The organism is Stenotrophomonas maltophilia, from assembly GCF_047497515.2.
Classification (GTDB): Bacteria; Pseudomonadota; Gammaproteobacteria; order Xanthomonadales; family Xanthomonadaceae; genus Stenotrophomonas.
On the sequence record NZ_JAXAXL020000013.1, the window covers coordinates 1 to 57,546 of the forward strand.

At 67.1% G+C, this 57,546-nt stretch carries 48 protein-coding genes and 3 tRNA genes (1 of these 51 only partly in view); 29 read left to right on the forward strand and 22 right to left on the reverse strand.

From position 1 onward, the window contains the following. Positions 1-422: 422 nt before the first annotated feature. Positions 423-1,562 carry a mechanosensitive ion channel family protein gene (locus ACMZPQ_RS16390; protein WP_197584231.1) on the forward strand — a complete coding sequence of 380 codons (1,140 nt, stop codon included), beginning with the start codon at positions 423-425 and terminating at the stop codon, positions 1,560-1,562. Between the two features lie 64 nt (positions 1,563-1,626). Here the strand turns inward: ACMZPQ_RS16390 and ACMZPQ_RS16395 are convergent, their stop codons facing one another. From ACMZPQ_RS16395 to typA, 3 genes are read right to left on the reverse strand one after another with little or no spacing between them, the layout of a single operon-like run. Further along, positions 1,627-3,249: an amidase gene (locus ACMZPQ_RS16395; RefSeq protein WP_197583910.1), complete on the reverse strand. Its 1,623-nt coding sequence runs from the start codon at positions 3,247-3,249 to the stop codon at positions 1,627-1,629. Between the two features lie 41 nt (positions 3,250-3,290). Beyond that, the gene (locus ACMZPQ_RS16400; RefSeq protein WP_005415426.1) at positions 3,291-3,758 is read right to left on the reverse strand and encodes a DUF2127 domain-containing protein; all 468 of its coding nucleotides are present in this window, start codon (positions 3,756-3,758) and stop codon (positions 3,291-3,293) included. Between the two features lie 11 nt (positions 3,759-3,769). Continuing rightward, positions 3,770-5,617, reverse strand: a complete 1,848-nt coding sequence (gene typA, locus ACMZPQ_RS16405) for a translational GTPase TypA (protein WP_312644860.1) — start codon at positions 5,615-5,617, stop codon at positions 3,770-3,772. Between the two features lie 273 nt (positions 5,618-5,890). Between typA and ACMZPQ_RS16410 the strand changes: the two genes are divergently transcribed. The 6 genes from ACMZPQ_RS16410 to ACMZPQ_RS16435 all read left to right on the forward strand — a co-directional run bounded on the left by ACMZPQ_RS16410 (position 5,891) and on the right by ACMZPQ_RS16435 (position 12,212). After that, positions 5,891-6,382, forward strand: a complete 492-nt coding sequence (locus ACMZPQ_RS16410) for a peptidylprolyl isomerase (protein ID WP_110711164.1) — start codon at positions 5,891-5,893, stop codon at positions 6,380-6,382. 118 nt (positions 6,383-6,500) lie between these two features. Then, a complete protein-coding gene (locus tag ACMZPQ_RS16415; RefSeq protein ID WP_004153634.1) occupies positions 6,501-7,487 on the forward strand; it encodes a malate dehydrogenase in 987 nt (328 codons plus the stop codon). A gap of 129 nt (positions 7,488-7,616) precedes the next feature. Beyond that, positions 7,617-8,231, forward strand: coding sequence for a pseudouridine synthase (locus tag ACMZPQ_RS16420; protein ID WP_197583908.1), 615 nt, complete (start codon positions 7,617-7,619; stop codon positions 8,229-8,231). Between the two features lie 273 nt (positions 8,232-8,504). Next, on the forward strand, positions 8,505-10,385 hold the full coding sequence (prpE, locus tag ACMZPQ_RS16425) for a propionate--CoA ligase (protein ID WP_312644866.1): 1,881 nt from the start codon (positions 8,505-8,507) through the stop codon (positions 10,383-10,385). Positions 10,386-10,606: 221 nt separating this feature from the next. Next, complete coding sequence (locus tag ACMZPQ_RS16430; RefSeq protein WP_197583002.1) at positions 10,607-11,110, forward strand: hypothetical protein; 504 nt, start codon at positions 10,607-10,609, stop codon at positions 11,108-11,110. A 46-nt stretch (positions 11,111-11,156) separates the two neighbouring features. Beyond that, positions 11,157-12,212, forward strand: coding sequence for a suppressor of fused domain protein (locus ACMZPQ_RS16435; protein WP_197583001.1), 1,056 nt, complete (start codon positions 11,157-11,159; stop codon positions 12,210-12,212). Between the two features lie 58 nt (positions 12,213-12,270). On the opposite strand, the gene ACMZPQ_RS16440 is transcribed toward ACMZPQ_RS16435, so the two are convergent. From ACMZPQ_RS16440 to ACMZPQ_RS16460, 5 genes are all read right to left on the reverse strand, one after another. Continuing rightward, entirely contained in the window at positions 12,271-12,882 is a 612-nt protein-coding gene (locus tag ACMZPQ_RS16440; protein WP_197583000.1) for a glutathione S-transferase N-terminal domain-containing protein, read from the reverse strand. A gap of 84 nt (positions 12,883-12,966) precedes the next feature. Next, the gene (locus ACMZPQ_RS16445) at positions 12,967-13,425 is read right to left on the reverse strand and encodes a cell wall hydrolase (RefSeq protein WP_197582999.1); all 459 of its coding nucleotides are present in this window, start codon (positions 13,423-13,425) and stop codon (positions 12,967-12,969) included. Positions 13,426-13,722: 297 nt separating this feature from the next. After that, the gene (locus ACMZPQ_RS16450) at positions 13,723-15,753 is read right to left on the reverse strand and encodes an FAD-dependent oxidoreductase (protein WP_197582998.1); all 2,031 of its coding nucleotides are present in this window, start codon (positions 15,751-15,753) and stop codon (positions 13,723-13,725) included. A gap of 264 nt (positions 15,754-16,017) precedes the next feature. Beyond that, complete coding sequence (yczE, locus tag ACMZPQ_RS16455) at positions 16,018-16,650, reverse strand: membrane protein YczE (protein WP_197582997.1); 633 nt, start codon at positions 16,648-16,650, stop codon at positions 16,018-16,020. Between the two features lie 170 nt (positions 16,651-16,820). Next, a complete protein-coding gene (locus ACMZPQ_RS16460; protein WP_197582996.1) occupies positions 16,821-17,834 on the reverse strand; it encodes a zinc-binding alcohol dehydrogenase family protein in 1,014 nt (337 codons plus the stop codon). 358 nt (positions 17,835-18,192) lie between these two features. On the opposite strand from ACMZPQ_RS16460, the gene ACMZPQ_RS16465 reads away from it, so the two are divergent. The 4 genes from ACMZPQ_RS16465 to ACMZPQ_RS16480 all read left to right on the forward strand — a co-directional run bounded on the left by ACMZPQ_RS16465 (position 18,193) and on the right by ACMZPQ_RS16480 (position 21,255). Beyond that, positions 18,193-19,281 carry an OmpA family protein gene (locus ACMZPQ_RS16465; RefSeq protein ID WP_197582995.1) on the forward strand — a complete coding sequence of 363 codons (1,089 nt, stop codon included), beginning with the start codon at positions 18,193-18,195 and terminating at the stop codon, positions 19,279-19,281. Positions 19,282-19,500: 219 nt separating this feature from the next. Next, entirely contained in the window at positions 19,501-20,007 is a 507-nt protein-coding gene (locus tag ACMZPQ_RS16470) for a hypothetical protein (protein ID WP_197582994.1), read from the forward strand. Between the two features lie 20 nt (positions 20,008-20,027). Continuing rightward, positions 20,028-20,834 (forward strand): pseudouridine synthase, encoded by an 807-nt coding sequence (locus ACMZPQ_RS16475; RefSeq protein ID WP_414486075.1) that lies wholly within the window; start codon positions 20,028-20,030, stop codon positions 20,832-20,834. Positions 20,835-20,919: 85 nt separating this feature from the next. Beyond that, positions 20,920-21,255, forward strand: coding sequence for a hypothetical protein (locus tag ACMZPQ_RS16480; RefSeq protein WP_197582993.1), 336 nt, complete (start codon positions 20,920-20,922; stop codon positions 21,253-21,255). A gap of 163 nt (positions 21,256-21,418) precedes the next feature. Here ACMZPQ_RS16480 and kbl read toward each other — a convergent pair whose 3' ends face one another. Beyond that, on the reverse strand, positions 21,419-22,627 hold the full coding sequence (gene kbl / locus ACMZPQ_RS16485; protein ID WP_197582992.1) for a glycine C-acetyltransferase: 1,209 nt from the start codon (positions 22,625-22,627) through the stop codon (positions 21,419-21,421). Between the two features lie 197 nt (positions 22,628-22,824). Here kbl and ACMZPQ_RS16490 point away from each other — a divergent pair, with 197 nt between their 5' ends. Continuing rightward, a complete protein-coding gene (locus ACMZPQ_RS16490) occupies positions 22,825-23,517 on the forward strand; it encodes a TorF family putative porin (RefSeq protein WP_197582991.1) in 693 nt (230 codons plus the stop codon). Positions 23,518-23,661: 144 nt separating this feature from the next. Here the strand turns inward: ACMZPQ_RS16490 and tdh are convergent, their stop codons facing one another. Continuing rightward, positions 23,662-24,684 carry an L-threonine 3-dehydrogenase gene (gene tdh, locus ACMZPQ_RS16495; protein WP_049404249.1) on the reverse strand — a complete coding sequence of 341 codons (1,023 nt, stop codon included), beginning with the start codon at positions 24,682-24,684 and terminating at the stop codon, positions 23,662-23,664. Between the two features lie 400 nt (positions 24,685-25,084). Between tdh and ACMZPQ_RS16500 the strand changes: the two genes are divergently transcribed. From ACMZPQ_RS16500 to ACMZPQ_RS16530, 7 genes are all read left to right on the forward strand, one after another. Next, positions 25,085-27,250, forward strand: coding sequence for a S46 family peptidase (locus ACMZPQ_RS16500; protein ID WP_197582990.1), 2,166 nt, complete (start codon positions 25,085-25,087; stop codon positions 27,248-27,250). A gap of 200 nt (positions 27,251-27,450) precedes the next feature. Continuing rightward, the gene (locus ACMZPQ_RS16505; RefSeq protein WP_008268389.1) at positions 27,451-28,095 is read left to right on the forward strand and encodes a histidine phosphatase family protein; all 645 of its coding nucleotides are present in this window, start codon (positions 27,451-27,453) and stop codon (positions 28,093-28,095) included. A gap of 41 nt (positions 28,096-28,136) precedes the next feature. Then, the gene (gene folC / locus ACMZPQ_RS16510) at positions 28,137-29,408 is read left to right on the forward strand and encodes a bifunctional tetrahydrofolate synthase/dihydrofolate synthase (RefSeq protein ID WP_197582989.1); all 1,272 of its coding nucleotides are present in this window, start codon (positions 28,137-28,139) and stop codon (positions 29,406-29,408) included. Positions 29,409-29,489: 81 nt separating this feature from the next. Continuing rightward, positions 29,490-30,533, forward strand: a complete 1,044-nt coding sequence (locus ACMZPQ_RS16515) for an SPOR domain-containing protein (RefSeq protein WP_414486076.1) — start codon at positions 29,490-29,492, stop codon at positions 30,531-30,533. A 43-nt stretch (positions 30,534-30,576) separates the two neighbouring features. Beyond that, entirely contained in the window at positions 30,577-31,338 is a 762-nt protein-coding gene (locus tag ACMZPQ_RS16520) for a CvpA family protein (RefSeq protein ID WP_197583080.1), read from the forward strand. Between the two features lie 30 nt (positions 31,339-31,368). Next, complete coding sequence (gene purF, locus ACMZPQ_RS16525) at positions 31,369-32,835, forward strand: amidophosphoribosyltransferase (RefSeq protein ID WP_197583081.1); 1,467 nt, start codon at positions 31,369-31,371, stop codon at positions 32,833-32,835. Positions 32,836-32,844: 9 nt separating this feature from the next. Beyond that, entirely contained in the window at positions 32,845-33,669 is an 825-nt protein-coding gene (locus ACMZPQ_RS16530) for a ferritin-like domain-containing protein (RefSeq protein ID WP_197583083.1), read from the forward strand. Positions 33,670-33,761: 92 nt separating this feature from the next. On the opposite strand, the gene ACMZPQ_RS16535 is transcribed toward ACMZPQ_RS16530, so the two are convergent. Further along, positions 33,762-35,219 (reverse strand): T6SS phospholipase effector Tle1-like catalytic domain-containing protein, encoded by a 1,458-nt coding sequence (locus ACMZPQ_RS16535; protein ID WP_197583084.1) that lies wholly within the window; start codon positions 35,217-35,219, stop codon positions 33,762-33,764. A 225-nt stretch (positions 35,220-35,444) separates the two neighbouring features. Between ACMZPQ_RS16535 and ACMZPQ_RS16540 the strand changes: the two genes are divergently transcribed. Further along, complete coding sequence (locus tag ACMZPQ_RS16540; RefSeq protein ID WP_197583085.1) at positions 35,445-36,698, forward strand: zinc-dependent metalloprotease; 1,254 nt, start codon at positions 35,445-35,447, stop codon at positions 36,696-36,698. 54 nt (positions 36,699-36,752) lie between these two features. Here ACMZPQ_RS16540 and lpxH read toward each other — a convergent pair whose 3' ends face one another. The 9 genes from lpxH to ACMZPQ_RS16585 form a co-directional block, all read right to left on the reverse strand. Continuing rightward, positions 36,753-37,499: a UDP-2,3-diacylglucosamine diphosphatase gene (gene lpxH, locus ACMZPQ_RS16545; RefSeq protein ID WP_197583087.1), complete on the reverse strand. Its 747-nt coding sequence runs from the start codon at positions 37,497-37,499 to the stop codon at positions 36,753-36,755. 53 nt (positions 37,500-37,552) lie between these two features. Next, on the reverse strand, positions 37,553-38,092 hold the full coding sequence (locus ACMZPQ_RS16550; protein WP_197583088.1) for a phosphatase PAP2 family protein: 540 nt from the start codon (positions 38,090-38,092) through the stop codon (positions 37,553-37,555). After that, positions 38,073-39,218, reverse strand: coding sequence for a glycosyltransferase family 4 protein (locus ACMZPQ_RS16555; protein WP_197583089.1), 1,146 nt, complete (start codon positions 39,216-39,218; stop codon positions 38,073-38,075). Before ACMZPQ_RS16555 ends, ACMZPQ_RS16550 begins: the two co-directional genes overlap by 20 nt. A 178-nt stretch (positions 39,219-39,396) precedes the next feature. Continuing rightward, positions 39,397-42,321, reverse strand: a complete 2,925-nt coding sequence (locus tag ACMZPQ_RS16560; RefSeq protein WP_197583090.1) for a TonB-dependent receptor domain-containing protein — start codon at positions 42,319-42,321, stop codon at positions 39,397-39,399. A 302-nt stretch (positions 42,322-42,623) separates the two neighbouring features. After that, entirely contained in the window at positions 42,624-44,150 is a 1,527-nt protein-coding gene (ppx, locus tag ACMZPQ_RS16565; protein ID WP_197583092.1) for an exopolyphosphatase, read from the reverse strand. Between the two features lie 455 nt (positions 44,151-44,605). Further along, positions 44,606-46,693 (reverse strand): polyphosphate kinase 1, encoded by a 2,088-nt coding sequence (ppk1, locus tag ACMZPQ_RS16570; protein WP_197583093.1) that lies wholly within the window; start codon positions 46,691-46,693, stop codon positions 44,606-44,608. A gap of 4 nt (positions 46,694-46,697) precedes the next feature. Beyond that, a complete protein-coding gene (gene phoR, locus ACMZPQ_RS16575; protein WP_197583094.1) occupies positions 46,698-48,029 on the reverse strand; it encodes a phosphate regulon sensor histidine kinase PhoR in 1,332 nt (443 codons plus the stop codon). A 108-nt stretch (positions 48,030-48,137) separates the two neighbouring features. After that, positions 48,138-48,827, reverse strand: a complete 690-nt coding sequence (phoB, locus tag ACMZPQ_RS16580; protein ID WP_005408258.1) for a phosphate regulon transcriptional regulator PhoB — start codon at positions 48,825-48,827, stop codon at positions 48,138-48,140. Between the two features lie 116 nt (positions 48,828-48,943). Further along, positions 48,944-50,590, reverse strand: a complete 1,647-nt coding sequence (locus ACMZPQ_RS16585; protein WP_197584430.1) for a M48 family metalloprotease — start codon at positions 50,588-50,590, stop codon at positions 48,944-48,946. A 142-nt stretch (positions 50,591-50,732) separates the two neighbouring features. On the opposite strand from ACMZPQ_RS16585, the gene grxC reads away from it, so the two are divergent. The 6 genes from grxC to ACMZPQ_RS16615 all read left to right on the forward strand — a co-directional run bounded on the left by grxC (position 50,733) and on the right by ACMZPQ_RS16615 (position 55,445). Further along, entirely contained in the window at positions 50,733-51,023 is a 291-nt protein-coding gene (grxC, locus tag ACMZPQ_RS16590; RefSeq protein ID WP_004154541.1) for a glutaredoxin 3, read from the forward strand. Then, a complete protein-coding gene (locus ACMZPQ_RS16595) occupies positions 51,020-51,412 on the forward strand; it encodes a carboxymuconolactone decarboxylase family protein (protein WP_005408260.1) in 393 nt (130 codons plus the stop codon). Before grxC ends, ACMZPQ_RS16595 begins: the two co-directional genes overlap by 4 nt. 333 nt (positions 51,413-51,745) lie before the next feature. Further along, positions 51,746-52,750: an isocitrate dehydrogenase gene (locus ACMZPQ_RS16600; protein ID WP_014036138.1), complete on the forward strand. Its 1,005-nt coding sequence runs from the start codon at positions 51,746-51,748 to the stop codon at positions 52,748-52,750. 202 nt (positions 52,751-52,952) lie between these two features. Continuing rightward, entirely contained in the window at positions 52,953-53,696 is a 744-nt protein-coding gene (locus tag ACMZPQ_RS16605) for a cysteine hydrolase family protein (RefSeq protein ID WP_197583257.1), read from the forward strand. Between the two features lie 53 nt (positions 53,697-53,749). After that, complete coding sequence (locus ACMZPQ_RS16610; protein ID WP_197583256.1) at positions 53,750-54,658, forward strand: LysR family transcriptional regulator; 909 nt, start codon at positions 53,750-53,752, stop codon at positions 54,656-54,658. 25 nt (positions 54,659-54,683) lie between these two features. Further along, positions 54,684-55,445: a TSUP family transporter gene (locus tag ACMZPQ_RS16615; protein ID WP_197583255.1), complete on the forward strand. Its 762-nt coding sequence runs from the start codon at positions 54,684-54,686 to the stop codon at positions 55,443-55,445. A gap of 3 nt (positions 55,446-55,448) precedes the next feature. Here ACMZPQ_RS16615 and ACMZPQ_RS16620 read toward each other — a convergent pair whose 3' ends face one another. Continuing rightward, positions 55,449-56,069, reverse strand: coding sequence for a flavin reductase family protein (locus ACMZPQ_RS16620; RefSeq protein ID WP_414486078.1), 621 nt, complete (start codon positions 56,067-56,069; stop codon positions 55,449-55,451). A 155-nt stretch (positions 56,070-56,224) separates the two neighbouring features. Then, positions 56,225-56,983 (reverse strand): Bax inhibitor-1/YccA family protein, encoded by a 759-nt coding sequence (locus ACMZPQ_RS16625; protein ID WP_197583253.1) that lies wholly within the window; start codon positions 56,981-56,983, stop codon positions 56,225-56,227. A gap of 180 nt (positions 56,984-57,163) precedes the next feature. On the opposite strand from ACMZPQ_RS16625, the gene ACMZPQ_RS16630 reads away from it, so the two are divergent. The 3 genes from ACMZPQ_RS16630 to ACMZPQ_RS16640 all read left to right on the forward strand — a co-directional run. Then, a tRNA-Pro gene (locus ACMZPQ_RS16630) sits at positions 57,164-57,240 on the forward strand. 39 nt (positions 57,241-57,279) lie between these two features. After that, positions 57,280-57,356, forward strand: a tRNA-Arg gene (locus tag ACMZPQ_RS16635). 174 nt (positions 57,357-57,530) lie between these two features. After that, positions 57,531-57,546 (forward strand) — tRNA-His (locus ACMZPQ_RS16640); it runs 61 nt beyond the window's last position.

Genomic DNA, 57,546 nt, shown 5'->3' on the forward strand with positions numbered 1-57,546 from the left:
CGAGGCATGCCTCGGGCCCATGCGGCTGACACCCCGCACTCCGACACCGCCCCACCTCTGACAGATCGCTGCGATCTGTCGGTGGGTGCCGACCGTTGGTCGGCACGGTAGATCCACGCCATGCGTGGATGCTTTTCGATTCCAATTCGAAATATTCGATTCCGGTGGAGATTCATCCACGCATGGCGTGGATCTACCGCAGATGGTGGAAATCTGTCGAAGGTGGGATGGGTCCGCCATTCCTCGGAATGCACGCTTTTGCTGTTGCTGCTGCTGTTGAGGTTGCCGGCCAGCGGCCGGCACTACCGCAGGTGCAGGGCTGCAACCCCTGCCGATCAACACCTTCCTTACGAACGACTGACGTGACGCTCATGCGCCATGCGCGAGGCTGTCCGCTTGCTGTTCGAGTGGAGGTGGCAATCGTGCACTGGGAAAGCGCACAGGCCTACGTGTGGCCGTTGGGATCGGCGGTGCTGGTGGGTGGCATCGGCGCGTGGTTGATCCTGTGGATCTACCATCGGTTGAAAGGGCGCGATCGGCGGCGTGCACGCATCGGTCGCGTGCTTGGGCTGCCGCTGGCCACCGCCTGGCCGCTGCTGCTGCTGATTCCCGCGCTGCAGGCCACGCCGCTGCAGGACCCGCTGCTGGGCAACCTGCAGCACATGCTGCACATCGCACTGACCGCGTGCTTCATCTGGCTGCTGGTGCGCGCGGTGGCCGCCGGCGAGCGTGCGATCCTGCGCAGCCACCCCATCGATGTCTCCGACAACCTGGAAGCGCGCCGCATCCAGACCCAGACGCGCGTGCTCAGCCGCGTGCTGATGGGCGGCATCATCGTGCTCGGCGCCTCACTGGTGCTGCTGACCTTCCCGATGGTGCAGAAGATCGGCACTGCTCTGCTGGCCTCGGCCGGCCTGATCGGCCTGGTGGCGGGTATCGCGGCCAAGCCGGTGTTCGGCAACCTCATTGCCGGCCTGCAGATCGCGGTGACGCAGCCGATCCGGCTGGATGACGTGGTGATCGTTGAAGGCGAATGGGGCCGCATCGAGGAGATCGGCAGCAGCTATGTGGTGGTGCGCATCTGGGATGAGCGGCGGATGGTGGTGCCGCTGACCTGGTTCATCGAGAACCCGTTCCAGAACTGGACAAGGCGCAGCGCCGATCTGCTGGGTACGGCCTTCCTGTGGCTGGACTATCGCGCCCCGATCGCGGCGATCCGTACCGAGCTGGAGCGCATCTGCCGGGGTGAAGCGCTATGGGATGGCCGGGTCTGCGTGACCCAGGTAACCGAAACGAGTGAGCGTGCGATCCAGGTGCGCTTGCTGGTCAGCGCGCGCAGTTCCGGTGATGCATTCGATCTGCGCTGCCTGGTGCGCGAACGCATGCTCGATTTCCTCGCACGAGCGCATCCGCAGTCGCTGCCTCAGGTGCGCGCACGCGTGCAGCACGAGGATGAGCAGGACATGCCGCGGGGGCCGCGTGCGCGTGCCGCGGATGTACGCTCGCCGGGTGCGGAAGACGGCGAAGCGGCGATCGTGCTGGCGGAGGCTCCTGATCGGTAGTGCCGGCCGCTGGCCGGCAACGCCGGGATGATCGAGCTGCCGGCCAGCGGCCGGCACTACCGGATCACGGCTCGCCGGCGTCGATCAGGGTATCGGTGTCGAAGTGCGGTGGCCGCCGCGCACGGGTGCGCTGCTCGTAGGCGTAGGCCATTTCAATCAGCTTCGGCTCGCTCCAGGCGGTGCCCATGAACAGCAGGCCGACCGGCAGGCCGTCGATCTGCCCCATCGGCACGCTGAGGCTCGGATAGCCGGCCACGGCCGCTGCGCTGTAGCTCTCGCCGGGGAAATCATCGCCTTCGCTGCGGATCGGCCAGGCCACGCCGGTGGTCGGTGCGATCAACGCATCGAGCTGGTGGGCGGCGAGGGCGGCGTCGATGCCTTTCGGGCCCGCCAGCCGCCGTGCATCACTGCGCGCGCGGATGTAGGCCGGATCGGCCAGGCCGGCGGTGGCGTCGGCCTCCACCAGCAGTTCCTGGCCGAACAGGCCCAGTTCCTGCTTGCTGTGGGCCTGGTTGAAGGCGATAAGCTCGGCCAGGCTGCGCAGCGGGGCGCGATGGATGCTGAAGTAGCGCTCCAGCCCGGCCTTGAATTCGTACAGCAGCACGAGGCGTTCGGCCTCGGCCCAGGCGCCCTGGTTGGGCAGCTCGACGGGCACCACGACGGCGCCGGCGCGACGCAGTTCGGTGGCTGCCTGTTCGATCAGCGGCGGCATGCCGCGGAACGTCAGCAGCGGTGTCTGCAGCAGGCCGATGCGCTTGCCACGCAGGCCCTGCGGGTCCAGGCGTGCGGTGTAGTCGTAGACCGCGCGGCCGGGCATCGTCGCAGTGGCCGGATCGGTATCGTCGCGGCCGGCGATTGCGGTCAGTACGGCCGCAGCGTCGGCCACGCTGCGGGTCATCGGCCCGGCGGTGTCCTGGCTGAAGGAGATCGGGACGATGCCATCGCGGCTGACCAGACCGACGGTTGGTTTCAGGCCGACCACGCCGTTGATCGCGGCCGGGCAGACGATGCTGCCATCGGTTTCGGTGCCGATCGCTACGCTGGCCAGGTTGGCGGCCACCGCCACCGCGCTGCCGCTGCTGGAACCGCAGGGCGAGTGGCTGAGGCGATAGGGATTGCGGGTCTGCCCGCCGCGCGCGCTCCAGCCGGAGATCGAGTCGTTGCCGCGGAAGTTGGCCCACTCGCTCAGATTGGTCTTGCCCAGCACCACGGCACCGGCCTCGCGCAGGCGCCGCACCAGGTAGGCGTCGTCGGGACGGAAGCCCTGCAGGGCCAGCGAGCCGGCACTGGTGGCCATCGGCGCGGCGTTGATGTTGTCCTTCAGCAGCAGCGGAATGCCATGCAGCGGACCACGCAGGTGCCCCTCGCGGCGCTCGCGGTCGCGCGCGGCGGCTTCCTTCAACGCGTCGGGGTTGAGTTCGATCACCGCGCGCAGGCGTGGCCCGGTGCGGTCCAGGGTGGCGATGCGCTGCAGGTAGGCCTGGGTCAGGGTGGTGCTGTCCAGCTCACCGGCGGTCATCCGCGCCTGCAGGTCGGCGACATCGGTTTCGGCGTACGGGAACGGCACGTTGCGGCTCGCAGGTTCGGCTGCATGCGCGCTGGGCGTGGCCGGGCTGCAGCCAGCCGAAAGCAGCGCAGGCAGCGCGGCGAGCAGGCAGGTCAGCAGAGGCGGCAAGGACGGGCGCATGGGGCGGCTTGGTCGGCTCCAATCCCCAGTGTAGCCGCTGCTCAGCGGTGGCGCTTGCGCAGGTCGCGGGCGAGTACGTAGACCACGATCAGGTTGATCGCCAGGATCGTCCACGACGGCCAGCCGGGGTGACGGATGATCGCGAAGATATCGAAGGGCAGGTACAGCGAGGCGGTCAGGCAGCCCAGCCAGGAGGCCCAGGCCTTGGCCCGCCACAGGCCCCACGCTTCGACCAGGTGCAGCAGGCCGTAGCCGATCATCCCCGCCGCGGCCAGGTGCACCGCGTCGGGGCTGATCATGTGCAGCAGCGAGGGCAGGGTGCCATGGTCCGGATCCAGGCTGAAACGCCGGATCAGGACCATGATGCCGTGCCGCAGCGGCTGCGGTCCGAGCACTTCCAGCCCGGTGGCGGCCAACAGCGCCAGCATCGCCTTGCTCGCTTCGAGCAGGGCGATGACATGGAGACCCGGATGCCGGTGCGGATCCGGGTTGTAGCCGCTCTGGTTCACGGAGTGCTGGCTCAGCCGCCGCGCGACGCCTTCTTGCGGTCGCTTTCGGTCAGGAACTTCTTGCGCAGACGGATCTCCTTCGGGGTGATCTCGACCAGCTCGTCGTCTTCGATGAAGTCCAGGGCCTGTTCCAGCGAGTACTTGATCGCCGGGGTCAGCTGGATCGCATCGTCCTTGCCCGAAGCGCGCATGTTGGTCAGCGGCTTGGTCTTGATCGCGTTGACGGTCAGGTCGTTGTCCTTGGAGTGGATACCGACCAGCTGGCCTTCATACACGTTGTCGCCTTCGGCAGCGAAGAGCTTGCCGCGCTCCTGCAGCGGGCCCAGCGAGTAGGCCGGGGTGGTGCCCGGGGCATTGGCGATCATCACGCCGTTGATGCGCTTGGCGATCGCGCCCTGTTCCTTCGGACCGTAGTGGTCGAACACGTGGAACAGCAGGCCCGAACCCTGGGTCAGGGTCTTGAACTCGTTCTGGAAACCGATCAGGCCACGGGCCGGGATCGAGTATTCCAGGCGCACGCGGCCCTTGCCGTCCGGCTCCATGTTCTTCAGCTGGCCCTTGCGGGTGCCCAGCTTTTCCATCACGCCGCCCTGGTGCACTTCTTCGATGTCCACCACCAGCTGCTCGATCGGCTCCATCATCTGGCCGTCGATTTCCTTGATGATCACTTCCGGGCGCGACACGGCCAGCTCGTAGCCTTCGCGGCGCATGTTCTCGATCAGCACCGACAGGTGCAGCTCGCCACGGCCGGAGACCAGGAACTTGTCGGCGTCTTCCAGCTGTTCGACCTTCAGGGCCACGTTGTGGACCTTTTCACGGTCCAGGCGGTCCTTGATCTGGCGGCTGGTCAGGAACTTGCCACCGGACAGGTCCTTGTTGCCGGCGAACGGCGAGTTGTTGACCTGGAAGGTCATCGAGATGGTCGGCTCGTCGACGGTCAGTGCCGGCAACGCTTCCGGGGTTTCCGGGTGGCACAGGGTGTCGGAGATGGTCAGTTCCGGAATACCGGAGATGGCGACGATGTCACCAGCTTCGGCGGTGTCCTGCTCGATGCGCTCCAGGCCCAGGAAGCCCAGCACCTGCGCGACCTTGCCGTTGCGCTTCTTGCCTTCACGGTCGATGACCGCGACCTGCATGTTCTTCTTCAGGGTGCCGCGCTGGACGCGGCCGATGCCGATGACGCCCACGAAGTTGTTGTAGTCCAGCTGGCTGATGCGCATCTGGAACGGGCCTTCCGGGTCCACTTCCGGCTTCGGCGCGTGCTGCATGATCGCTTCGTACAGCGGGGTCATGTCGCCGTCGCGCACGCTGTCTTCCAGGCCGGCGTAGCCGTTCAGGGCCGAGGCGTAGACGATCGGGAAGTCCAGCTGCTCATTGGTGGCGCCGAGCTTGTCGAACAGGTCGAACACCTGGTCGATCACCCACTCCGGACGCGAGCCCGGGCGATCGACCTTGTTGACCACGACGATCGGCTTGAAGCCCATCGCGAAGGCCTTCTGGGTCACGAAGCGGGTCTGCGGCATCGGGCCGTCCATCGCGTCGACCAGGATCAGCACGGTGTCGACCATCGACAGCACGCGCTCGACCTCACCGCCGAAGTCGGCGTGGCCGGGGGTGTCGACGATGTTGATCCGGTTCTTGATGCCGGTCTTCTTGTCTTCCCAGGTGATGGCGGTGTTCTTGGCCAGGATGGTGATGCCGCGTTCCTTTTCCTGGTCGTTGCTGTCCATCACGCGCTCGGCGAGGACGGTACGCTCGGACAAGGTGCCGGACTGCTTCAGCAGCTGGTCGACCAGGGTGGTCTTGCCATGGTCGACGTGGGCGACGATGGCGATGTTGCGAAGATTTTCGATGGACATACGAAAGGGGGCCAGTCGGCGCCGGATTTGGAAAAAGAAGTCCAACATTATACGTCGAACTTGACGATTCGCGAAAAGGTGGATTTCACGCCGGTCATGGGGCCCATTCAGCTGGCCGACCGCCGCCCCGGCCGAGGCCGCCAGGGCCCGGTAATGCGGCTCCCCGTCCGCGGGCTGAAGCGGGGTTCTTCACCGATGGTCGAAGCCGCCGCCGCCACGAGGCAGGTGTAAACTAGGTGGCTAGACGCGTTCCCCTCTGCATCAAGGATCTTCATGTCCCTCATCGCCACTTTCGACACCACCCAGGGCCCGATCAAGGTCGAGCTGTTCGCCGACAAGGCGCCGCTGACCGTGGCCAACTTCGTGAACCTGGTCAAGCACGGTTTCTATGACGGCCTGATCTTCCACCGCGTGATCGCCGACTTCATGATCCAGGGCGGCTGCCCGCAGGGTCGTGGCACCGGCGGCCCGGGCTACAAGTTCGAAGACGAGAAGAATGGCGTGAAGCACGAGGTCGGCTCGCTGTCGATGGCCAACGCCGGCCCGAACACCAACGGCAGCCAGTTCTTCATCACCCACATCAAGACCGACTGGCTGGACGGCCGCCACACCGTGTTCGGCAAGGTCCTGGAAGGCCAGGCCATCGTTGATTCGGTCAAGCAGGGCGACGTGATCCATTCGATCACCCTGGAAGGCGACGCCGACGCCGTGCTGGCCGCCCAGGCCGAGCGCGTGGCGGAGTGGAACAAGCACCTCGCCGCCTGATCCCACTTCGAAACGGCCACCCATCGGTGGCCGTTTCCCTGTTCCCCGCCGCCCGCCAGGCCTGCGTGGCTCTGCCCGCGGCGTCCCATCAAACGCTTGCAAGCAAGAGGAAACCCCCATGAAAGCACCCGTTCGTGTTGCCGTGACCGGCGCCGCCGGCCAGATCGGTTATGCCCTGCTGTTCCGCATCGCCTCCGGCGAAATGCTGGGCAAGGACCAGCCGGTCATCCTGCAGCTGCTGGAACTGCCGGTCGACAAGGCCCAGGCCGCCCTGAAGGGCGTGATGATGGAACTGGAAGACTGCGCGTTCCCGCTGCTGGCCGGCATGGTCGGCACCGACGACGCCGAAGTCGCGTTCAAGGACGCCGACATCGCCCTGCTGGTCGGCGCGCGTCCGCGCGGCCCGGGCATGGAGCGCAAGGACCTGCTGCTGGAAAACGCCAAGATCTTCACCGCCCAGGGCGCGGCGCTGAACAAGGTGGCCAGCCGTGACGTGAAGGTGCTGGTGGTCGGCAACCCGGCCAACACCAATGCCTACATCGCCATGAAGTCGGCCCCGGACCTGAAGCCGGAAAACTTCACCGCCATGCTGCGCCTGGACCACAACCGCGCGCTGAGCCAGCTGTCGACCAAGCTCGGCAAGCCGGTCGGTGGCATGGAGAAGCTGGTCGTGTGGGGCAACCACAGCCCGACCATGTACCCGGACTACCGTTTCGCCACCGCCGATGGCGCGTCGATCGCCGATGCGATCAACGACCAGGAGTGGAACGCCAACACCTTCATCCCGACCGTCGGCAAGCGCGGCGCGGCGATCATCGAAGCCCGCGGCTCGTCCTCGGCGGCTTCGGCCGCCAACGCTGCCATCGACCACGTGCGTGACTGGGTGCTGGGCAGCAACGGCAAGTGGGTCACCATGGGCGTGCCGTCCGACGGTTCCTACGGCATTCCGGAAGGCGTGATCTTCGGCTTCGCGGTGACCACCGAGAACGGCAAGTACACCCTGGTGAAGGATCTGCCGATCGACGACTTCAGCCAGAAGTACATCGACAAGACCCTGGCCGAGCTGGAAGAAGAGCGCGCCGGCGTCGCCCACCTGCTGGGCTGATGCGGCAGGTGCCGGCCACGGCCGGTACCTCCACCGCGATGGTGGGTACCGACCGTTGCTCGGTATGCTCACCGCAGAAGACGGGGAGGCTTCGGCTTCCCCGTTTTCATTTGGAATTCCTGGAACCGCATGATCCACCTGCACTACATCGACGACGCGCTGCTGGTGGCCGAGAAGCCGGCCGGCCTGCTGTCCGTGCCCGGCCGCAGCGCCGAGAACCAGGACTGCGTGGTCGCGCGGCTGCAGGTGCTGTACCCGGATGCATTGACCGTGCACCGGTTGGACCAGGTGACCTCCGGCCTGCTGCTGCATGCACGTGGCAAGGACATGCAGGCGGCCTTGTCGATGCAGTTCGAGCAGCGCCAGGTCGGCAAGCGGTATGAAGCGGTGGTGCAGGGGCTGCTCGAAGGCGAGGCCGGCGAAGTGGACCTGCCGTTGATCGTGGACTGGCCGAACCGGCCGAAGCAGATGGTCGATCACGAACGCGGCAAGTCGGCGCTGACGCGCTGGCGTGTGCTGGCGCGCGATGCCGTAGCGCAGCGTACGCGCGTGGAACTGGAGCCGATCACCGGCCGCAGCCACCAGTTGCGCCTGCACATGGCCAGCATTGGTCATCCCATCGTGGGTGACGTGCTGTATGACGCCGCGCCAGCACAGCGCGTGCATCTGCATGCGCGCACGCTGCAGTTCATCCATCCGCTGACGCGCGAGGCGCTGGCGTTCGAGTCGCCGGTTCCGTTCTAGGGGATCGGCCGCGCGGCGATCGGTAGATCCACGCCATGCGTGGATGGATCGCCAGTTCATCGAAAAACATCCACGCATGGCGTGGATCTACCGTGTCGATCAGGGTCGACACCCACCCCCGGCATCCCACGGATGGCCTGCTGCTGTTGCCGGCCAGCGGCCGACACTACCGCAGCCCTGCAGAACACACCCACCCCCTACCAAGGTAGGGCGGCCCACGCGGCAGCGCCGGACTATCCTCGAACCCATGACTTTGTCTGGGAGGGCTGCGTCATGAACTACGAGGAAACCTACCGTCGCTCGATCGACGAGCCGGAGGCCTTCTGGGGCGAGGAAGCCAAGCGCATCCATTGGCATAAACCGCCACAGCAGGTGCTGGACTACAGCAACCCGCCGTTCCGGCGCTGGTTCGTCGGCGGCGAAACCAATCTCTGCTACAACGCCGTCGATCGCCACCTGGCCGAGCGCGCCGACCAGCTTGCGCTGGTGGCCATTTCGACCGAGACCAACAGCACCCGCGAGATCACCTACCGCCAGCTGTATCGCGAAGTGAATGACTTCGCTGCCGTGCTCAGGCACCTGGGCGTTGGTCATGGCGACCGCGTGGTGATCTACATGCCGAACATGGCCGAGGCCGTGTTCGCGATGCTCGCCTGTGCGCGTATCGGTGCGGTGCATTCGGTGGTGTTCGGCGGCTTTGCCGCGCACAACCTGGCGCTGCGCATCGATGATGCGAAACCGAAACTGCTGATTGCCGCCGATGCTGGCATGCGCGGCGGCAAGCTGATTCCGTACAAGCCGATGGTCGATGCGGCCTGCGCCGAAGCCAGCGCGCCACCGGCGCATGTATTGATTGTTTCGCGCGGGCTGGACGCGGCCGAGCCGCGGGTGCCGGGCCGTGATGTGGAGTACGCCACACTGCGCGCGCAGATCGGCGAAGTCGATGTGCCGGTGCAGTGGCTGGAAGCAAGCGAACCGAGCTACCTGCTGTACACCTCGGGCACCACCGGCAAGCCGAAGGGCGTACAGCGAGATGTCGGCGGCTACGCGGTGGCGATGGCGCAATCGATGGAAACCGTGTTCGACTGCAAGCCGGGGCAGGTGATGTTCTCCACCTCCGATGTCGGCTGGGCCGTCGGTCATTCCTACAACGTGTACGGACCGTTGATCGGTGGCTGCACTTCGTTGTTGTACGAAGGGCTGCCGACCAACCCCGATCCAGGCATCTGGTGGGCGCTGTGCGAGCAGTACAACGTGCGCACGATGTTCTCTTCGCCTACCGCCATCCGCGTGCTGAAGAAGCACGATGCGGACTTCATCCACCGCCATGACCTGGGCGCACTGAAGTACCTGTTCCTGGCCGGTGAACCCCTGGACGAGCCGACCGCGCACTGGATCAGTGACGCGCTGGGCAAGCCGATCATCGACAACTACTGGCAGACCGAAACCGGCTGGCCGGCGCTGACCCTGCTGCCGGGGCTGGAGATGAAACCGGTGCGCTTCGGCTCTCCCGGTTTCCCCAACCTCGGCTACCGGATGAAGGTGATCGATGAGAACACCGGCGAGGAAGTGGCACCGGGGCAGAAGGGCGTGCTGGTAGTCTCGCCGCCGTTACCGCCGGGCTGCATGAGCACGGTGTGGAACGACGACAGCCGCTTCCTGCAGAGCTACTTCAGCCACTTCAAGGAGCTGCTGTACAGCTCGCTGGACTGGGCGATCCGCGATGACGATGGCTACACCTTCATCCTCGGCCGCACCGACGATGTGATCAACGTGGCCGGGCATCGCCTCGGCACGCGTGAAATCGAGGAAGCCATTTCCAGCCACCCGCGCGTGGCCGAAGCGGCGGTGATCGGGGTCAAGGACGAGTTGAAGGGGCAGGTGCCGCTGGTGTTCGTCACCCTCAAGCAGGGACTCGATGGCGAGGATCCGGCGCCGGTGGTGGCCGAGATGATGGCCACGGTGACCGCCTCGCTGGGTGCGGTGGCGCGCCCGGCGCACGTGCACGTGGTCAACGCCTTGCCCAAGACCCGCTCCGGCAAGCTGCTGCGGCGCTCGTTGCAGGCGCTGGCCGAGCAGCGCGATCCGGGTGACCTGTCGACGCTGGATGACCCCGGCGCGCTGGAAGAGATCCGCCGCGCGCTGGGGCGGTAAGCCGGTAGTGCCGGCCGCTGGCCGGCAACCTCGGCATGCAGGATTGCCGGCCAGCGGCCGGCACTATCCAAGCCTGCCAGGACTTGCGCTAAGCTCGCCCTGTCATCGGTCTGCAACAGAGCCTGCGCTTCGGGGAAGCTGCGCAGGCTTCGACGGTGGCAACCAGGGGGCGTGCCCGGCACGGGCGCGCTGGCATTGCGCATCGAGGATTGGGGGGATGCATGGCACTGCTGCACGCCAAGACGGCCGCTGGCCGCCAGGAAATCGAAGACCGCGGTCGGCGCCTGCCGGCGGCGCTGCGTTCGATCCTGTTGATGGTCGACGGCCATCGCGATGACACCGAACTGCGTGGCCTGTTCGAAGGCCTGCGCGCACCACCGGACGCACTGGAACAACTGGCCGCGTTGGGCCTGATCGAAGCGGTTGGAGGCAGCGCCGAGGCGGCACCGGTGCGCGGCATCAGCAGCGGCCGCGAACAGGACCCGGCCTTGTACCAGCAGCTGTACGACGCAATGAGTGAGGCCGTGCGCCGCCATCTGGGCCTGAAGGGCTACTTCATGCAGTTGAAGATCGAACGCTGCACCGATGCGCTGGCGCTGGAGCGTCTGTGCCCGGAACTGCTGGCGGCGGTGGGCAAGGCGCGCAGCCCGGCGCTCGCGCAACGTTGGTGGCAGGAAACCCAGGCGGCATTGGTGCATGCGGATGGCGAGGTCGTGCAGGCCTGAGTCACCGCGTAAAGTGATCGGTTCACTACCCCGCAAGGAGTTCCGCGTGCAGGACGACCACGACGATACCGATACCCCGGGCTGGGACGTGATCAACGCGGCACTGGCCCCGTTGTACGCCGGCCAGGAACCGCGTCATTACGGCACCGCGCTGCCGTACACACTGGGAGGCCAGGACCCACTGGATGGCATCAGCGTGTACTGGGCAGATGCGCCGGTACCGCATTGGCATTACATCACCTATGGCTTCTCCGAACTGTACGCCAAGGAGAGCAGTGACCCGGCTGCCAGCGGCTACGGTTTCGAGCTGACCTTCCGGCTGGCGGCCGATGCCGACGAGCGCGGCGACAGCCCGCCGCCGGTGTGGCCGATGAACCTGCTGCAGAACCTGGCGCGCTACGTGTTCGGCAGCGGAAACGTATTCGAGGACGGCCACCATCTCAACGCCAATGGCCCGATCGCGTTGGAAACACAGACCCGCCTGTGCCATCTGGCCTTCGTTGCCGATCCGCAGCTGCCGCCGCGCGATACCGCCAATGGTCATCTGCAGTTCCTGCAGCTGGTGGGCTTGACCGACGAAGAGATGGAGGCGGTCAAGCGCTGGTCGACGCGTGGCGTGCTGCAGGCATTGCGGCCGGCGATGCCGCTGTGGATCAGCGACCTGCATCGCGGAAACCTGCTGGCTGATCCGGCGCTGGCCGCGCAGGTGCGGGCGGGCAGCGAGCGCGAGGGCTCGAGCACCGGGATGCTGTTCATCGAAACCCTGGACTGGCGGCAGGAGGCCGGCATCACCACCCTGGTGCTGGGCGCCGGCCAGGTCGCCAGCGTGTGCGAACTGCTGCCACTGCGCCTGCCTCACGGCAAATCGCTGGAACTGGTCAGCCGCGAGCGGCAGTGGGCGTTCATTGCGGCCGGGGCCGGTGACGCCAGCGAGGTGTCCGCCGACAGCGCGCGCTGGGCGCTGGATGCAGCCGGATTGCAGGCGTTGGCGAGCGTGCGTGCCGAACGCGGGATCTATCCGCTGGCAGGTGCGCTGCGCATTGAAGTGGTGCCCACCTATCTGCGCGACGCCAAGGGCGAAGTGATCCGGCAGATCGGTTGATGGCGAAGATGGGGTCAGAGCCGCCTGCGCTGCAGACGGATCCGACCCCAGATAAGCCTCAGGCCAGGCCTTCGGCCTTCAGCACGGCCTGCACGCCGGCGTCGGCGTCCATGCGCGCCTTGTACGCGGCCAGGTTGTCCAGGCCGGACAGATCGACCTTGGCGCCGGCGGCCCAGCGCAGGGTGATGTAGAAGTACGGGTCGGCGTAGCTGCGGAAACCGGCCAGCCACGGCTTGTCGGCCAGCTGCTTGTCGGCGGTCTCGAACAGGCCACGCAGGCGCTTGTGCGCAGCGGCGCGGATGGCGTCGAACTGGCCTTCGTCGGCGATGAACTTGCCCGGCGCGAACAGCGGCGAGAAGGCCGGGTGGACATCGGAATTGACGAAGGCCAGCCAGCGGGTGGCTTCGGCGCGCTGGCGCGGGCTGCCGTCGCCAATGAGCCCGGCCTGCGGGAAGCTGTCGGCGATGTAGCCCATGATCGCGGCGTTCTGCAGCAGCACGAAGTCGCCGTCGACCAGCGCGGGTACCGCACCGGCCGGATTGATCTTGAGGAATTCCGGACCCTTCAGGGTGTCCTTGTTCAGCAGTTCAACCTCGAACGGCTGGCCGGTCCACTGCAGGGCGATGTGGTCGGCGGTGGAACAGGCACCGGGCTTGCTGTACAGCTTCATGGGAACTCCAGGTGATGCGGGCGGGAAGCGCCCACTATCCCAGAGCCTGGCGGCGGGCGGCAACGCTGCCGCCAGCACGGATCGTTACGACTGCCGCGGCTTGAGGTTCTGCACCTTATAGAAGGTGTGATCGCCGATGGTGGCCACCTGGTAGGCGTTGCGCCAGTTCGGGCTGGCGATCGACAGCGCAGCGAAGTGGCTGGCGCCGGGTACGATCTCGCGGCGCTCGCCGGCCGGCAGCGCCCAGTTGCGCTCGGCGTCGAAGGCCACGTCCATCGCTTCGCTCCAGGCCGCGTCGTTGCCCAGCTGGGTGCCGGGGGAGACGATGGTCGGTGCGAACTGCTTGCGCGCGGTGACCACCTGGCACATCGAATCGCCCCACAGGCCGCTGTCGAGGCGGCGCAGGGCGACCTCGGCGACGGCCTGCTGGCCGCGCAGGGTCTGGTCGCGGGCTTCCAGGTACACGGTGGTGCTCAAACACAATGAATCAGCGGCCGGCTGCGGCAACAACTGCGACAGCCAGAGAATCCAGGCCAGTTTCATATAACTCCTTGCTCCGTATGGGCCGCACCCTCCGATTCCGGCCGCAGGGCGACAGGAGGCGGTGTACGACTTGGCGTCATGGGGAGGCGGCCATCGGGGCCGCCCCGTGGGCGGCCCCAAAAGAAACGATCAGTACCGATCGAGGGGGCCGCGCCGGCTCACCGGAAACTGGCTGGTGAGCGGAAAGATGGCGCAAGGTAGGGGGGGATAGCCGAACGCATCGTGAACCGTCCGGCTTGACATTCAGGTTCCGAAGGGGTGACGGAAATCACATTCCGCCCCCCATTCAGGCGGCCATCAAAGCGCAGCGGCGACGCGACTGCCCTGGTCGATGGCCCGTTTCGCGTCCAGTTCGGCGGCCACATCGGCACCACCGATCAGCTGCGCGTCGATGCCGACGGCCTGCAGCTCGGCCTGCAGCGTGCGGTTCGGTTCCTGCCCGGCGCAGATCACCACATGGTCGACCGGCAGCAGCTGCTCGCTGCCGTCGACGCGGATGCGCAGGCCCTCGTCGTCCACGCCGAGGTACTCGACCCCGCCGAGCATGCGCACGCCCTTGGCCTTCAGCGTGGCGCGGTGGATCCAGCCGGTGGTCTTGCCCAGCCGCGCACCGGGCTTGCCTGGGCTGCGCTGCAGCAGCCACAGCCGGCGCGGCGACGCCTCCGGCTGCGGCGGGGCCAACGCGCCGCGGGCCTCGAAGGTGCTGTCCACGCCCCATTCGGCCATCCAGCGTTGCGGGTCCAGCGACGGCGACTCGCCGGCGTGGCTGAGGAACTCGCCGACATCGAAGCCGATGCCACCGGCGCCGATGATCGCGGCATTGGCACCGACTTCGACCCGGCCCAGCAGCACGTCCAGGTAGCTGACCACCTTGGCGTGATCCGCACCGGGGAAATCGACCTTGCGCGGCGTGATCCCGGTGGCCAGCACCACCGCGTCGAAGCAGGCCAGGCTGGCGGCGTCGGCACGGGTACCGAGGCGCAGCTGCACCCCGGTTTCGGCCAGCTTGTGTCGGAAGTAGCGCAGGGTCTCGTAGAACTCTTCCTTGCCCGGAATACGCTTGGCCACGTTGAACTGGCCGCCGATCTCCTCGTGGGCATCGAACAGGGTGACCTGATGGCCGCGCTCGGCGGCAACCGTGGCACAGGCCAGCCCGGCCGGTCCGGCACCGACCACGGCCACCCTCTTCGGCATGGTGGTCGGGCGGTACACCAGCTCGGTTTCGTGCGCGGCACGTGGGTTGACCAGGCAGCTGGCCAGCTTGTTCTCGAACACGTGGTCCAGGCAGGCCTGGTTGCAGGCGATGCAGGTGTTGATGGCCTCGGCACGGCCGGCACGCGCCTTGTTCGGCCATTGCGGGTCGGCCAGCAGCGGGCGCGCCAGCGACACCATGTCGGCGCCGCCGTCGGCCAGGATGCGTTCGGCGACCTCGGGCATGTTGATGCGGTTGGTGGCCACCAGCGGCAGCCTCACATGCGGCTTGAGCTTGGCGGTGACCCCGGCAAACGCCGCGCGCGGCACCGAGGTGGCGATGGTCGGGATGCGCGCTTCATGCCAGCCGATGCCGGAATTGATGATCGTCGCGCCGGCGGCCTCGATGGCCTGGGCCTGCTGCACGATCTCGTCCCAGTTGCTGCCGTCGTCGACCAGGTCGACCAGCGACAGGCGGTAGATGATGATGAAGTCCGGGCCACAGGCCTCGCGGATGCGGCGCACGATCTCCACCGCGAAGCGCATGCGCTGGCTGGCGTCGCCGCCCCAGCGGTCGGTGCGCGTGTTGGTGCGCGGGGCGATGAACTCGTTGATGAGGTAGCCCTCCGAGCCCATCACTTCCACGCCGTCGTAGCCGGCTTCGCGGGCCAGCCTGGCGCTGCGTGCGTAGTCGGCGATATGCCGTTCGACGCCACGGGCCGACAGCGCGCGCGGGGTGAACGGGTTGATCGGCGCCTTCAGCTTCGACGGTGCCACCGACAGCGGATGGTAGGCATAGCGACCGGCGTGCAGCAGCTGCAGGCAGATCTTCGCGCCGTGCTGGTGCGCGGCCGCAGTGAGCTGCCGATGCGGGCGCACTTCCCAGGGCCAGGACAGCTTGCCGCCGAAGGGCTTCAGCCAGCCCACCACGTTCGGCGCGAAGCCGCCGGTGACGATCAGGCCGACGCCGCCCTCGGCGCGTTCGGCGAAGTAGGCCGCCAGCCGCGGGAAGTCGCGGGCGCGATCTTCCAGGCCGGTGTGCATCGAACCCATCAGGACGCGATTGCGCAGCTGGGTGAAGCCCAGGTCCAGCGGGGCGAACAGGTGGGGATAGGCGCTTTCGTTGGCTGGCGACATGGTCGATACGCTTGCGTACGGAAGCGCGAAGCGTGCCGCGAAACGGCGGCCGGGGCAAGGGCCGCCATGTGCCGGCCGTTGTCTGACGGTCGGGTAGTGCCGGCCGCCGGCCGGGTACGCTCGGCACATGCGTGCTGTCGCTCCCGCAATTCGCTGCGCGAACCGCGGGCCCCACTTACCGGGCCTCCACGCCCCCGCGCCTGCGGCGCTGCCCCCGAACTCCGGGGGCGGTAGTGCCGGCCGCTGGCCGGCATCCTGATCAGCTCAGGGCGATTGCGGTTGCCGGCCAGCGGCGGTCACGACCGGTGACGGCCGGCCAATGCCGAACCAGCCCAGCGTCACTCCGCACAGCGGGCCGATCAGCAGCGCGAAGACCAGGGTGCCGACGCCGACGTTGCCCCCCAGCCACCAGCCCAGCAGCAGCACGCTGCCCTCGATCAGGCTGCGCACCTTCCAGATCGGCCAGCCGGTGCGGGCATGCAGGCCGGTCATCAGGCCATCGCGTGGGCCCGGGCCGAGCTTGGCGCCGATGTACAGGCCGGTGGCCAGCGCGACCAGCAGCATGCCGGCGCAGAACATCGCCAGCTGCCAGCCAAGGCCAACGGCCGGCGGCAGCAGCCACAGCCCGAACTGCGCGGAGGGGCCGATCAGCATGACGTTGAGCACCGTGCCCACGCCCGGCTTCTGCCGCAATGGCCACCACAGCAGCAGCACCAGTGCGCCGATGACATTGGTCGCCAGGCCGAAGGACAGCGGCGTCTGCGCGGCGATGCCCTGCGAGAGAACGTCCCAGGGCGCCACGCCGATCGCGGCACGGATCATCAGCGAGGCACCGAAGCCGTACAGGAACAGGCCGGTGATCAGTTGCAGCAGGCGCAGGGGCAGGGCGGTGGGCATGACAGGCTCGGGGGAGGGATCTGTTGCCACCGTAATCCCGAACTTGACGCTTCAATAGATACAGATGCCGGGCAATCCGACCGCACAGGCCGGGCGGATGGGGGGTAGCGTCGAGCTCGCTCGACTGCGTTATGCAACAGTCGAGCAAGCTCGACGCTACCCAGCCGCGATTACCAGCCCGCCAACGCCAGCTTGCCCACCGTGCGTCCGCTGGCCAGGCGCTGATGCGCGGTGTCCAGATTCGCGGCAGTGATCGTGCCCAGTGTTTCGCTCAGCGTGCCGCGCAGCTGGCCGGCATCGATCATGCTGGCCGCACGGCTGAGGATACGGTGCTGCTCGATGCGGTCGGCGGTGGCGAAGCGCGAGCGCGCGAACATGAATTCCCAGTGGATGCCGATGCACTTGGCCTTGTAGGGATCGCCGATGCGCAACGCACCGCGCGGCTCGACGATCAGGCCGACGTGGCCCTGCGGCGCCAGCACCTGACCCAGTTCTTCCCAGTAATGGTCGGTGTCGGCCAGGTTGAGCGCGACCTGCACCGCATCGATGCCCAGTGCCTGCAGCTGCGGCAGCAGGGGCTGCCGGTGGTCGATGACGTGCTGGGCGCCCATCCGTCGGCACCAGTCGATCGAGGCGTCACGTGAGGCCGTGGCGATCACTTCAAAGCCGGCGTGGCGGGCGAGCTGGATCGCCATCGAGCCGACGCCACCGGCGCCGCCGATCACCAGCAGGTGCTGGCCGGCGTGGCGGCGGTCATCGAGCTGCAGCGGCATGCGCTGGAACAGCAGCTCCCACGCGGTCAGTGTGGTCAGCGGCAGTGCAGCCGCTTCGGCGAAGTCGAGCGTGGTCGGCTTGCGCGCCACCAGTCGCTCATCCACCAGCTGGTACTGCGCGTTGCATCCCGGGCGGGTGACATCCCCGGCGTAATAGACCTCATCGCCAGAGGCGAACAGGCTGGCCTCCTCGCCGATCGCCTCGACCACGCCGGAGGCGTCCCAGCCGAGCACGCGTGGAGCATCGAGCCTGCTCGGATCGGCAGCCGCGCGCTGCTTGCCGTCGACCGGGTTGACCGAGATCGCCTCGACCCGGACCAGCAGGTCGCGACCGCTGGGAGGGAGTGGCGGCGGCAGGTGGATATCGCACAGCGCAGGGTGGGATTCACGACTCAGGGCGACGGCTTTCATCACGGCTCCGGCTGGGTTCGTGACCTCATCATAAGGTTCCTCACGTTTCAGCAGACGCGCTGAACCACCGCGAGCGATGGGGTGCGACACAATGTCGTATGCCGTGCCTAAACCCCGTCAAACCCTTGCAGCGTGAGGGTCTTGCGGATTTTCATCATCCTGTATAGGGTTTCAACGTCGGACCGGTGGAGGGTCGGACGCAGGATTTCACATGTTACGGGACTGTTAACATGACCTTCACCCGCCTGAGCATAATGTTCGCGGCGGTGGCGTGCTGAATCGGCTGTCGAACATCGACGCACTAGTGCTGGCCCATGCCTCTACCGGTTTCATACCCCCGAAATAGGAGCTGTACTCAATGAACAAGAAGATCCTTACTGCCGCGCTGCTGGGTGGTCTGGCTTTCGCCCAGGCTGCCTCCGCGCAGGAGTTCGATGACCGCTGGTACCTGACCGGTTCGGCCGGCTTCAACTTCCAGGACAGCGACCGTCTGACCAATGACGCTCCGTTCGTGACCCTGGGCCTGGGTAAGTTCATCAGCCCGAACTGGTCGCTGGACGGTGAGCTGAACTACCAGAACCCGAACTTCGACGCGAACAAGGACCAGAACTGGTCGCAGTACGGCGTCTCGCTGGACCTGCGTCGCCACTTCATCAAGGAAGGCCGCGGCTGGAACCCGTACATCCTGGGTGGCCTGGGCTACCAGAAGTCGGAAGAAACCTACCCGCTGAGCGCCGCTGGCCCGGGTAAGCGCAAGGACGGCAACGTTGCCGCCAAGGTCGGCGTCGGTCTGCAGACCACCTTCGAGAAGCGCGTTGCTGTCCGCGCCGAAGTTGCCTACCGCGCTGATTTCGACGATCAGAGCATCGCTGCTCGCAACGAAAGCTGGTTCGGCGACGTGCTGGCTTCGGTCGGCGTCGTGATCCCGCTGGGCCCGGCTCCGGTCGCGGCTGCTCCGGCTCCGGCTCCGGTTGCCCCGAGCTGCGCCGACCTGGATGACGACGGTGACGGCGTCAACAACTGCGACGACAAGTGCCCGAACTCGCAGCCGGGTCAGACCATCGGTCCGGACGGTTGCCCGGTGCCGGTCTCCATCGACCTGAAGGGCGTCAACTTCGACTTCGACAAGTCGAACCTGCGTCCGGACGCCGTGGCGATCCTGAGCGAAGCCACCGAGATCCTGAAGCGTTACCCGGATCTGCGCGTTGAAGTTGCCGGTCACACCGACTCGAAGGGTACCGACGCTTACAACCAGAAGCTGTCGGAGCGTCGCGCCACCGCCGTGTACAACTACCTGACCAAGAACGGCGTTGACGCCGGTCGCCTGGTCGGCCCGATCGGCTACGGCGAGAGCCGTCCGATTGCTCCGAACACCAACCCGGATGGTTCGGACAACCCGGAAGGTCGCGCCAAGAACCGTCGTACCGAGCTGAACGTCCAGAACTAAGTTCTGACGCTCTGCCCGTAAGACACTGCAGGACCCGGCTTCGGCCGGGTCTTGTTGTTTCTGCGGTCGGGAAACCCGCGTCTACCCCGGTAGTGGCGACCGTTCGTCGGGATTTTGTTCGTAAAACCAATGAGTTGCCGTATTCATTGAAAGTGGCGCTTGAAAGCTGTCGCGGCATTGCTAAACTCGCCGCGTCACTTCCTTTCGTGGATGCCCATCATGCTGCGCTCTGCATCGGCCGCCGTCCTGGCGCTGGCCCTGATTCCCGCCGCCCACGCTGCGGTCGATTGCTCGGTCAACACCAGCGCCTCGCCGCTGCCGTTGCCGGCCACGACCATCGCACCGGTGGCCGACGAGCTGTACATCCGCGGCAATCAGCTGGGCATGCCGGCCGGCGTGCTGAGCAGCAACTACGACCCATCGCAGTCGCTGGACCAGGTGCTGCAGCGCCTGCGCATCGATGGCTGCCAGAACATCGCCAAGGCCATTCCGAGCGCGCCGGCGGTGAAGCCGAATGATCCGGCGGCGTACAAGCCGCAGACCGAGTTCGACAACACGCCGTGGCGCTTCGACATGAGCCAGAACGGCAAGCGCATGACCGCCGAAGAATTCGACGCCTGGATGAAGGCGCGCGGCGTGCGTGTGGTCAAGGCCCGTCCGGCACCGGCCGCCGTCCCGGCCGCCGCCGAAGCACCGGCTGAAACCAAGCCGGGCGAGAAGAAGTAAGCCGCGCGGGGAGCAGAGGCTTGCGCACGCGCCGCCCACCTGCTGCCCCCGCCGCCCGCTCCCACGCATCGCGTGGGCGTGCGAACCCGAATGTCTCCAGTGGCGTGCGCCATGGCCTGGCACGTGTGCTTTCCAAGGCCGGGGTGTGTTCGCGCAGCGAGGCCGCGCGCTGGATCGCCGAAGGCCGTGTACGGGTGTCCGGGCGCATCGTCCGTGACCCAGAGTTTCCGATTGCACAGCCGGCGCCGCCGATCGAGGTCGATGGCCAGCCGTTGGGCGCGCCGCAGCGCCTTTACCTGATGCTCAACAAGCCGCGCGGGGTGGTGACCACCGCGCAGGACGAGCGCGGCCGCGACACCGTGTACCGCTGCTTCGACGGCGCTGGCCTGCCGTGGATCGCGCCGGTTGGGCGCCTGGACAAGGCCAGCGAGGGGCTGCTGCTGTTCAGCAATGACCCGCAATGGGCGGCCCGCCTGACCGATCCGCAGACGGGGCCGGACAAGACCTACCACGTGCAGGTGGATCGCCTGCCCGATGACGCCACCCTGGCGGCGCTGCAGGCCGGGGTGGAGGACGAGGGCGAATTCCTCGTCGCCCAGGCCGTGCGCGTGCTGCGCAGCGGCGACAAGACCGCGTGGCTGGAGGTGGTCCTCGATGAGGGCCGCAATCGCCATATCCGTCGCCTGTTGGCGGCTTTCGACCTGCAGGTGTTGCGCCTGGTCCGGGTTGCGATCGGAGAGCTCACGCTCGGCGATCTCGGCAAGGGCCAGTGGCGGGTGCTGGAGGTCAGCGACCAGCAGCGGCTGGGGGCCGCTGCAGCGGGCTGATCAGCGCCCGCGGCCGGCAGCTGCCGGCCACCGTTCCAGGCGTAGGGGGCGCCTGGTTGTTGAATTTCCCGAACGGAGCCTGCCCATGTACCACCCGACCCTCAACCAAACCCTGCGCTGCGCAGGCCTGTTGCTGCCTATGATGCTGCTGGCCGCCTGTGGCGGCCACAAGAAGGTGGCCAAGGCGGAAACGCCGGCCGAGACCCCGGTGGTGGAAGTGAAGACCCCGGAACTGGATGGCCGTGGCAGCTATCGCTTCCTGATGAGCGATGGCGACAAGAAGATGACCGCCGACCAGTTCGATGCCTGGATGAAGGCCAACGGCATCCGCGTGGCCAAGGGCAACGGCCAGGATGCCGCCGCCAAGCCGGTGGTGGTGGCCAGCAAGGACGAGCCGAAGGGCAAGAAGAAAAAGAAATGACGCCTGGGGGTGCCGGCCTGGGTCGGCACACCATCAAGCTCCGGTAGGTGCCGACCTGGGTCGGCACGCCACCAAACCCGGTAGGTGCCGACCTTGGTCGGCACGCCTTGCCTGGTGGGGTCAGAGCCCTTTCCTGCGGAAAGGGATCCGACCCCGGCTGTGCTCAGCCCTTGATCACGCCCAGTTCGACACCAATGCGGGTGAACGCATCGATCGCGCGATCCAGGTGCTCGCGGCTGTGCGCGGCGCTGATCTGCGTGCGGATGCGCGCCTGGCCCTTGGGCACCACCGGGAAGAAGAAACCGATCGCATAGATGCCTTCTTCGAGCAGGCGCTCGGCGAACTTCTGCGCCAGCGGCGCGTCGTACAGCATCACCGGGCTGATCGGGTGCACGCCGGGCTTCACGTCGAAGCCGGCCGCGGTCATCTTCTCGCGGAAGTAGGCGGTGTTCCCGGCCAGGGTGCTGCGCAGGTCATCGGCGGCCGCGAGCATCTCGAACGCCTTGATGCCGGCGGCGACCACGTGCGGCGGCAGCGAATTGGAGAACAGGTACGGGCGCGAGCGCTGGCGCAGCAGTTCGATCACCTCGGCGCTGGCGCAGGTGAAGCCACCCAGCGCGCCGCCCATGGCCTTGCCCAGGGTGCCGGTGATGATGTCGATCTTCTCCAGCACGCCCTTGACCTCGGCCGAGCCGCGGCCGGTGGCACCGAGGAAGCCGGTGGCGTGGCATTCGTCGATATGCACCAGCGCGTTGTACTTCTTCGCCAGCGCGGTGATCTCGTCCAGCGGGGCGATGAAGCCGTCCATCGAGAACACGCCATCGGTGGTGATCAGCTTGGTCTTGCAGCCGGCAGCATCGGCGGCCTGCAGCTGCGCTTCCAGGTCGGCCATGTCACAGTTGGCGTAGCGGAAGCGCTTGGCCTTGCACAGGCGCACGCCGTCGATGATGGAGGCGTGGTTCAGCGCATCGGAGATGATCGCGTCGTTCTCGCCCAGCAGCGGCTCGAACAGGCCACCGTTGGCATCGAAGCAGGCCGCATACAGGATGGTGTCCTGCTTGCCGAAGAAGTCGGCGATCTGTTTTTCCAGCTGCTTGTGCAGGTCCTGGGTGCCGCAGATGAAGCGCACCGAGGCCATGCCGAAGCCGTGGGTATCCAGTGCGTCCTTGGCGGCCTGGATCAGGTCCGGGTGGTCGGCCAGGCCCAGGTAGTTGTTGGCACAGAAGTTGAGCACCTTGCGGCCGTCGTCGAGGGTGATCTCGGCCGACTGCGGGCTGGTGATGATCCGCTCGGACTTGAACAGGCCCTGGGCGCGGATGGCGTCCAGTTCCTCGGCGTAGTGGCGGGTCAGGGCGGAGGAGGCGTCGGTCATGGCGTGGGCACGGCTCAGCACGGGAAACCGCTGATTCTACCGGGCAACGATGGCCATCGACCGGGCCGGGCAGGGCATCGCCACGGCCGGCACATGTTGCATCGCAATAGCAAACGGGTTAAAAATTCGTGAACCGTGCCTGTCTGGCGCCGGTTGCCCGCTCCCCCTTCCCGCCCCCGCCACCCTCGGAGACGCCCATGAAGCACGCCCGTGCCTGCCTCGCCATTGCCGCCGCCCTGACCCTTGCGCCGTTCGCGGCCAGTGCCCAGGACAACGAATCGCCTTACAGCTGGAACGTCACGGCGGTGTCGGACTACCTGTTCCGCGGTGTATCGCAGACGGACGAAAAGCCGACCCTGCAGGCCGGTTTCACCTATACCTCGCCGGTGGGCCTGTATGCCGGCGTCTGGGGTTCGGGCGTGGACTTCGGTCCGGGCGATCCGAACACCGAGATCGACTACCAGATCGGTTACGGCGTGGACGTCACCCCGCGCGTCAACTTCGACGTGCTGCTGAACCGCTACACCTACCTGGGTGCAAGCAGCCTGAACTACAACGAGCTGATCACCACCACCACGCTGGATGAGACCTACAAGCTCACCGTGGCGTACACCAACGACCAGTGGAACAGCGGCACCGACGGCTGGTACTACGGTGTCGGCGGCCAGTGGGGCCTGCCGAAGCAGTTCACGCTCAATGCCAATGTCGGCCGCAGCAGCTTCGAGAAGGGCCTGGCCAAGGACTACACCGACTGGAACGTGGGCGTCAGCCGCCAGTTCGGCCTGTTCAACGTGGGCCTGGGCTACTACGGCACCGACGGCAATGGCCGCGACAACTCCGGCAAGCTGGCGCACAGCCGCGTGCTGCTGACCGTGGCGGTCGGCAAATAACCCTTGCTTCGGTAGGTGCCAGGCTTGCCTGGCACGCTTTACGAAAAAGGCGCCCATCGGGCGCCTTTTTCAGATTCAAGGTGTGCCGAGCAAGCTCGGCACCCACTACAAGCTCGGCACCCACCCATCGCGCGCGGCGAAGGGTCAATTCCAGCTCAGCACGACCTTGCCAGCCTTGCCTTCTTCCATCAGGTCGAAGCCCTTCTGGAAGTCGTCGATCGGCAGCTGGTGGGTCATCACCTTGCCGAGCGGGAAGCCGGACAGCACCAGCTGGGTCATCTTGTACCAGGTCTCGTACATCTTGCGGCCGTAGATGCCCTGCACGGTCAGGCCCTTGAAGATGATCTTGTCCCAGTCGCAGCCGGCGCCCTTGGGCATGATGCCGAGCATCGCGATCTTGCCGCCGTGGTACATGCAGTCGAGCATGTCGTTGAACGCACGCGGGTTGCCGCTCATTTCCAGGCCCACGTCGAAGCCCTCCATGTGCAGTTCCTTCATCACGTCCTTCAGCGACTGGTTGGCGACGTTGACCACGCGGGTGGCACCCATGTCGGCGGCCAGCTTCAGGCGGAAGTCGTTGACGTCGGTCACCACCACGTTGCGCGCACCGATGTGCTTGCAGATGCCCGCGGCGATGATGCCGATCGGGCCGGCACCGGTGATCAGCACGTCCTCACCGATCACGTCGAACTCCAGCGCGCAATGCGCGGCGTTGCCATACGGGTCGAAGAACGCGGCCAGCTCCGACGGGATCTGGTCGGGGATCGGCCACAGGTTGCTGGCCGGCATCACCATGTATTCGGCGAAGGCGCCGTTGACGTTGACGCCGATGCCGACGGTGTTCGGGCACAGGTGCGGGCGACCGCCACGGCAGTTGCGGCAGTGGCCGCAGACGATGTGGCCTTCGGCCGAGACGCGCTGGCCGATCTCGTAGCCGGTCACCGCCGAGCCGAGCGCGGCGATGCGGCCGACGAACTCGTGGCCGATGGTCAGGCCCGGCTTGATGGTGCGCTGGCTCCACTCGTCCCACAGGTAGATGTGCAGGTCGGTACCGCAGATCGCGGTCTTCTCGAGCTTGATCAGGACCTCGTTCGGGCCCGGGGTCGGAACCGGAACCTCTTCCAGCCAGATGCCCTTGGCCGCTTCGCGCTTGACCAGGGCCTTCATCGTTTGCTGCGCCATCGGGGTGGAACTCATCAGGGGGAAAGCGCGGATTATAGGGTGCCGCGCGGATTTCCCATGTTGCGCTGCGGGTGCAGTGGCGGAACGAAAGGCGTGCGCCGGCGGGCACTTCGAACGTACTGCGAACAGCAGCGCCTCCCTGGTTCGGGGGAGGGGGGCGTGGTCACCCTGGCCGGGACACGCAAAAGCCCATCCATGGTGCTCGATGGCGCCATCCATGGCGCCAACGGTCCCGTCCAGGGTGACCACGCCCCCTCTGGACGATTTCCGTGTGCGCGGCTCACGTGCGCGTGGCAGAGCAAGAAGTAGGCCCATGACTTCCGGGGTGCGGGGCGGGGCGGGGAGGCGGGCTACAATCGAGGGTTCCACTACCAGGGGCCGCTCCATGCGCTCGAACCTGCTTGCATTCTCCATCGTCGCCAGCCTCGGGCTGGCCCAGGTCGCCCATGCCGCTGAAGGCATGTGGGTGCCGCAGCAGCTGCCGGAAATCGCCGGCCCGCTGCAGAAGGCCGGCCTGAAGCTGTCCCCGGAGCAGCTGTCCAACCTGACCGGCGACCCGATGGGTGCGGTTGTCGCCCTCGGCGGCTGCACCGCCAGCTTTGTCTCGCCGCAGGGCCTGGTGGTCACCAACCACCACTGCGCCTATGGCGCCATCCAGCTGAATTCGACCGCGCAGAAGAACCTGATCAAGGATGGCTTCAATGCGCCCAAGCACAGCGATGAGCTGAGCGCCGGCCCGAACGCCCGCGTCTATGTGCTGGACCAGATCACCGATGTCACCGCGCAGGCCAAGGCCGCCATCGCCGCTGCCGGCAACGATCCGCTGGCCCGCAGCCGCGCGCTGGACGCCTTCGACAAGGCCCAGGTCGCCGCCTGTGAAGCCGAGGAAGGCTTCCGCTGCCGCCTGTACACCTTCTCCGGCGGCAACACCTACCGCCTGTTCCGCAACATGGAAATCAAGGACGTGCGCCTGGTCTACGCGCCCCCGGGCAGCGTCGGCAAGTACGGCGGCGACGTCGACAACTGGATGTGGCCGCGCCACACCGGCGACTTCTCGTTCTACCGCGCCTACGTCGGCAAGGACGGCAAGCCGGCGGCGTTCTCGGCCGACAACGTTCCGTACCAGCCCAAGCACTTCCTGAAGTTCACCGACCAGCCGCTGGGCGCCGGTGACTTCGTGATGGTGGCCGGCTACCCGGGCCGCACCAACCGCTACGCGCTGGCCGGTGAGTTCAACGAAACCGCCAGCTGGACCTACCCGACCATCGCCAAGCACTACAACGCAGTGCTGAAGATGATCGACGAGGCCGGCAAGGCCGACGCCGACGTCAAGGTGAAGTACGCCGCGACGGCCGCCAGCATGAACAACGTGGCCAAGAACTACTCGGGCCAGCTGGAAGGCTTCAAGCGCATCGACGCCGCCGGCCAGAAGCAGGCCGAAGAAGCCGCCGTGCTGGCGTGGCTGAAGAAGCAAGGCGCCGCCGGCAAGCCGGCCCTGGCCGCGCACGCGCAACTGGTCAAGCACCTGGATACCAGCAAGGCCACCCGCGAGCGTGACCTGTTCGTCGGCCAGTTCAACAACACCCAGGCAGTCAGCGCCGCCATCAGCCTGTACCGCCTGTCGATCGAGCGCGCCAAGCCGGACGCCGAGCGCGAAACCGGCTACCAGCAGCGCGACCTGCCGACCCTGGAAGGTGGCCTGAAGCAGATGGATCGCCGCTACGTGGCGAAGATGGACCAGCAGCTGCAGACCTACTGGCTGGACCAGTACGTCGCCCTCCCGGCCGCGCAGCGCAACAACGACGTGCTCAACACCTGGCTGGGCGGCAGCGATGCCAACGCAGTCAAGGCGCTGGTGAGCAAGCTGTCGGGCACCGAGCTGGGCAGCCTGGACGCGCGCCTGAAGTGGTTCAAGGCCGATCGCGCCGCGTTTGAAGCCAGCAGCGATCCGGCCATCCAGTACGCGGTGGCGATCATGCCGTCGCTGCTCAAGCAGGAAGAACAGAAGAAGATCCGCGAAGGCGAATCGCTGACCGCGCGCCCGCTGTACCTGCAGGCACTGGCCGACTACAAGAAGAGCCAGGGCGAGTTCGTCTACCCGGATGCCAACCTGTCGCTCCGCATCACCTTCGGCAACGTGATGGGCTATGAGCCCAAGGACGGCGTGGCCTACACCCCGTTCACCACGCTGGAAGGCATCGTCGCCAAGGACACCGGCGTGGATCCGTTCGATGCGCCCAAGGCCCTGCTCGACGCGGTCAAGGCCAAGCGCTACGGCGGCCTGGAAGACAAGCGCATCGGCTCGGTGCCGGTGAACTTCCTGTCCAACCTGGACATCACCGGTGGCAACTCCGGTTCGCCGGTGCTGGACGCCAACGGCAAGCTGGTCGGCCTGGCCTTCGACGGCAACTGGGAGTCGGTCAGCTCCAACTGGGTGTTCGACCCGGTGATGACCCGCATGATCTCGGTCGACAGCCGCTACATGCAGTGGATCATGCAGGAAGTGGCGCCGGCACCGGAGCTGCTGAAGGAACTGAACCTGGCGAAGTAAGCCGGTTGCGGTAGTGCCGGCCGCTGGCCGGCACCATCGATCGGATGGCCGGAAATCCCGAAACCCCGCGACCCACGTCGCGGGGTTTTTTCATGCCCGGTCCGGCCGGGTGCGCCGAACGGGTATCATCCGTGTTCCGCGTACTTCACAGGATGTGAACGAAATGCGGAAACCTCCTCCCCCCAGGACCCCTTGCACGCATGCGCATCCTGCTTGCCCGTCACGGCGAAACGCCGTGGAACGCCGAAGGCCGCTACCAGGGCCAGATCGACATCCCGCTTTCGCCGATCGGCGAAGCCCAGGCCCAGGCGCTGGGCGCCCGGCTGGCCTCGGTCGACATCACCCGTGCCGTCGCCTCGCCGCTGTCGCGCGCGCAGCGCACCGCGCAGCTGGCGCTCGGCGCCGCCCGAGCCGACATGCTGCTGACCGAGCCGGAGCTGCAGGAAATCGCCCACGGCGAATGGGAAGGGTTGCTGGCCAGCGAGATCCACGAAAAGGACCCGTCGCGCCTGCAGGCCTGGCGCGAGGAACCCGATACCGTGTTGATGCCCGGTGGCGAATCGCTGCGCCTGGTGCTGGAGCGCAGCTGGCGCGGCCTGGCCCGTGCCACCGAAGGCCTCGGCGAGCACGACACCCTGCTGGTGGTTGCCCATGACGCGGTCAACCGCGTGATCCTGTGCAAGGTGCTGGGCCTGCCGATTTCCCGCCTGTGGACCTTCCGCCAGGCGCCGACCACCCTCAACCTGCTTGAAGGCGCCGACCTGGACAGCCTGGAAGTGGTGCGCCTGAACGACTGCGCCCACCACACGCCGTTCTTCGGCGAAGCCAAGCACCGCGCCCTCTGATCCATCCCTTCGCATCAACTGCTTCTGCTGGAACCGCTGCCGTGACGAACACCCCGACCACCCTGGCCGACTGGCTGGACTACATTGAACGCCAGCACCCGGCGAGCATCGACATGGGCCTGAAGCGCGTGCGCGCCGTGGCCACGGCGATGGGCCTGGGCGTGCCGGCCAAGCGCACCATCGTGGTCGGTGGCACCAACGGCAAGGGTTCCACCGTGGCCTTCATCGAAGCCATCGCGCGCGCCGCGGGCTGGAAGGTCGGTGCGTACACCTCGCCGCACCTGCTGCGCTACAACGAGCGCGTGCGCATTGATGGCAAGGACGTGGACGATGCCGCGCTGGTCGCTGCGTTCAACGCCATTGAAGCCGCGCGCGGCGACATCACGCTGACCTATTTCGAGTACGGCACGCTCGCTGCGCTGCAGCTGTTCGCCGACGCCGGGCTGGACCTGGCGGTGCTGGAAGTGGGCCTGGGCGGTCGCCTGGATGCGGTCAACATCGTCGACGCCGACGTTGCGGTGATCACCACCGTCGACATCGACCATGCCGAGTGGCTGGGCGAGGACCGCGAAGCGATCGGCACCGAGAAGGCCGGCATCATCCGCGGCTGGAAGCCGGTGATCCTGGGCGAGACCGATCCGCCGTCGAGCGTGCTCGCACGTGCCTACCTGGTCGGTGCCAATGCGATCCGCGGCGGCAGCGATTATTTCTACGAGCCGATCGATGCCCAGCGCTGGCGCTGGCGTGATGTCGGCCTGCGCATGGAGCTGCCGACCCCGGCGCTGGCCGGCCCGATCCAGCTGGCCAATGCCGGTGCCGCCATCGCCGCACTGCGCGCGCTGGACAAGCCGGTGCCGCGTGCAGCGTGGGCGGCCGGTATCGCCGCCGCGCGCATCGCAGGGCGGCTGCAGGCGTTCGAGCGCGACGGCGTGCAGATCCGCGTCGACGTCGGCCACAACCCGCAGGCGGCCGCGCAGCTGGCGCGTGCGCTGAAGGCCGAAGCCTCGGCCGGCCGCACGCTGGCCGTGTATGCCGCGCTGCAGGACAAGGACGCGGTGGGTGTGGTGCAGGCGCTGCAGGACGTGGTGGGCGAGTGGACCCTGGCCGGGCTGGATGGTCCGCGTGGGCAGAGTGCCAGCCAGCTGCAGGCGCGTCTGGGCGCGACCGCCGCTGCCAGCGCGCAGCAGGCCGAGAGCGTCGAGCAGGCGCTGGCGCAGGTGCTGGCCCGGGCCGGTCGCGGCGACCGCGTGCTGGTGTTCGGGTCCTTCCATACCGCCGCCGCCGCGCTGCAGTGGCTGCAGAACCCCGCCTGATCCACGTTCAGCCAACGCCGACGCCGTCCGGTCCGGCACCCGTATAATCGACCGCAACCTCCGGACAGTTGCCCGCCTCACGTGGATACGCCTCTGAAACAGCGTCTGATTGGTGCCATCGTGCTGGTGGCGCTGGCCGTGATTTTCCTGCCGATGCTGGTCAAGGGACCTGCGCCGGACAGCGGCGTGGCCAATGTGCCGATCGCCGCGCCGGATGCACCGGCCGATGGCCAGTTTGAAACCCGCGAGCTGCCGCTGGTCGCGCCGGCCGGTGGCGCCACCGGCCTGCAGAGTGGCCAGGCCAAGCCGCTGCCGGATGCGGCCGCGCCGGCCACGCCGCCGACCGTCGATACCTCGCCCGCAGTCGCCGCCGGCAACTACGCGGTCACCTTCGGTGCCTATGGCAGCAAGGGCGACGCCGACGCGGTGATCGCCTACCTGAAGCGCTCGCAGCTGCCGGGATTCACCGAGACGGCCACCATCAACGGCCGCCAGGCGTGGCGCGTGCGCGTCGGGCCGTATGCCGATCGTGCCCAGGCCGAGGCGGCCCGCCTGCAGGCGGTGAAGATCCGCGCTGATGTGAAGGCGGAAGTCATTGCACTGGATGCGGCGGCAAGCAGCAATGCCGCAGTCGCCGCCACGCCGGCCCCGGCGGCGCCGACGGCCAGCACCCCGGCCGCGGCGACCACACCGTCGGCCAACGCCAACCCGGTGCACAGTGAAAGCCTGCCGCCGAGCACGCCGACTGCGACCACCACCCCGGCCACCAGGCCGGAGCCGCCGAAGCCGGCAGTGAAGCCCGAGGCGACCAAGCCCGAGCCGAAGCCGGACGCCACCGCCAGCAAGCCGGCGACGGCACCGGCCACCCCGGCGGCACCTGCCGCCAGCGGTGTCGGCTTCGCCGTGCAGCTCGGCGCGTTCGGCCAGGCCAACGATGCCAACGCGCTGCGTGACAAGGTCCGTGCCGCCGGGTTCAGTGCCTTCGTCGAACAGGTGCGCACCGAAAAGGGCACCCTGCATCGCGTCCGCGTCGGGCCGGTGGCCAACCGCGCCGATGCCGAGCAGTTGAAGGCGCAGGTCGCAGCCAAGGTCGGCGTCGCCGGCATGGTCCGGCCGCACCCGTGATCGGGCGCGCTGTCCGCCGCTGTCGTAGGCAGGAGCGGGTCGCGTGATCGACATCGTGCTGGGCGTGCTGATCGGCGCGTCCGCTCTGTTCGGCTTCATCCGCGGGTTCGTTGGCACGGTCGTAGCGCTGGTGTCGTGGCTGCTGGCCGGCTGGGCAGCATTCACCTTCGGCAACCAGGCATCGCACTGGTGGGCCGCACCGCAGTTGCCGGGTAGCGGCCACTACCTGGCCGGTTATCTCGGGGTCTTCGTGGCCACCGTGGTGCTGGTGGGCCTGCTCGGCCTGCTGCTCAAGGCAGTGATCAAGCTGACCCTGCTCGGCGGTGTCGACCGCCTGCTGGGCGGCGCCCTGGGCGTGGTCCGTGGCGTGTTCTTCGCCAGTGTCCTGTTGTTGCTGGCCGGCTTCACCGCGCTGCCGGGCGAGCCGGCGTGGCGGCAGTCCCAGTTGCGCCCGGTGCTGCAGCCCGCCGTGGCGTGGATGCAGACGCAGCTGCCGCAGCTGGACGAGGTGGTGGCTCCGGTGCTGCCGTTGCAGGCGCTGCTGCCGCAAGGGCTGCCCTTGCCTCTGGCCGAGGACGCCCCATCTCCACAGCAGGTGTTGGGCAAGCCGTCGGTCACAGGCGATAATGGCGTCCTCAACCAGGTAGTGGCGGGCGGTGGATGGCCGCGGCCCGTGAGCGTGGAGCCGGAGCCCGGACGGGCCCCCGCACTGCCCAGCAACATCGAGCCGGCGCCCGTGCGCCCGGCCCGGCCCGCGCCTGACGCGGGCGGGATCCCCGGCCAGGTACGGCCACCTTCCTTGTAACTGGGCACAGCCCAGCGGAGACCTCGCACCATGTGTGGCATCGTCGGAATCGTCGGCAACCAGAACGTCGCCGGGCAGTTGTATGACGGCTTGACCGTCCTCCAGCATCGTGGCCAGGACGCAGCGGGCATTGCCACCGCCAGCGGTAGCCGCCTGCGGGTGCAGAAGGCCACCGGCCTGGTCCGCGATGTCTTCGATGCGCGCACCATGTCCACCCTGGAAGGCAGCGTCGGCATCGCCCACGTGCGCTACCCGACCGCCGGCTCGGAAGGCATGGACGAGGCGCAGCCGTTCTACGTCAACTCGCCGTACGGCATCGCGCTGGCCCACAACGGCAACCTGATCAACACCGAGGCGCTGCGCCAGCAGGTGTTCGAACAGGACCGCCGCAACGTCAACACCGATTCGGACAGCGAAGTGCTGCTGAACGTGTTCGCCTACGAACTGGAACAGCAGCGCCAGCTGAGCCCGGAAGCCGCGATCCGTGCGGTGGCCGGCGTGCATCGCCGCTGCAAGGGCGGCTATGCGGTGGTCAGCGTGGTGCTGGGCCTGGGCCTGGTCGCCTTCCGTGACCCGCATGGCATCCGTCCGCTGGTGCTGGGCAAGCGCAGCCACGCCGAGGGCGATGAGTACATCGTCGCGTCGGAATCGGCCGCGCTGGACGTGCTGGGCTTCCAGCGCGTGCGTGACGTGCAGCCGGGCGAAGCGCTGGTGATCACCGCGCGTGGCGAGCTGTTCTCGGAGATCTGCGCCGAACCGGCCGAGCACACCCCGTGCATCTTCGAGTACGTGTACTTCGCGCGTCCGGATTCGATGATCGACAACGTTTCGGTGCACAAGGCGCGCATGCGCATGGGCATCAAGCTGGGCGAGAAGATCCTGCGCCTGCGCCCGGACCACGACATCGACACCATCATCCCGATCCCGGATACCTCGCGCGATGCCGCGCTGGAGATCTCCAACGTGCTCGGGGTGAAGTACCGCGAAGGCTTCATCAAGAACCGCTACATCGGCCGCACCTTCATCATGCCGGGGCAGGGCGAGCGCGTGAAGTCGGTGCGCCGCAAGCTCAACCCGATCCACCTGGAGTTCCGCAACCGCGTGGTGCTGCTGGTGGACGACTCGATCGTGCGCGGCACCACCAGCCAGCAGATCGTGCAGATGGCACGCGATGCAGGTGCGCGCAAGGTCTACCTGGCCAGCGCCGCACCGCCGGTGCGTTACCCGAACATCTACGGCATCGACATGCCGGCCGCCGAAGAGCTGGTCGCGCACAACCGCACCGTGGAAGAGATCGAAGCGCACCTGGGCTGCGACTGGCTGATCTACCAGGACATCGAAGACATGGAAGCGGCCGTGAGCGAAGGCAATCCGGCACTGCACAGTTTCGATTCGTCCTGCTTCAATGGGCACTATCCGACCGGTATCGAGCCGGGCTACTTCGAGCGCATCCAGCAGTTGCGTTCGGACGACGCCAAGCACAAGCGCCGCGCCTGAGGTCCAGCCGTGGTTGACGTGCCCGACGTCGGTGGCGACCTGCTGCGCGCGGCGCAGCAGTGCCTGGCCGAAGCCGACCCGCTGCGCAAGGTCACGCTGACCCAGGCCCATGCCGCCGCGTTCCGGGCCGGCCGCCTGAAGGTGGCCGCCGATGCGCCGCCAGCGGAGCCGATCCGCATGCCGGGCCGGCCGCCGCAGCTGGTGCTGGTACACCCGCGCGAAGTGCCGCGGCGTGGGCTCGGTGGCGTGGAAGGGCGGGCCGCCTTCATCCATGCCATTGCCCATATCGAGCTCAACGCGATCGACCTGGCCTGGGATGCGGTGTACCGCTTCCGTGGCCTGCCGTCAGCATTCCATGCCGATTGGGTCAGCTGTGCCGATGACGAATCGCGGCACTTCATGCTGCTGCGCGAACGCCTTCGGGTACATGGCCACGAGTACGCCGATTTCCCTGCGCACAATGGCCTGTGGGAGATGTGCGAGAAGACCGCGCACGATGGCCTGGCACGCATGGCGCTGGTGCCGCGCGTGCTGGAAGCGCGGGGCCTGGACGTGACCCCAGGCATGATCGAGAAGCTGCGCAGGGTCGGCGACGGCGAAACCGCCGAGGTGCTGGAAGTGATCCTGCGCGAGGAGGTCGCGCACGTCGCCGCCGGTTCGCGCTGGTACCGCTGGTACTGCGATCGCGCCGGTGTCGAGCCGCGCGCACGCTTCAAGCAATTGTTGATGGAATACGCCGGGGGTTACCTGCACGGACCGTTCAACATGGAAGCCCGCCTGCTGGCCGGTTTCGATGCCGACGAACTGGCCAACCTGGTCGAGCAGGCCGGCTGACCGGCGGCGGTGGGTGGCCATCCACGCATGGCGTGGATCTACTGCAAGATGTCCACCCGGCCCGGTAGATCCACGCCATGCGTGGATGCAGTTCAGGTGTTCGGCAACACCACGCGCTTGCCGTCCACGGTCGGCCGGTTGATGTAGAACAGGCCGGGCCCGGGCCGGTAGGGCAGTTCGCTGACGCCGGCGTCGGCGGCGTAGGTCAACGCGGTGTCGCCCAGTGCGTCGAAATTCCAGTGTGCTGACTGCATCAGGTAGCGCCGCCGCAGCACTGCCTCCTGGGGCTGGGTCAGCGCCTGTCCGGCGACCAATCGCCGTGCAATCGGCTGCAATGCCGACGGCAGTTCCCAGCCGGGAACATCGGCGGCGTTGGCGCGCCACTGCACGCCGGCATCGCGCGCCCGCTGCTGCATCACCTGCAACGCAATCAGCTGGTAGCGCCAGTCGATGCGTCGACGCAGCACGACGGCGGCCGTCACGTACAACACCGGCGACAGCAGCACGCTGCGGCTGCCGGCACGGCGCTGCTGCTGCCACTGGTGCCAGACATCGACCCACACTTCCTTGTCGCTCGCACCCAGCTGCTGCCGCCAGCGCTCGGCGTCGGCCTGCGCCTCGGCGTATGCCGTGGTCGCCTGCAGCATCGCCAGTGGCGGTGTCTGGTAGTCGGCAATGGCAGGACGGCGCAGCGGTTGCCGCCGCGGGCGACTGAGCAGCTTGGGGCCTTCCTCCAGCTGGTTGTAGCCGCCGCCGATGTTGGCGTGCACGCCGGGCAAGGCCAGCTCGGTGAACGGGGGGGCGACGCTGGTCAGCGGATAGTGCTGGCGATGCTCGTCGCGCGCGGTCAGCTGCACGACTGTGGCGGCAACCCCGCTGCGCAGGGCAACCCGCGGTTGCTCGTCGGCGCGGCCGCCATTGACCGCGACCACGGTGTCGAACAGACCGATGAAGCGCACCCGCGGCGTTGCCGGGGCGAAGTCGGCGGCACAGGCCAGGCCCGCTCCCTGCAGCACCTGGCGCCAGCGCGAAGCGTCCCAATCCTGCAGCTGGTTAGCGATGTCGCGCGCCGCCGCCGCACCGCGTGAGTAGCCGAACAGATCCAACTGCACGCGGCGCAGTGGCTGCCGCCAGCGCGAAGACAGTCCGGTCAGCGCGGCCGGCAGCAGCACCTGCAGCGCGCGCCGCACTTTTGCACGCACACCGCTGGCACCCCTGCCGAACGCCAGCCCGATCAGATCATCATCGGCACCGTCACGGGTGCCCACGCCTTCCACGTAGATCGACAGCGTGGGCGTGGCCGTCGTATCGCGGCGGCTGTCCGGATACAGCTGCTGCAGGCGCGCGATGTTGGTCTCGCCGTTGTCGTAGCTGCTGGTCAGCCGGCTCTGGTAGGTCGAATCGTCGTCGGCGCGCAGTTCGGCGGGGCGGGGCTGTGGAAGCTGCGGGCGACCACGCGCCAGATTGTGGGCGTTGTTGCGGGTGCCGTCGAAGAACAGGCCGATCCGCAGCAAGCCGACATCTTCGTCCGTGTCCTGCGCTGGTGCCATGTGCATTCCCCGTCGTGGCTGCGTCAAAGTAGCGCGAAAAGAGTGTGTTAGCGACGTGTAGTGACGCTTTTGACCTGACTGAACGCAGATGCGGTCGATCACAATTCCTGATTTTCATTCGCATCAACTATTGAATTCACACGACCCGCGCAGGCCATATGGCCAGACCCGGCAAACCCGGGCGTGCTGCATCAACGCTGTTCAATTCTCTCAAGGAGCGACGCAATGTTGTCCAGATCGATTGGCAAAGCGGCAGGTGGCCTGGTGTTGGGTTTGTCGGTGGCAGCGGCCGCGCATGCGGCACCGTTGTTCGAGCCGGTCACGGTGATCAGCCGGGCATCGGCGAACAGTGAGCCCGCCCTGGGCAAGCTGCTGGCCACGCCGTCCACGGCGACGGTACAGGAAGTGCGTGTCGACGCCGCGGCTACGGCGCAACCGCAACTGGAGTTCGAGCTGCTCGGCAAGCGCGTGCAGGCGGTGCGCAGCAAGGTCGAGGCGCTGCCCGATGGTGGCAGCATCTGGTACGGCCAGTTCCGCTCGCCGTCCGACCGGTTGACCGCCGCCACCTCCAACGGCCAGGACGATCCGGGCAACTCGCTGATCCTGGTGCGTTCGGGTGACACCATCACCGGTTCGATCCGCAAGGACGGCAAGCTGTATCGCCTGCGTCCGCTGGGCAACCGCCACGTGCTGGTGGAAGTGGATGAATCGCGGATGCCGGCCGATCATCCGGCTGACTACAACCAGCTGCCGAAGATTCCGATGGGCGACAACGACCACATCGGCATCGCGCAGGCCTCGTCCGGCACGCCGGCGACCATCCGCGTGCTGGTGGTGGCGACCAATGCTGCGGTGTCTGCCTACGGCGGCAACATGCAGTCGCTGGTGCAGCTGGCGGTGGCCGAATCCAACCAGGGCTATGTCAACAGCAACGTCGGCATCACCATGCAGCTGGCCGGCTACGAGACCACCAGCTACAGCGAGTCAGGCAGCTTCGATACCGATCTGGCGCGCTTCCGTGGCACCAGCGATGGCTACATGGACAGCATCCATACCAGCCGCAACACCACCGCCGCCGACGTCGGCGTGCTGCTGATCAACAACGCCGCGTACTGCGGGCTGGCCTCGGGCATCGGTTCGAACGCCTCGACCGCGTTCGCCGCGGTGTACTGGGATTGCGCGACCGGTTACTACTCCTTCGCGCACGAGATCGGCCACCTGCAGAGCGCACGGCATGACATCGCTACCGATTCGAGCACGTCGCCCTACGCCTATGGCCATGGCTACCGCTATGAACCGGCCACCGGCACCGGCTGGCGCACGATCATGGCCTACAACTGCACCCGCAGCTGCCCACGCCTGAACTACTGGTCCAACCCGAACATCAGCTACAACGGCATCCCGATGGGCAACGCCAGTACGGCCGACAACCAACGCGTGCTGGTCAACACCAAGGCCACCATCGCGGCCTTCCGCTGAGCCTGTACTGTCCGCGGCCGCCTTGCGCGGCCGCGGATGTCCGCGCCGTGGTTATCAGCCGCGCGCCAGGGTATCCAGCGACCAGCCGCTGGCATCCACGCGCAGCACCGAGCCCTGTTCGTACCAGTCACCCAGCACGATGCGGGTGCGTTCGTGTCCGCCGGCCCGTAGCGTGTGGATCGCCGGACGGTGGGTATGGCCATGGATCATGGTGTCCACGCCATGGCGCACGAAGGTGGCCTCGACTTCGGCAGGGGCCACGTCGGTCACCGACTCGAACTGCGCGCGGTCGTCCTGCTTCATCTCGGACTGGCGCGCCTGGCTGGCGTCGCGGGCCTTCTGCGCGAACGCGATGCGTGCCGCCAGCGGCTGGGACAGGAACTGCGCCTGGAACGCGGGGTCGCGTGTCTGTGCGCGGAACTGCTGGTAGGGGATGTCATCGGTGCACAGCAGGTCACCGTGCTGCAGCAGCACCGGGCGGCCATACAGCTCGATCATGCATGGGTCAGGCAGGATGCGCAGGCCGGCACGGCGCGCGTAATCCTCGCCGAGCAGGAAGTCGCGGTTGCCGCGGATGAAGTACACCGGCACGCCGCTGTCGGACAGCTCCTTCAGCGCATCGGCCACCGCATCGGCGGCGGGCGAGGGCGTGTCGTCGCCGATCCAGGCTTCGAACAGGTCGCCGAGGATGTACAGCGCATCGGCGCCGGGTGCCTGCTCGCGCAGGAAGCGCAGGAACAGGTCGGTGATCTCCGGACGGCTGGGGTCCAGGTGCAGGTCGGAAATGAACAACGTGGTCATGCCCGCATTCTAGGGCATCAACGATGACGGTAGCGCCGCCTGCACCGTGGGGGTCAGACCGGCAGCGGCAACCAGGCCAGGCTGGCCGACGCCAGTCCGATGGCGATGCCGGTGGCGGCGAGCACGTCCGAGGGATAGTGCAGGCCCAGCACCACGCGCGACAGCGCCACGCCCACCGTGAACGGCACCAGCAGCGGCGCCAGCCACGGGTAATAGGCCAGCGCGACGATGGTGAACGACACCGCATGCAGGGTGTGGCCGGAGGGGAAGCTGAATTCATCCAGCGGTGCGACCCAGGCGCGGATGCGCAGGTCGGCCGCATACGGGCGCGGGCGCCGGGTCCAGCGCTTCAGGCCCTTGTACAGCAGCAACGCGGCCAGGCCGGTGGCGGCCATGTGCACCGAGGCGCGCAGGCCGTCGAAGCCATCGAGCAGCACCAGCGCGCCCATCAGCACATACCAGAACACGCCATCACCGAGCCGGCTGATCACCGAGAACAGGCGGCGCACGCGGCGGCGTCGGCAATAGTGGTTTGCCCGCCGGCACAGGCGCGCTTCGCGGTCGGCCAGCAGCTCAAGCCGCGTGGTGCGCATGGCCGCTCCTCCGCGACTGGGCCAGCTCGGCCAACAGGGCATCGAACTCCGCCACCACCTGCTGCGGGTGCAGCCGTTTCATCGCACGTGCGGCGTTGCTGCCCAGTACCTGGCGCTGCGCGTCGTCAGCGGCCAGCTGCACGGCGGCTTCAATGAACTGCTCGTCGGTATCCACCGCCGCGCCGTTTTCGCCGTTGCGCAGGTACTCGCGGGCGGCGCCGTAATCGAAGGCCACGGTGGCGACACCGCTGGCCATGCTTTCAAGGGTCACGTTGCCGAAGGTCTCGCTGCGGCTGGGGAACAGGAACAGATCGCCGCTGGCGAAGTGTCGAGCAAGTGCATCGCCGCGTTGGATGCCACAGAAGATGAAGTCGGGATTCTCATGCGCCAGCTTTTCGCGTGCCGGGCCATCGCCCACCCACACGAAGCGTGCCTTCGGGCGGATCTGCTGCAGCCTGCGGAACGCTTTTACAGCCAGGCCAAGGTTCTTTTCCGCGGCGATGCGACCCACGTAGATCGCGACCAGGCCAGTGCCATCCACGCCCCATTCTTCGCGCAGTGCGGGATCGCGCCGGCCCGGATCGAATTGCTGGCTGTCGACCGCACGCGCCAGCAGGCGCACGCGCTCGAAGCCCTGTTCGCCGAGGAACTGTTGCAGCTCGCGGGTGGGGACCAGGGTCGCGTCGGCCTGGTTGTGGAATCGGCGCATCCAGCGCATCGCCGCGGCCTGCAGCCAGGCCACGCCGTAGTCGGGCAGGTACTCGTCGAAGCGGGTATGGAAGCCACTGGCGACCGGAATGCCGAGGCGGCGCGCGGTGCGCAGCGCCGACCAGCCCAACGGGCCTTCGGTGGCGACGTAGACCGCATCCGGGCGCTGCTGCTGCCAGTGGCGACCGAGCCGGATCGGGGCCGGCAGGCCGAAGCGCAGGCCGGGGTAACGCGGCAGGGCCGCGCCGGGAACCAGCAGGGTGCCCGGTGCCGAGTCCAGTGCTTCGCTGGCCTGGCGGGGGCGGACAAGGTCGATCTCGTGGCCGGATGCACGCAGTCCCTGCTCCAGGCCCTGCACGGTGAGGGCAACGCCGTTCACTTCCGGCGGATAGGTCTCGGTGACGATGGCATAGCGCATGGCGGGCCTCCCGGTTTCCCGCATGCTCAAGGCTGGCGATGTAGCCGATATGACCACTTTGCGACCGCCAGATGACGCAGGCCCGGGAGGCTCGCCTCACCGCCCGGCCGCCTGCGCGGAAACAAAAAACCACGGCCCCGAAGGGCCGTGGTCGTGGTGTTTCAACAGCGCGGGTGGATCAGAAGCGCTGGGTGTACTTCATGTAGATGAAACGACCGATGTCGTAGCCGCCGTAGTACGAGAACACCGAGCGCGGCTTGGTGTACATGATCGGGCCCTGCTTGTCGAAGACATTGTTGGCGCCGACCGAAACGGTGGCATCCCACGGCAGGTTGTAGCGGAACTGCACGTCGTGGAAGGTGACTGCGCCACGCTCGTTGTAGTTGCGCGCACCCTTGTACCACGGCGCGATCACGCCCGGATCGGAGCACTCGTCGGCGTACTTGGTCGGGTTGACGCACTGTTCCTTGACGCTGGAGTAGTAGCGCGCGGTCCAGCTCACGCCGAAGTTCTCCAGGTCCCAGCCGACGGTCAGGTTCGAACGCACGCGGAAGCCGATGCCGGTGTTGGTGGCGATGCCGTTGTTGACCGTCGGTACGATCGAGCTGTCGTTGGACGAGCGGTAGATGTCCTTGGCCACGTAGGTGGTCGACCAGGAGGTGCTCAGCTTGCCGTAGTCGGTATCCAGGCGGTACGACAGATCCATGTCGTAGCCTTCCACTTCGGCGAAGCCGGCGTTGCGGCCACCGAACTTCAGGCCGGTGACGATGCCGGTGGTCGCGTTGCGGGTGAAGCGCGAGCAACGGTCGGCCAGGCCCTGCTCGTAGCAGTCGATCAGGATCTGGTTCGGGCTGTCGTCGACGATGGTGTCGTCGATGCGGATCTTCCACCAGTCCAGCGAGACGTTGAGGTTGCTGACGAAGGTCGGGCTCCAGACCACGCCCAGGGTGCGGCTGGTCGAGGTTTCCGGCTTCAGGTTCGGGTTCGATCCGCCAATGAACGGCGTCGGCGTCGCGGCGACCGATCCTTCCGTCGGCTTGTTGCTGCTGTCCAGCTGGCGGAAGTTGGCCACGTCGGCGATGTCCTTCGCACAGCGCGCGCGCACTTCGGCGCTGGTACGGGCAGAGCCGTACTTGCTGTCGCAGGGATCGGAGAAGTTGGCGAAGGTTTCAGAGCCACCACCGTACAGGTCGGAGATGGTCGGGGCACGGAAGCCCTGCGCCCAGGTGCCACGCACCAGCAGCTGGTCGATCGGCTTCCACTTGAAGCCGAACTTGCTGTTGAGGGTGTTGCCGAAGGTGTTGTAGTCCGAGAAGCGGGTCGCGGCGTTGAGGCTCAGCTCACGTGCGCCCGGCAGGTCGGCCAGCACCGGCACGTTCAACTCCAGGTAGGCTTCCTTGACCTTGTACGAGCCACCGGTCGGGCCTGCGGCCAGGTTGGTGGTGGCACCGGTCTGGGCCAGCGCGTCCGGCACGAACTTGCCGGTTTCTTCGCGGTTTTCCACACCGAAGGCGAAGCCGAGGTCGCCGGCGGGCAGGGTGAACAGGCTGCCGCTGATGGTGGCGAAGGCGTTCTTGGAGGTGGTGCGGCCGGTCGCGTTCTCGGCCGGGAACAGCCAGTCCTGCAGGGCCTGGTTGTTGGTCATGCCATACGGGCTTTCCACGCCGTACGGGATCAACGGATTCCACGGCAGGCAGCCGCTGATCGGTGCGCCCGGCTTGCCGCACTCGACCTTGCCGGTGGCTGCGTTGTAGTACGACGGGCCGGTGGCGGCCTGTACGCGGCCCTTGTGCAGGTTGCCGGTGGTGTGCTGGCGCAGTTCGTTCTTGTTGTACTGGTAGCCCACTTCCCAGTCGAAGTAGCGCTCACCGATGTCGAACGAGCCGTCGAACGCGGCAACCGCGCGGTAGGTCTTCAGTTCGCTGGTGCTGGTGCGCGGCACTTCCCACAGGCGGCGGTTCCAGCTGACGGCGGTCGGGTTGGCGTAATTGTGCTGGGTGCCGAACGGGTTGAAGTAGCTGTCCACCGCCATCGGGTTGATCTTGGCGGTGGTGGTGTCGAACGGATAGCCGGCGGTGACGCGGGTCGAGCTGCGCTTGTTGTAGCCCAGTTCGGCCTTGAAGCGCACGGTGTCGGTGATGTTGGCCTGGCCCGAGAAGTACAGCGAATCACGCTTGATCGGATAGCTCAGGTGCATCTGATCGTTGGTGTTGCTGACATCGCCGGTGAAGGCGGTCGGGTCGGTGAAGTGGTAGTTGGCCGGGTTGGTCGGGTCGCTGCCGCGGTTGAGCGCGTAGTCGCAACCGGCGGCCTTGGTGCAGCCCGGGCCGCCCTTCAAGCCATAGAACTGGCCCCACTGGCTGTTGGTGGTCCAGCCATCGGTCGGGTGGCGGTCGGTGTTGCTGTAGCGGCTGAAGCCACGGTCACGTGCCCACACCGCCTTTTCTTCGGAGTGCTCGGCGGCGAAGGTGGCCGAGAAGCGGTCATTGGACCAGCCGGCAACCACGTCGAAGCGATCGCGCGCGCCGTCGCCTTCGCTGTACTGGCCGTGGTAGACGTTGGCGGTGATACCGCTGACATTGGTGCGGGTGATGATGTTGATCACGCCGGCCATTGCGTCGGAGCCGTAGATGGCCGATGCGCCGTCCTTCAGCACTTCAATGCGTTCCACCGCCGACACCGGCAGGGTCGACACGTCCTGCAGGCCCGAGGTGCTGATGCCCAGGCGCTTGCCGTTGACCAGCACCAGCGTGCGCTGGGTGCCGAGGTTGCGCATGTTGACGTAGGTACCACCGGCATCTTCACCGGCCGACAGCACGTTGGCGCGGCTGATGGTCGGGCTGCCCATCGCGGTGACGTTCTGCAGAATGTCCGAGACCGAGCTGAAGCCCTGGCGTTCGATGTCCAGGCGGGACAGGGCCAGCACCGGCTGGGCGGTTTCAACGTCAACCTGGCGGATGCGCGAACCGGTGATCTCGATGCGGTCCAGGGTGGTCGGTGCAGCGTTGCTGCTCTGGGCGAAGGCCGGCAGGGCAGCCAGCGTCGCGGTGGTTGCCAGGGCGTAACGGATGGCCTGGCCCAACGCGGTGGTACGTGAAGTCATTAACGATCTCTCTCTCAGGTCGTGCACGAGACGTCACTCCGGACGTCGATGAAGTCAGTCGTTATTCAGACCGACGACCGATAGTAGTCTCGTTGGTTAACGCCCTGTAAAGAGAACGTGTCGAAATTTGTCATTTCGCATCACGTCATTTCACGAAAAATGAACAAAAGCAGATGCTTATGCCAATTCGGCATAGGCATCATCTGCCCTCAACTGCTGCGATGCAGCAGGAATTGCGCGAAAAACGCGCGAAGCGCGCAGAACGGCCTGCGTGGTGACACGCCGCTCTGCGGGGGGCCAGGTCAGGCCACGAACGGGCGGAACTGGATGCCCAGGCCGGCAATGCCGTCGGTTTCGCCAATCAGGTCGGCGCGCAGCAGCGGGCGGGCGTCGATGAAGGTCTGCGGCACGATCAGCGAAAGCCGGCTGTCATCGGCGGTCAGTTCCAGCGCCGGCAGCGGGGCGTCTTCGTGCGCGCGGTTGAGCAGCACCGCCAGCCGCAGCAGCGCGGCCAGCCGGCGTGCGGTCAGCAGCAGGCGCTCGGGCAGGGCATCGAAGGCGGTCTTGTTGACGTTGCGCCGATGGCTGCGCACCAGCGCGGCCAGCATCTGCTGTTCCTGCCGCGAGAAGCCGGCGATGTCCGAGTGCTCCAGCACGTAGCTGCCATGCACGTGGTAGCCGCTGTGCGCGATCATCAGGCCGAGCTCGTGCAGGCGTGCGGCCCAACCGAGCATGCGGGCATCGTCGGCATCGAGCTTCCAGCGTTCCTGCACCTGTTCCAGCAGCGACAGCGCGGTGTCCTGCACGCGGTCGGCCTGCACCGTATCGATGCCGTAGCGCTGGCTGAGCGCGGCCACCGATTCGTCGCGCAGGTCGTTCTCGCCGGCACGGCCAACGATGTCATAGAGGATGCCTTCGCGCATCGCCGCCTTGCTCACCAGCAGCTTCTGCAGGCCCAGTGCCTGGAAGGCAGCCTCCAGCACCAGGATGCCGCCGGCGATGATCGGGCGGCGGTCGCTGGACAGGCCCGGCAGCTGGATGTCGTCGATCTTCTTGGCTTTCAGCAGTTCGTCGCGCAGCAGCGGCAGGGCTTCAGCGGTGATCGCGCCCTTGCTCAGCTTCATCGTCGCGCAGATCTCGCTGATCGCCTTGTGCGTGCCTGACGAGCCCAGCGCTTCCTGCCAACCCAGCGCGCGGTACTTGCTGGCGAAGGGCTGGAACTCGCGGCCGATTTCGGCCAGCGCGTCCTTCCAGCGCTTCCTGCTCAGCTTCCCGCCCGGGAAGAAACGGCGGGTGCTGGCGATGCAGCCGGCCTGCAGGCTTTCGCGCTCCAGGGTCTGCATGCCCATGCCGATGATGAACTCGGTCGAGCCGCCGCCGATGTCGATCACCAGGCGGCGCTGGCCCGGCTTGGGCGGTTGCGCGTGGGCCACGCCGAGGTAGATCAGGCGCGCCTCTTCGCGGCCGCTGACCACTTCGATGGCATGCCCCAACGCGGTCTCGGCCGGAACCAGGAACGACTGTGGCGAACGCAGCTGGCGCACGGTGTTGGTGGCCAGTGCGCGTACCCGGTGCGGCGGCACGTTGCGGATGCGCTGGCCGAAGCGGGCCAGGCACTCCAGCGCACGCTGCCGGGCGGCGGATGACAGGCCGCCCTTGCCGTCAAGGCCATCGGCCATGCGCACCGTTTCGCGCAGGCGGTCGATCACCCGCAACTGGCCGAGCGTGTAGCGCGCGATGACCATGTGGAAACTGTTGGAGCCAAGGTCGATGGCGGCCAGCAGGTCGCCATCCTGCAATGCGGGCGGAGTCGTGGTGGTATGCGGCATGGACGAATGTTAGCCGAAGGGGCGGTGTGCTCGTCACCGCGCGGCCTTCACATTTTGTAGGGGGGAGTGCGGCAGGGCTGCGCCCTGCACCTGCCGGATCAACGGCAACGGCAATGGCAACGGCAAAAGCAAAAGCAAAAGCAAAAGCGGTCTATCCGTGGGATGGCGGGGTGGGTCCGATGGCAGGGGACGCCGTGAACCCGTCCATGGGGGCTTGGTCGCCGCTTGCTCGTGTGCGCAGTCCTGCGCACACGGCAAGACCGGGGTTGGGCGTCCTGCCCAACCCGCCCGAGGCATGCCTCGGGCCCATGCGGCTCACACCCCTGCCACCGGACCCACCCCGCCTTCGACAGATTTCTGCTGCTGTTGGTGGGTGTCGACCTTGGTCGACACGGTAGATCCACGCCATGCGTGGATGAGTCCAAAGGTGCCGACCAAGGTCGGCACCTACCGGATCAAAGCCCCTGCATCAACGCCATCTGTGCCGAATGCGGAGCTTCGTCATGGGCCGGCGCGCGCTTGTGGTACACGCCGTCGGCGTCCAGTTCCCAGGCATTGAGGTTGTCGTCCAGGTAGTTCTGCAGCACCTCGCGGTAGACCCGCTTGGCCAGTGCCGGGTCCAGGATCGGGAAGCAGGTCTCGACCCGGCGCAGCAGGTTGCGTTCCAGCCAGTCGGCGCTGGCACAGTACATCTCCGGCGCGCCGTCGTTGCCGAACCAGTAGACGCGGCTGTGTTCCAGGAAGCGACCGACGATCGAACGTACGCGGATGTTGTCCGAGACGCCCGGTACGCCCGGGCGCAGGGTGCAGGCACCGCGGATGATCAGGTCGATCTGCACGCCGGCCTGCGAGGCGGCGTACAGCGCGCGCACCACCTGCGGTTCGTTCAGCGCGTTCATCTTGGCGATGATCCGCGCGGGCCGGCCGGCGGCGGCGATGCGCGTTTCGCGCTCGATGCGCCCGAGGATGCCGGTGTGCAGGGTGAAGGGCGACTGCAGCAGGCGCTTGAGCTTCATCTTCGAGGCCAGGCCGGACAGCTGCTGGAACAGCAGGTGCACATCGTTGCCGATGTCCGCATCGGCGGTGATCAGGCTGATGTCCGTATACGCGCGGGCGGTGCCGCTGTGGTAGTTGCCGGTGCCCAGGTGCACATAGCGGCGCAGCTTGCGGCCCTCGCGGCGCACGATCAGCAGCATCTTGGCATGGGTCTTGTAGCCGACCACGCCGTACACCACCTGCACGCCGGCTTCCTGCAGGCGATCAGCCAGGCCCAGGTTGGCCTCTTCGTCGAAGCGCGCCCGCAGCTCGACCACCACGGTCACGTCCTTGCCGTTGCGCGCGGCCTGGATCAGTGCATCGACAATCAGCGAATCCTTGCCGGTGCGGTACAGGGTCTGCTTGATCGCCAGCACATTGGGGTCGACCGCCGCCTGCCGGATCAGTTCCAGCACCGCGCTGAAGGCATCGAACGGGTGGTGCAGCAGCAGGTCCTGGCGCGCGGCGATCTCGAAGATGCCATCACTGTCGCGCAGCGCGCGCGGGGTCATCGGCGGGTACTTCAGCTCCGGCTGCGCGATCAGGTCATACAGCTGGATGATGCGGTTGAGGTTGACCGGGCCGTCGATGCGGTACACCGCGTTCTCGGTCAGGCCGAAGTTCTGCAGCAGGGTACGCACGATCTCGCGCGGCATGTCATGCGCGATCTCCAGCCGAACCGCCGGGCGATAGCCGCGGTCGACCAGTTCGTCACGCAGCGCCAGTGCCAGGTTCTCCACTTCCTCTTCGTCCACCACCAGCTCGGAATTGCGGGTGACGCGGAACTGGTAGGCGCCCTGGACTTCCATGCCCGGGAACAGCTCATCGACGAACGTGGACAGCACCGAGGACAGGAACACGAAGTTCTGCGGGCCGCCGAGTTTCTCCGGCAGCTGGATGATGCGCGGCAGCGAGCGCGGTGCACGCACGATGGCCAGGTGCCCGGCGCGGCCGAATGCATCGGTGCCCTTCAGCACCACCACGATGTTCAGCGACTTGTTGAGGATCTTCGGGAACGGGTGCACCGGGTCCAGGCCCAGCGGCGACAGCACCGGCATGATCTCGTTGCGGAAGTACGCGCGCAGCCAGCGCTTCTGGCGGTGGTTCCATGAGTGGCGGCCGAGCACGCCGATGCCGGCCTCGGCCAGCGCCGGGCGCAGCGTTTCGTTCCAGCAGCGGTACTGCTGGTCCACCAGTTCGGCGGCGCGGTCATGGATGGCGGTCAGGATGGTCTGCGGGCTCATGCCGTCCGGCGCTGGCGGCAGGCCGAACTCCTGCGCGTGGCGCACGGCGGCGGCGCGGATCTCGAAGAATTCATCGAGGTTGGTGCAGGAGATGCACATGAAGCGCAGGCGCTCCAGCAGCGGCACCTGCGGGTCCATCGCCTGTGCCAGCACGCGGAAATTGAAATCCAGCTGCGACAGTTCGCGGTTGATGTAGAGCGCCGGATCACGCAGCGGATCGTTGTCCGGGCTCACGGGGAGGGGGAGGGATCCGAGGCTGCTCATGGCGTCATTCTTCGATGGAAGTCAGGGGGGCGGACTCACGCGGGCGCACGTGGTCGGCATCGAAATGGCAGGAGAACACCGAGCCCTTGCCGACCTCGCTTTCAATCTCAAGCCGTGCGTGGTGCAGGCCGAGGATGTGCTTGACGATGGACAGGCCCAGGCCGGTTCCACCGCTTTCGCGCGAGCGGCTGCTGGAGACGCGGTAGAAACGTTCGGTCAGGCGCGGCAGGTGCGTGGCCGGGATGCCGTAACCGGAATCGCGCACCGCCAGCACCGCGCCGTCGCCTTCGCGGCGGAATTCCACCGCGATGCGGCCACCGGCCGGCGTGTAGCGCACCGCGTTGGTGACCAGGTTGGAGAATGCGCTGTGCAGTTCCTTGGTCGAACCCTGCAGGTCGACACCGGCCAGGTCGTCGATGCTGATCTGGTGGCGGCCCTGGCTGTGGGCTTCGGCCTCGCGGCGCAGCGTGGCCAGCATCGGCTGCATCGCCACGGTCTCTTCCTCGCTGTGTTCCTGCGATTCCAGGCGCGACAGGGTCAGCAGGTCTTCCACCAGCTGGGCCATGCGTTGGCTCTGCTTGCGCATCTCTTCCAGCATCGGACCGGTGCCCGGGAAATCTTCCGGGTCCATCATGTCCAGGTAGCCGTGGACCACGGTGAGTGGCGTGCGCAGTTCGTGTGAAACGTTGGCGACGAAATCGCGGCGCACCTGTTCCAGGCGCAGCAGCTTGCTGACGTCACGGGCGATCAGCAGCCAGTAGTCGGAGGAATAGGGAATCAGGCGCAGGTTGAGGCGGATCGCCGGATCGACCGGCGAGGGCACGTCCAGGATCGGCTCGGCATTGCGGCCACCGGCCAGCCAGTGGGCCAGCGGCATCGGCTGCAGGCGTTCGACCAGCGCCTCGCCGAGATCACCCGGATGGTGCAGGCCGAGCAGGGCGGTGGCCGCCTCGTTGAACCACTGCACGCGCTGGCTGTTGCGGTCCAGCACCACCACTGCATCGGGCAGCGCGGCGGCGGCAGCGCGATAGCTGCGCAGCATGTCCAGCAGGCGGCGCTTGCGCACGCGCATTTCCACCTGGTTGCGGTACAGCAGGCGGTCCAGCTCGTTCCAGACGCCGGTGCCTTCTTCGGCGGTGTCCCAGCGCTGGCGCGCGGTCAAGCGGCGCAGCACGCTGCGCAGGCGCCAGTAGTGCCAGGCCAGCGTGGCCAGCGCGCCCAGTGCGATGCACATCCACAGATGGCCCGAGAACCACCCCACCAGTCCGGAGAACAGCAGTACCGCGGCGACGGTGGCCAGGGTCTTCAACCAGGCAGAGCGGATGTGGCGGGGCATTGCGATCTCGTCGTTGAGGTGCGGCGGTTCACTGGGATGAACCGAGGGTTATAGCAGAGTTGCCGGCGCCGGCACCCGCGGAGGGGCGCGGCGCCGGCACGACGGGACTCAGGTGGCGGTGGAGAAGCGGTAGCCGGCGCCGCGCACGGTCTGCACCATGTTCTCGGCGTTGAACGGTTCCAGCGTCTTGCGCAGGCGGCGGATGTGCACGTCGATGGTGCGCTCCTCCACGTACACGCTGCCGCCCCACACATGGTCCAGCAGCTGGGCGCGGGTGTAGACGCGCTCGGGGTGGGTCATGAAGAAGTGCAGCAGGCGGTATTCGGTCGGGCCGATCGGCACCGGCTGGTCGTTGGCGAACACGCGATGGGCGGCGCCATCGATGCGGATCGGGCCGACCGCTACGCTGCCGTCCTCGTCGTCCTCGCGGGCGCGGCGCATCACCGCACGGATGCGGGCCAGCAGCTCGCGTGCCGAGAACGGCTTGACCACGTAGTCGTCGACACCGGCTTCAAGGCCACCGACGCGGTCATTCTCTTCGCCGCGGGCGGTGAGCATGATGATCGGCACCTCCCGGGTCAGCGTTTCCTTGCGCCAGCGGCGGGCCAGATCCAGGCCACTGGTGCCGGGCAGCATCCAGTCCAGCAGGATCAGGTCGGGCACGCGGTCGGCGATGGCGGTCTGCGCCTCGCGGGCATCGCCGGCGTGGACCGGTTCGTAATCGCCCTTGCGCAGGGCGAAGGCGACCATTTCACGGATCGCGGGCTCGTCATCGACGATCAGGATGCGTTTCTGCACGAGGACACCGTAGGGCTCGGTTACTGGAGTGGTGCCAGTAGACTACGGTTTGATGACATGTTTGTGACTGCCTGGCCGGAACCGGCCTGGATTGCCATCGGCCGGTCATGCAGCGCTCAGCGGCGGTCCAGGTCCGGGTCCTGCACGCCCTGGCGGCGCAGTTCCAGCACGGTGGGGGTGATCGCCTCGATGCGGGCGTCCACCCGCGCACGTCCGACATAGTCCAGCGCCGGGTTGCGCTTCAGTGCCTGCAGCTGCATCAGTGACTGCTCCGGGCGGCCACTGAGGAAGGCCGCCTCGGCATAGGCCTCACTGGCGCGCACGCTGTCACCGGCCAGTTCGCTGGCGCGGGCGAAGCGCTGCTGGAAGACCGGATCATTACCACTTTGCGACAACAGCGGGCGCAGCATGGCCTGCGCGCGCTGGCCGGCTTCGCGGCTGCCCTGTTCGTTCAGGATCTCTGCGTAGGTCAGCGCCACCGGCCGGCTGTTGGGATGCTCGCGCAGCAGCTGCTCGAAACGCGCGTTGGCCTGCGGGCCCAGCCCGGCGCGCGATTCGGCCTCACCCAGCCCCAGCGCCAGCCACAGGTTGTCCGGGCGGGTCTGCAGCAGGCTGGCCAGGGTCTGCCGGGCCTGCGTGGCACCGCTGCGGCCGCCGCGCATCAGCGCCAGCGCCTGGCCATAGCGCTGGGCGTCGTTCAGGCCGTCCTTCTGCCGTTTGGCCATGTCGGCGTATTCGCGTTCCAGTTCGGCGGTGGAATCGGCGCTGAGTACCCGCAGGCGTTCGCGCGCCCACTCGAAGTCGCCACTGGCGCCACGGGCGAGCTGGCCCACCGGAATCCGCAGCACGCTGCTGGGCAGCAGCGGGTTGTTTCCGCGCAGCAGCGGCTCGGCCAGGCCTGGGTCGGCCGGATTCACCCGCTCCTTGCGCTCGCCGCTGGGGGTGCTGGTGGTCAGCAGCACCGTATCCTTCTTCATCTGTTCGGCGCGGGCCTTGGCCTCGCTGATGCGGGTGATGTTGACCGGGTGGGTACGCAGGAACTCCGGCACGCTGTAGCCGCCCTCGTTGCCGCGCATCGCCGCCGACATCCGCTCGAAGAAGCCGGCCATGGCGTCCACGTCGTAGCCGCTGCGGGCCAGGGTGCGGATGCCGAGACGATCGGCCTCGGATTCGTTGGAGCGGGTGTAGTTGATCTGCCGCTGCTGCATCAGGCCCATGCCCGAACTGATCGCGGCCATGGTTGCGTTGCCCGAGGACGTGCTGTTGCTGGCCTGGGCGGCCACCACCGCCGCCAGCATGCCCAGCAGGATCGGAATCTGGTCGCGCTGGGCGCGCTCGACCCCGCGCAGCACGTGCTGCTGGGTGACGTGGGCGATTTCGTGCGACAGCACCGCGGCCACCTCGTCCTCGCGCTCGGCGGTCAGCACCAGGCCGGCGTTGACGCCGACGTAGCCGCCCAGCGTGGCGAAAGCGTTGATCTGGCGGTCCTTCATCACGAAGAAGGTGTAGGGCTGGCGCGGCTGGTCGCTGTTGGAGCCGAGCCGGGTGCCCATGGTCTGCAGCCAGTCGTTGACCAGCGGATCGTCCAGCAGGTAGCCGTAATTGCGCAGCTCGCGCAGCATCATCGCGCCGTACTCGGCCTGGCGGGCCGGCGTCAGCAGTTCGCCAGCGGACGAGCCGATGTCGGGCAGCTTTTCCTGGGCCTGGGCCAGCGGCATGGCCAGGGCCAGGGTGACGGCGGTGGACAGCAGCAGGGCTCGCAAGCGGGAGGTCCTCGGGCAGGGCGCGCCAAGCGTGGCAGGGCAGGGGGCAATCAATCGTTAATCCACAGTGTTGCGGCGGTGGCGTGGAAATTCCAGCGCACCGGTACCATATGTAGACCGTCGATCCATCGTGGAGTTTCCCGTGACAGCCCAGACCGCCGGCGGTGCCCCCGCCATCACCATCTATTCCACCGCCGTCTGCCCGTACTGCGTGGCCGCCAAGAACTTCCTGAAGAGCAAGGGCCAGCAGTGGACCGAGGTCCGCATCGACCTGGACCCGGCCGAGCGCGAGAAGATGATGGCGCTGACCCGCCGCACCAGCGTGCCGCAGATCTTCGTCGGCGACGTCCATGTCGGCGGCTACGACGACATGATGGCCCTGCACCGTGAAGGCAAGCTCGAGCCGCTGCTGGCCGGGCAGGGCCAGGCATGAGCGCGGCCGACGACGGCAGCAAGGACCGCATCGCCGAGTTCACCGACTTCCGCAAGCGCATGAACGAACGCATCCTGGGTGAACCGAACCAGGTGGTGCGCCGCTTCTTCGCGCTGGACACGCAGACCTACCAGGCCGGCGCGCTGGACGTGAAGACCAAGGAGCTGCTGGGCCTGGTGGCCTCGATGGTGCTGCGCTGCGACGACTGCATCAGCTACCACGTGGCCCAGTGCAAGGACGCCGGGGTGACCCGCGAAGAGTTCTTCGAGACCTTCTCGGTCGGCCTGGTGGTCGGCGGCTCGATCGTGATCCCGCACCTGCGCCGCGCGGTCGATTTCCTCGACCAGCTCGAAGGCGGCGCTGCCGCCCCGGCAGCGCACGAACACTGAAGTAGCGTCGGCTGAGGTAGCGCCGGCCGCTGGCCGGCATCGCCTGAACCCGGCACGGCCGAAGTTGCCGGCCAGCGGCCGGCACTACCGGGCGCGCGGCGGCGTTCCCCGCGATCCAGCAGCCCAGGAGCCCCTTCTTGTTGAAGGGGCGCGCCGACAGGCGGGGGTCGAGGAAGAATGCGCGGGCAATTCTGCCTGAACCGGGAACTGGGACCATGGTCTATTTGGGACCTCGGCCCCGGCTCAGGCATAATTGCTGGTGAAACTTCCTTTGCGCCGGCGTTTCCGGGCACGTCCGGACGGCGTTTTTCCCCCTGTTCGGAACATCGATCAATGACGCAGAAAATTACGGTCATCCGCGGCGACGGCATTGGCCCGGAAATCATGGACGCCACCCTGTTCGTGCTCGACCAGCTCAAGACTGGCCTGGAGTACGAAGACGCCGATGCCGGCCTGGTGGCCCTGGAAAAGCACGGCGACCTGATGCCGGCGGTGACCCTGGAATCGATCGCGCGCAACAAGGTGGCGCTGAAGAGCCCGCTGACCACCCCGGTCGGTGGTGGCTTCACCTCGATCAATGTCAGCCTGCGCCGCCACTTCGACCTGTACGCCAACGTGCGTCCGGCCCACACCTTCCCGAACACCAAGTCGCGTTTCGACAACGTCGATCTGATCACCGTTCGTGAGAACACCGAAGGTGCCTACCTGGCCGAAGGCCAGGAAGTGTCGGCCGATGGCGAGACCGCTTTCTCCGGCACCCGCATCACCCGCAAGGGCTCCGAGCGCATCGTGCGCTACGCCTTCGAGCTGGCCAAGAGCACCGGCCGCAAGAAGGTCACCGCCGTGCACAAGGCCAACATCATCAAGTCGACCTCGGGCCTGTTCCTGAACGTCGCCCGTGAAGTGGCCGCGCAGTACCCGGAGATCGAGTTCCAGGAAATGATCGTCGACAACTGCTGCATGCAGCTGGTGATGCGTCCGGAACAGTTCGACGTGATCGTCACCACCAACCTGTTCGGCGACATCATTTCCGACCTGTGCGCCGGCCTGGTCGGCGGCCTGGGCCTGGCCCCGGGTGCCAACATCGGCAAGGACGCGGCAATCTTCGAAGCCGTGCACGGCACCGCACCGGACATCGCCGGCCAGGGCAAGGCCAATCCGTGCGCACTGCTGCTGGCAGCCGCGCAGATGCTGGACCATGTTGGCCAGCCGGAAAACGCCGAGCGCCTGCGCAAGGCCATCGTGGCCACCATGGAAGCCAAGGACTCGCTGACCGGCGACCTGGGTGGTACCGGTACCACCATGAGCTTTGCCCAGGCCATCGCCAGCCGCCTGTAAGCGGTTGGTCGACCTCGGTTGAATCCACAGCGGGGCGCCTTCGGGCGCCCCGTTGCGTTTACGGGTAGATCCACGCCATGCGTGGATGACGGAACGACCCAGCTGTGCATTTTCCGCACAGATCGTGTGCTATTTCCTGGCTGGTTCGTGCGCCATCGGCTCCGCATCCTGTGCCCCACATCCACTGCACAGGAATTCGACCATGAACCTCACCGCCTTTGGCCTGGCCAGCCTGATCGGCATGGCCACCACCGCCCCGGTCGCCTCCGCCGAGCCGGCCCATCCCACCATCCGCCACATGGCCGGCGCACCGGTTGCGGCCTCGCTGGATGCAGCGAAGACCGCTGTGCTGGTGATCGACTTCCAGAACGAGTACTTCGATGGCCGCGCCGCAACGGGCTTTGCCGGTGGCCGCATGGTCATCCCCGAGGGCGTGGCCGCGTTGCGCCAGGCCAAGCGGGTGGTCGAGTTCGCCGATGCCCACGGCATCCGCGTGATCCATGTGCAGCATGTGCTGCCGGCGGGCGCGCCGCTGTTCGCACAGGGCAGTGTCAACGCCGCCTTCCATCGTGACCTGCAGCCGCGGCAGGGCGAGACCGTGGTGCAGAAGGACAACGTCAGCGTGTTCGCTGGCGCGTCCGCCGCAGTCCTCGACACGGTGCTTAAGAGCGCGGGTATCGACACCTTGATCGTGACCGGCCTGCAGACCCATGCCTGCGTGGCCGGTGCCGCGCGCGACGCGGCGGCCGCGCCACGTGGCTATCGGGTCATCGTGTCGTCCGATGCCAGCGCCAGTCGTGACCTGGACCTGGCCGGTGGCCAGCGCATCGGCCATCGCGTGCTGCATGAAGCCGCGCTGGCCCAGATCGAGGACACCTTCGGCGATGTCATGACCCCTGACGCGATCCTGGCGCTGCCGGTGCGCAAGGCCGGGGACGGCGCTTGATAAGCTGGCAGGGCCCGCACATCGCGGGTCCTGCCGACCGGAGCCGCCCGCCGATGGATCAATTCGCCGCCCTGCGCGCGCTGCGTGCCATCGTCGATGCGGGCAGTTTCACTGCGGCCGCCGAGCGCCTGGGTACCACCCACTCGGCGATGTCGCGACAGCTGCGGCAGCTGGAAGAACACCTGCAGGTACGCCTGCTGGACCGCAACAGCCGCCGCTTGTCATTGACCGAGGCCGGACGCGGCTACTACCGCGAGGCGGCATCATTGCTCGATCGCCTCCAGGAAGCGGATGAGCAGGCGCGTGCCGGACAGGCCCAACCCAGTGGCACCGTGCGCATCAGCGTGCCGCAGGTGGTGGCCAGCCAGGAGCTGCCGCATTGGCTGCCGACGTTCCTGCAGCGCTACCCGCAGGTGGCGCTGGATCTTTCCGCCGATGATCAGCTGGTGGATGTGGTGGGCGGGGGTTTCGATCTTGCGCTGCGCATCGCACCGTCATTGCCCGACAGCCAGCTGGTTGCGCGCGAGCTGGCCAGCTGCCCGCGCATCCTGGTGGCTGCACCGGCCTACCTGGCGCGCCATGGCCTGCCGCGGCAGGCGGCGGATCTGGAACAGCACGCGCTGCTGGGCTTCAGTCCCACCGCGTCGATGCCGCCCTGGCAGCTGCACGGGCCGCGTGGTGCCACCGCGAGCATCGAGGCCGGGCAGCGCCTGCGCGTGGATGCCACGCCGGCGCTGTACGCCGCCGCGCTGGCGGGGATGGGTATCAGCCTGTTCACTGCGCTGACCGTGCAGGAGGACCTGCGCGCCGGTCGTTTGATCAGGGTGCTGCCGGCCTGGCATGCCGGGCAGCGCCGCTACTTCGCGCTGTATCCGCATGCACGCGCATTGGCGCCGAAGGTGCGTGCGCTGGTCGAGCATCTCGCAGCGCACTACGCTGCGCAGAGTGGCGCGGCGGGGTAGCCGTGCAACCGCAACCGAGGTGGTGATGGAGTCGGTCTATCTGCTGGTCGCGCTCGGCGCGATTGTCGCCGGATTCGTACAGGGCTTGTCCGGCTTCGCCTTCGGCATGGTGGCGATGTCGTTCTGGGCATGGGGACTGGAGCCGCGATTGGCCGCGACGCTGTCGGTGTTCGGCGCGCTGGTCGGCCAGCTGGTCGCGGTGTTCACCGTGCGTCGCGGATTCAACCTGCGTCTGCTGCTGCCGTTCGTGCTGGGGGGCCTGGCGGGCATCCCGCTGGGCGTGATGGTGCTGCCACAGCTGGACATGGAGTGGTTCAAGGCGTTGCTGGGTGGCTTCCTGGCGCTGTGGTGCCCGGTGATGCTGATGGCGCGCTCGTTGCCGCCAATCCGCGTCGGCGGTCGCCTCGGTGACGCCATTGCCGGCATGGCCGGTGGCGTGCTCAGTGGCATCGGTGGCTTCGCCGGACCCGTGCCGACGTTGTGGAGCACGCTGCGTGGCTTTGGCAAGGATGAGCAGCGCGCGGTGATCCAGAACTTCAACCTGGCGATGCTGGCGGTGACCATGGCCACCTATGTCGGTAGTGGCCTGGTGAACCGGCAGATACTGCCGTATTTCGCCATCGTGGCGCCGGCCATGCTGATTCCAGCGCTGCTGGGCGCGCGGGCCTACATCGGCATCAGCGAGATGCGCTTCCGCCAGGTCGTGTTGAGCCTGCTTACGATGTCCGGCATTGCGTTGCTGGCGTCCTCGCTGCCGGCCCTGCTGGCGCGTTCGCCGGCCGGTTGATCGTCAGGCCGGGCGGGCCATGCGGAAGCGCTGCTCGGCGCCGATGCGGAAATAGTCGGCAGGCCCGCCGCCGCGCAGGATCGGGGCAGCTGCCGCGGTGTCGTAAATGCCATCGACGAGCAGCCGTGCATCGATATGCACCGCCACCACTTCGCCCAGCACCAGCCAGCCGTGGGTGTCTTGGCCGGCCGCATCGCGCAGGCGCACGATCTGCGTGCAGCGGCATTCCATGCTGACCGGGCTCTCCGCCACGCGCGGTGGGGTGACCTGCGTCGAGGCCAACGGTGTCAGCCCGGCCAGGGCGAACTCGTCGACCTCGGGCGCCACTGCGCGGCAGCTCTCGTTCATCGCCTCGGCCAGCGCGAAAGTGGCCAGGTTCCACACGAACTCACCGGTGGCTTCGATGTTGCGCAGCGAGTCTTTGCGGCCCTGGCTGGAGAAGCCGATGATCGGCGGCGTGTAGTTGAAAGCGTTGAAGAAACTGTAGGGCGCCAGATTCAGCGTACCCGCCGCGTCGCTGCTGGAAATCCAGCCGATCGGGCGTGGGCCGATGATGGCGTTGAACGGGTCATGCGGCAGGCGGTGGCCGTCGGCCGGGCGATAGCTGTGGAAGGTGTGGGGCATGGGGGTCTTGTTCCGTAGAGTCGAGCTTGCTCGACTGGATCGGTATCAGTCGAGCAAGCTCGACTCTACCGTCTGCAACAGTCGAGCGAGCTCGAAGCTACGAAAAAGCCGCGACCCTTGCGGATCGCGGCTTGTCGTTTACGGCCAGGTAGGGCTCAGCGCTGCTGGATCTTCGACAGCAGGCGCAGGAACTCCACGTAGAGCCAGACCAGGGTCACCATCAGGCCGAATGCGCCATACCACTCCATGTACTTCGGCGCGCGCTGGGCCACGCCCGTCTCGATGAAGTCGAAGTCCAGTACCAGGTTCAACGCGGCCACCACCACCACGAACAGGCTGAAGGCGATGCCCAGCCAGCTGGCGTCGTGGATCACCGGGACGTTGATGTTGAAGAAGCCCAGTACGAACGAGGCCAGGTAGAGCAGGGCGATGCCGCCGGTGGCAGCGACCACGCCCATCTTGAAGTTCTCGGTGGCCTTGATCACACCGCTGCGGTACGCAATCAGCAACGCAGCCAGGGTGCCGAAGGTCAACAGCACGGCCTGGAACACAATGCCCGGGTACTTCATGTTGAACAGCGCCGATACGGCGCCCAGGAACAGGCCTTCGACCAGCGCATACATCGGCGCGGTGACCGGCGACCATTCCTTCTTGAAGATGGTGATCAGCGCCAGCACCAGGCCGCCGATCGCGCCACCCATGGCGTACAGGCTGGCACTGCTGGCGATCTGGCCGTATTCGTCGACCGACTGGTTCCAGGCGAAGGCGGCGGTCAGCACGGTCAACAGCAGCAGGATGCCGGTCTTGTTGGCGGTGCCGTTGAGGGTCATGACCTGGTCGGGGCTGGTCACCACCGAACCGCTGGCGAGGTCGAGGAAGGTCGACTCGGAAAGAGCAGGGTTGCCGCTGCGCATGCGTGTTCTCCGTGCGAATGAAGGGCTGGACGGCCATCCGGCCGATGGCAGCGAGCATAGCCGATGACCACGCAGGGCGCCGTGGCGGATTCATGCACTGTCGCGTCCGCGTTGACAGTTCGCGATGCGCTTGGCGACAATGAACGACTCCCCGGGCCTGGCCCGAGGGGATTGCAAGACCGGGGTATAGCGCAGTCTGGTAGCGCGCCTGCTTTGGGAGCAGGATGTCGGGGGTTCGAATCCCTCTACCCCGACCAATCCCACATCACGTCGGATTGGACATCGTTCCGGTTCGGGCGCCCGTAGCTCAACTGGATAGAGCACCGGCCTTCTAAGCCGGCGGTTACAGGTTCGATTCCTGTCGGGCGCGCCATCGGCGAGGCACCGGGATCGTATCGGCGGATGTGAAGAAGTGCTTGCAAAAGCGCAAGGACTCCACCAGAATATCGGACTCGCTTCGGCGGACCGGAACTTCGGTGACAGTCTCCAGGCAAAGGTTTGAAGTTCCAGCGTCAGTGGTACCGGCGATGGAGCGAAAGTTTCAGTGGTGGCTGTAGCTCAGT

Bases quoted from the DNA above. Each gene is read 5' to 3' on its own strand.
- ACMZPQ_RS16550 (WP_197583088.1), bottom strand. From the start codon at position 38,092: ATGCGCACCACGCGGCTTGAGCTGCTGGCCGACCGCGAAGCGCGCCTG.
- lpxH (WP_197583087.1), bottom strand. From the start codon at position 37,499: ATGACCACGTTGTTCATTTCCGACCTGCACCTGGACCCCAGCCGTCCG.
- typA (WP_312644860.1), bottom strand. From the start codon at position 5,617: ATGTCCATCGAAAATCTTCGCAACATCGCCATCGTCGCCCACGTCGAC.
- ACMZPQ_RS16460 (WP_197582996.1), bottom strand. From the start codon at position 17,834: ATGAAAGCCGTCGCCCTGAGTCGTGAATCCCACCCTGCGCTGTGCGAT.
- ACMZPQ_RS16470 (WP_197582994.1), top strand. From the start codon at position 19,501: ATGCTGCGCTCTGCATCGGCCGCCGTCCTGGCGCTGGCCCTGATTCCC.
- ACMZPQ_RS16560 (WP_197583090.1), bottom strand. From the start codon at position 42,321: ATGACTTCACGTACCACCGCGTTGGGCCAGGCCATCCGTTACGCCCTG.
- phoR (WP_197583094.1), bottom strand. From the start codon at position 48,029: ATGCCCCGCCACATCCGCTCTGCCTGGTTGAAGACCCTGGCCACCGTC.
- ACMZPQ_RS16595 (WP_005408260.1), top strand. From the start codon at position 51,020: ATGAGCGCGGCCGACGACGGCAGCAAGGACCGCATCGCCGAGTTCACC.
- purF (WP_197583081.1), top strand. From the start codon at position 31,369: ATGTGTGGCATCGTCGGAATCGTCGGCAACCAGAACGTCGCCGGGCAG.
- ppx (WP_197583092.1), bottom strand. From the start codon at position 44,150: ATGCCGCATACCACCACGACTCCGCCCGCATTGCAGGATGGCGACCTG.
- ACMZPQ_RS16505 (WP_008268389.1), top strand. From the start codon at position 27,451: ATGCGCATCCTGCTTGCCCGTCACGGCGAAACGCCGTGGAACGCCGAA.
- tdh (WP_049404249.1), bottom strand. From the start codon at position 24,684: ATGAAGGCCCTGGTCAAGCGCGAAGCGGCCAAGGGCATCTGGCTGGAA.
- ACMZPQ_RS16440 (WP_197583000.1), bottom strand. From the start codon at position 12,882: ATGAAGCTGTACAGCAAGCCCGGTGCCTGTTCCACCGCCGACCACATC.
- ACMZPQ_RS16615 (WP_197583255.1), top strand. From the start codon at position 54,684: ATGGAGTCGGTCTATCTGCTGGTCGCGCTCGGCGCGATTGTCGCCGGA.
- ACMZPQ_RS16480 (WP_197582993.1), top strand. From the start codon at position 20,920: ATGTACCACCCGACCCTCAACCAAACCCTGCGCTGCGCAGGCCTGTTG.
- ACMZPQ_RS16620 (WP_414486078.1), bottom strand. From the start codon at position 56,069: ATGCCCCACACCTTCCACAGCTATCGCCCGGCCGACGGCCACCGCCTG.
- ACMZPQ_RS16540 (WP_197583085.1), top strand. From the start codon at position 35,445: ATGTTGTCCAGATCGATTGGCAAAGCGGCAGGTGGCCTGGTGTTGGGT.
- ACMZPQ_RS16600 (WP_014036138.1), top strand. From the start codon at position 51,746: ATGACGCAGAAAATTACGGTCATCCGCGGCGACGGCATTGGCCCGGAA.
- ACMZPQ_RS16625 (WP_197583253.1), bottom strand. From the start codon at position 56,983: ATGCGCAGCGGCAACCCTGCTCTTTCCGAGTCGACCTTCCTCGACCTC.
- ACMZPQ_RS16500 (WP_197582990.1), top strand. From the start codon at position 25,085: ATGCGCTCGAACCTGCTTGCATTCTCCATCGTCGCCAGCCTCGGGCTG.
- ACMZPQ_RS16415 (WP_004153634.1), top strand. From the start codon at position 6,501: ATGAAAGCACCCGTTCGTGTTGCCGTGACCGGCGCCGCCGGCCAGATC.
- yczE (WP_197582997.1), bottom strand. From the start codon at position 16,650: ATGCCCACCGCCCTGCCCCTGCGCCTGCTGCAACTGATCACCGGCCTG.
- kbl (WP_197582992.1), bottom strand. From the start codon at position 22,627: ATGACCGACGCCTCCTCCGCCCTGACCCGCCACTACGCCGAGGAACTG.
- ACMZPQ_RS16395 (WP_197583910.1), bottom strand. From the start codon at position 3,249: ATGCGCCCGTCCTTGCCGCCTCTGCTGACCTGCCTGCTCGCCGCGCTG.
- ACMZPQ_RS16430 (WP_197583002.1), top strand. From the start codon at position 10,607: ATGGCACTGCTGCACGCCAAGACGGCCGCTGGCCGCCAGGAAATCGAA.
- ACMZPQ_RS16555 (WP_197583089.1), bottom strand. From the start codon at position 39,218: ATGCGCTATGCCATCGTCACCGAGACCTATCCGCCGGAAGTGAACGGC.
- ACMZPQ_RS16450 (WP_197582998.1), bottom strand. From the start codon at position 15,753: ATGTCGCCAGCCAACGAAAGCGCCTATCCCCACCTGTTCGCCCCGCTG.
- ACMZPQ_RS16535 (WP_197583084.1), bottom strand. From the start codon at position 35,219: ATGGCACCAGCGCAGGACACGGACGAAGATGTCGGCTTGCTGCGGATC.
- prpE (WP_312644866.1), top strand. From the start codon at position 8,505: ATGAACTACGAGGAAACCTACCGTCGCTCGATCGACGAGCCGGAGGCC.
- ACMZPQ_RS16465 (WP_197582995.1), top strand. From the start codon at position 18,193: ATGAACAAGAAGATCCTTACTGCCGCGCTGCTGGGTGGTCTGGCTTTC.
- ACMZPQ_RS16610 (WP_197583256.1), top strand. From the start codon at position 53,750: ATGGATCAATTCGCCGCCCTGCGCGCGCTGCGTGCCATCGTCGATGCG.
- ACMZPQ_RS16445 (WP_197582999.1), bottom strand. From the start codon at position 13,425: ATGAAACTGGCCTGGATTCTCTGGCTGTCGCAGTTGTTGCCGCAGCCG.
- ACMZPQ_RS16605 (WP_197583257.1), top strand. From the start codon at position 52,953: ATGAACCTCACCGCCTTTGGCCTGGCCAGCCTGATCGGCATGGCCACC.
- ppk1 (WP_197583093.1), bottom strand. From the start codon at position 46,693: ATGAGCAGCCTCGGATCCCTCCCCCTCCCCGTGAGCCCGGACAACGAT.
- ACMZPQ_RS16490 (WP_197582991.1), top strand. From the start codon at position 22,825: ATGAAGCACGCCCGTGCCTGCCTCGCCATTGCCGCCGCCCTGACCCTT.
- ACMZPQ_RS16410 (WP_110711164.1), top strand. From the start codon at position 5,891: ATGTCCCTCATCGCCACTTTCGACACCACCCAGGGCCCGATCAAGGTC.
- ACMZPQ_RS16420 (WP_197583908.1), top strand. From the start codon at position 7,617: ATGATCCACCTGCACTACATCGACGACGCGCTGCTGGTGGCCGAGAAG.